A 56,321-nucleotide genomic window follows, 5' to 3' on the forward strand; every position below is an offset into this window, starting at 1 on the left:
GTATCCTTTATCTTCTTACAACCGAATATATCCTTGAATTCAGGGGGATTCAGAACGGAGGCCGTAAGGAGGGCGCTAACCGCTATAGTCTTACCACCCGCATGATTTGACCCGAGGCCGACATGACTCGTCCCCGTCAGGCATCCAGCCGGGCGGGGACGTTCTTGTGGTGTCCACGTGCACAAGGGTGTACAGGGGAGCATGGCCATGATGGCTCGGCTGAGTCGCTGCGCGACCCCCACAAGCTGCATTGGTCAGGATGGCCATCCTTTGTCATGCTGAAGCTTACCGCACTTTCGGGAGCGCGACATGATGAGGGATCATCAACAGGCGCCGCGTCACGCACGCAGGCTGAGGAAAGCCTGGTGGCTGGTGCCGCTCGCATTGGCGGTTTTGGTCGTGATCGCCTGGCTATGGGCGCTGCCCTGGTACATCGAGAAGCGCCTCGTCGAGACGTACTCGTCGATGACCGGTCGCGATGTCACCATCGAAGACGTCGCTCTCGACCCCCTCAACGCAGGCGTGACCCTCAGGGGGGTCAGCCTTGCCGGCGAAGAACAAACCCCGGTTTTCTCCAGTGAGCGAATCGAGGCGGAAATCGAGTGGTCGTCGCTGTGGTCGCCGGGATGGCAGCTCGACAGTCTGGCCATCCAGACTCCCCGCCTGCAGCTGATCTGGCTGAGCGGTGGTGAATTGAACCTGGTCCAGCTGCTCGGGGGCGAGGGCGGCGATGGCCAGGCGTCGACGCCGATTCGCATACGGCAGATCCAGGTCAGCGAGGGTCGCCTCGACTGGATCGATCGGCGCATGGGCGAGCCGATAACGCTCACGTTCGAGCAGGTCCAGCTCGATGCCCGGGGCTATGACAGCACCACGGAAGAGCCCTTCACCCTCCAGGGCCAGGCGGATTGGAACGGCGGCAGCCTGTCCGGCGAGGGTGACATGGGCTTTTCACCGTGGCGGGTGGATGCTGAGCTGAGCGCCGAACAGGTGCCCCTGGGCACGTTATCGGACTATCTCGCGCTTGTGATACGCGCCCGTGTCAATGAAGGCTCGCTGGCGGCCCAGTTGAGAGTGCAGGCGGGCGCGGCCAGCGATACCGGCACGCGCGTAACCGGCAGCGCTGAACTGAGCGAGCCGGAAATGCTGGCCCCCGACGTCGATGAGCCGATGGCCTCGGCCAACCAGATGGTGATCGAGGGGCTGGTATTCGAGAGTGGCCAGCCTCAACTGCAGGCCGAGCAGGTCAGTTTGCGAGAGCCCTGGATCGACGTGGTGATCGATGAGCAACTCGAGACCAACCTGACGGCATGGCGTCCCCCGGAGCAGGAAGACGATGTTTCCCAGGAGGGCGATGCTACGGACGATTCGTCAATGCAGTATTCCTTGGCCACGCTCGCGATCGAGGATGGCGCCGTCGCGTTCGCCGACCGGCATCTGCCGCAGCCGTTTCGCATCGACTTCTCCGCACTGCAGGGGGAGTGGAACAACATCTCTTCAGCGCAGGAGGGGGGCGGTCAGCTCGCCTTGCGGGGCGAGGTCTCCGATGGCTCGCCGATGCGCGTCGAGGGCGCCTTCGACCCGTTGGGTGATGCCATGCAGGGCAACCTCAACCTGCATTTCGAGAGTCTGGCGCTGACCACCTTTGCCCCTTATGTGCGGGAGTTCAGCGGCTACGAGGTTGAACAGGGCCAGGTGACGCTGGATCTCGACTATCGTCTCGAAGACGGCCAGATGCAGACCCATAATCACGTGTTGCTGCGGCGGCTGGAACTCGGCGAGCAGGTCGACGATTCGGTGACCGAGCTGCCGATCAGGGCCCTGGTAGGTGCCCTGCAGGGAGATGATGGCGTCATCGAACTCGAGATTCCCATGAGCTTTCCGCTGGACGATCCTTCCTCCGTCGATTTCGGTGGTATTGCCGGCCAGGCGATTCGTGAAGTGCTGGAAAACTTACTTAACTCGCCTATCGAGACGTTGTCGGAAACATTGGACGCGCGTGAAGATGGAAACGAAGGCGCTCAGAACGATGCTCGACAGGATGATAGTGAGCAGAACGAGGATCAGGATGAGGGCGGCGCGGCTATCTACGAACGGGCCAGGACCCCTATGTGAACGGAGCTGGAAAGGTTCATTCCCCTTTTCAGCCAAGGGACTCAGTCGGCCTCGACCCTGCTATGGCACTGCCAGGCCGCTTCCAGACGCTGCTCAAAGGGGCCTTCATCAGGCGACAGCTCTGCTACCCGGATGCTGGGTGAGAGACTGGCGAGATCGGGAGCCTGGTTGTCATTGCTGCACACGACGGCCTGGCGTAGTCGCTCGGCGATGCCTCGTGCCGCCTCGAGATTGCCCCCCATCAACAGGGCGGTGACTTCGGTGGCGCGATAGCGGCCGGCGAGGTCGGCTTCCTCGGCCACCTCCGTCATCAGGTGGGCCAGGTCCCTCAACTGGCGGTCGCCACAGTCACGGCCGAAGCGCTTGTTGATGGCGGGGAGCTCTTCAAGCCTCGCCGACACCAAGGCCATGGGTAGCCCGACCCGCCGACATAGCTGACAGGCCGCTTCGGCCTGTTCGCGAAAAGTGGCGTGGTCGAGGAGCCCGGTTTGGAGGTCATTGCCGTCCGACGAGGCGCGCGCGAGTTCGTTCTCGACCATGCTGGCCAGGTCGTCGAGGAGCTCGGCATCCCCTTCCCTGAAGTCTCGAGGCGAGGTGTCGACCAGACAGAGGGTGCCGACCTTCTCGCCGCCGCGCAGGTAGAGTGGCCGCCCGGCGTAGAAGCGGATGTAGGGAGAGCCAATTACGCCTGGATAGTCACGGAAGAGGAAGTGAGCATGGGTATCGGGAACCACCATCAGCTCATCGCGCTCCAGTGTCTTGTGGCAGAAGGCGATGTCACGAGGCGTCTCCGTCACATCAAAACCCTGTCGAGACTTGAACCATTGGCGATCACGATCCAGCAGACTGATCAGCACGGTGGAGACGCCGAACAGTCGTCGCGCCAGCCGCGTGAGGCGGTCGAAGCGCGCCTCGGCGGGTGTGTCCAGCAGACCTAGGCTCGACAGCGCCGCCAGTCTGCGTTCCTCGCGCTCCGCCTCACGGGTGATAAACCAGCCGAGGACCTTATCCGGTGGTAGGGGTCGCGAAATCAGGTAGCCCTGGGCCAGATCGCATTTCAGCCCGTCGAGATAGTCCAGCGACTCCTGGTCCTCGACGCCCTCGGCCGTGGTATTCAGGCCCAGGCTGTGGCCGAGCTCCACCACCGAGCGGATCACCGCGCGGGACTCCTCCGACTGGGTGGCTGTCATCACGAAACGCTTGTCGACCTTGAGCTCCGAGAAGGGTAGGCGCACCAGTTGCACCATCGAGGAGTAGCCGGTGCCAAAGTCGTCGATCGAGAGCTGGAAGCCTTGCAGGCGCAACCGGGTCAAGGTATCCAGCGAGGTGGTGGCGTCCTGCATGGCGCTGGTCTCGGTGAGTTCGAGCACGATGCGCTGGGGGGCGATGCCCCGCTCGCGACAAAGCAGCAGGATGGCGTCGAACAGGGCGCCGTTGCCCAGGGAGCGAGCGGAGATGTTCAAGGATAGATGAACGTCCTGAAGGACATTTTGCCCGACACGCCGCGCGGTATCGCTCGAGGAGATTTCGGCCAGCCAGTCGAGCGCCTTTTCCGTCACTTGCCGGGTGAGACGATCGATCAAGCCATTCGCCTCGGCCAGGGGAATGAAGATGTCTGGGGAGATATGGCCCAGTTGGGGGTGCTGCCAACGGGCCAGTGCCTCGAAACCTACAATCGTGCCGGTACGGCAGCGTACCTTGGGTTGGTAGGCCATTTGGATCTGGCAAAGGGTCAACGCCTGTTCCAGGTCCTCGACGCTGGCGCCCCGGGATGGGTATCGCTCGCCTGGCGAGGCGGCGATAGGGTTCATCTCCACTTCTATGGCCTTGTGGAGGAGCTCGCGAAGGCTGGCGGCGGAGAAGGGCTTGGCAATGACGCCAACGATGTCCAGGCCGTGCTCGCTTGCCGAGCGTGCGGCGGCATCCAGTACTCGACTTCCCACGCCGCTGGTGATGATTAGCCGGGCCTGACAGCCACACCTGGCCAGTTCGGCCATCACCTCCACGCCGTCCATTTCCGGCATGATCAGATCGATAGCCAGGATATCGGGCTGCCACGCCGTTACCTGTTCGAAAAAGGCTGTCGGCGAGGTGATGTTTTGTGCATCGAATCCAGCGAAATCGGCGATACGCGCAATGGTCTCGCCAGTCATCGCCTCGTCGTCGAGGATCAGCAGACGTGGTGGCTTTACCTTTCCGGGTGGGTCAATCCTCATCCAGGGTCTCTCTGATCGTTCTCAGCAGGGTAATAGGGCGATAGGGCTTGCCGAGGAAGCGGACGCCCTCGTCGAGTCTGCCGTTGTGGGCGATGGCATTCTCGGTATAGCCAGAAGTGAAGACCACCTTGAGGAGGGGCCTGAGCTTGTGGGCGGCGATGGCCAGATCTCTTCCGGTCATGCCCCCTGGCATCATCACGTCGGTAAAAAGAAGATCGATGGGGGAGTCATCGGCGAGGATCACCAGGGCGCTGGGTCCATCCTTCGCCTGTCGCACACCATACCCGGCCGCCTCGAGTTGTGCCACGACAAACTCCCTGACCGTGTCATCGTCCTCGACCACCAGCAGGCTCTCGTCGCCCTCCAGGTTTGTCTCTTCCCTTGGCGTAGGCTTGGGATCCGCGGGGGCTTGCCGAATACGCGGGAGGTAGAGCTTAATGGTGGTGCCTTCGCCCTCTTCGGAGTAGAGGTTGACATGCCCGTCGGACTGCTTGAGGAAGCCGAAGACCATGCTCAGCCCCAGCCCCGTCCCCTTGCCCTTCTCCTTGGTAGTGAAGAACGGCTCAAAAACACGTTCCCGGATGGCCTGCGGGATACCCGTGCCGGTATCGCTGACGGCAATGCAGACATAGTCACCCGGTATCAACTCCAGATAATCGTTGGCGTACTGCGCCGAGAGCGACACGTTGCGGGTCTCGATGGTCAGTTGCCCACCATCTGGCATCGCATCCCGGGCGTTGATGGAGAGATTAAGGACCGCGCTCTCGAGCTGAGAGGGGTCGATGTTGGCCGACCAGAGACCGTGACCCGGATGGAAGCTCAGCTCGATCTGCTCCCCCATGGTGCGTCGCAGCAGCTCGATCAGCCCGCGAATAAGACGATTGATATCGGTGGGTACTGGCGCCAGTGCCTGGCGACGGGCGAAGGCGAGGAGACGCTGGGTCAGGTCGGCGCCCCGCTGGGCGCTGTCGGCGACGGCCTGAATGAGGGGAGCCAGTCTGGGGTCGTCCGCCAGTGCCTCGCTGAGCAGGTCGGCGTTGCCCATCACCACGGTCAGCAGGTTGTTGAAGTCATGGGCCATGCCCCCGGTCAAATGGCCGATGGCCTCCATGCGATGCGCCTCCTGAAGCTGAGCTTCGAGGCGTTTTTTCTCGGTGATGGTGCGAAAGTAGACCGCCAGCCCCTCCTCTCCAGGGTACGCATTGACTTCGAACCATTGGTCCAGGGGAGAGTAATAGAAGGTGAAGTGCTCTGACTCACCGGTCTCGGCGGCGTGATGATAGCAGGTCCAGGCTTCGCTCTCCCGGGCCTCGGGAAATTCATTCCAGACGTTGCGTCCCAGGAGTTCGTCGGCGGATCGTTCCAGCACATGTTCCGCCTGGTGATTGAGATAGGAGAAACGCCAGTCCTTATCGAGCAGAAAGAAAGCGTCGCTCATGTTCTCGAGGCTTCGGGTCAGCCGTTGAGCAAGTGACAGCTGCCTCGCTTCTGCCTCGCGCTGGGCGGTGATGTCCTCGATCACGGCGACCAGGCTGACGATGATGCCGTGCATGTCGCGCTGGGCAGAGACACTGTTCCGGCACCAGAGAACGTCGCCCTGATAATTCAGCAGGCGTTTCTCGATGATGAAGCTGTTCGTCTCGCCGGCCAGCAACGGCTTCAACTTATCGAGATTGGCCTGCCTGTCCTCGGGATGAGTGAGGGAAAGGATATCGGTGGACCTCAGGGCCTCCTCGGAATAACCGAGCATGTCGCAGAAGGCCCGGTTCGCATACAGGAAGCGGCCTTTGGTGTCGGCCTGCACGATCCCGGTGGCGGCCTCGGCGAAGAGGCGACGCCAGCGCTCTTCGCTGCTGCGATGGCGTTCGAGAAGGGTCTTGAGCTCCCGAGCGCGGGCGATCAGCTCCATATTCATGGGCTCGATGGCCTGCGATCCATGCAGGTAGTCGGTGACATCCTCGGTACGGTGCAGGATCAGCGACAGCTGTCGTTGCTCATCGAAGACCGGGACATTGATCGGGCTCCAGAAGCGCTCCTCGAAGTGGCCCGTCTCAGGGTCGGGGATCGGATAGCGCAGGACGGGCATGATGTCGGGTTGGCCATAGCGCTTGACGCGCTCGAGCGAGGCGCTGAGTTCCTCGACACCCCCGGCATTCGATTGGTCGGGCGTTACCGGGAAGACGTCGAACAGCTGGCGACCGATGATGGCATCGCGGTCGGTATAGGTCGCCTTAAGATAGGCATCGCTGACCCCGACAATCCGGTAGTCGTCGGCGGTCAACACCAGATAGAGCCCCGGGGCGGATTCGAAGATGGTGCGAAACTGCGACTTGAGGGCTTGTTCGCGGACCAGCAGCTCGCGATTGCGCCGCTCCGCGGCGTCGCGTTCGGCGTCGTCGTGCAGACTGAGCAGCTCATGGGCCTGCTGAGGAGATGAGTGGCCACTTTTACCGGAATTCTCGGGCATAATTTAGTGTTCCGTGATCTTTTGGCCTGTCCGCCACTATTGCCCATCGGATGCCCTGGATCAATGGGCCAGATCGATGATCCGTCCGCCGGCGTCCTCGGCGTCTTCGCGGTCGTGGGTGACCAGGAGGCTGGGCAGGCCGGCCTCGCGCAGGCGGTCGAACACCAGCTGGCGCATCTCGTGGCGCAGGTGGGTGTCGAGCTTCGAGAAGGGTTCGTCGAGCAGCACCGCGCTGGGGGCCGACAGCAGCAGGCGCATCAGCGCCACCCGGGCTTTCTGTCCGCCGGAGAGGGTGGCCGGGTCGCGATCACCGAAGCCGGCAAGGCCAATGTTGGCCAGCGCCTGCTCGACCCGAGCGGCCTTGTCGGGGGTGGCCCGAGGCATGCCGAAACGCAGGTTGCCGGCCACCGAGAGGTGGGGAAAGAGCAGCGGGTCCTGGAACAGCAGGCCGATGCCGCGTCGCTCGGCCGGCAGGGCGCTGATATCACGACCGTCCAGCCGTACCTGGCCCGTGGCCCGGAAGGTTGGTGCCAGGAAGCCGGCGAGATAGGCGAGCAAGGTCGACTTGCCCGAGCCCGAAGGGCCCATGACCGTTAAGACCTCGCCGGGGCCGATGCGGGCCTCGAGTTCCACCAGCGCCTGGCCGTCCAGGCTGATGCAAATGTCACGGAGGTCGAGACGATGGGGAATGGTCATGGGACTCCCTGCATGCCGCGGCGATTCGCCCATAGCAACTTGGGCAGGCCGATCGCGATGATGAAACCCGCCAGTGGCAGACAGGCCTGGACCAATGCCCAGACACCGATCACTCGGCGGTTGCCGCCGGCGGCCAATGATACCGCCTCGGTGGTAACAGTGGTCACGCGTCCGGCCCCCAGCAGTTGGGTGGGCAGGTACTGGCCGATGCTCACCGCCAGCCCCACGGCCATCGCGGTGAGCATTGGCGCCAGCAGCATCGGCAGCCGCACGCGCCAGAAGAGCGTATTGCGCGTGGCCCCCAGCGTCAGCGCCAGCTGTGACCAGCGTGGGTCGAAGCGCCGGTACGCCTCCGAGAGCGAGAGGAACACATAGGGCAGCACGAACAGCAGGTGGCCGAAGACGATCAGGGCGTGGGTCGGTCGGGTGCCGAGCTGTTCCATCACCACCACCAGGCCGAACAAAAAAGCGATCTGCGGGACGATGAGCGGCAGGTAAAGCAGCCACAGCGCCCGCGAGGGGTGTCGGCCGGTGCGCTGCTCGTTTTCCAGCGCCCCCAGGGCCAGGGTAGTGGCGAGCAGCGTCGAGACCACGGCGATCAGCGCCGTCGAGGCCATCGGCCCGGCGAGCGAGGGCAGCGCCTGAACCCAGTGGCTGGCCGTGAAGCTGCCCGGCAGGGCATCGGGAAATCGCCAGAAGCCGGCCACGGAGTTGATTGCCAGGCCACCGATACCGACGAAGGCGATTGCCGTTGCCAGCAGGATCCACAGCTTGCCGGCGATGCGCAGCCCCGTCTCGCCCTGACGCCGTCCGCCGCGCGCGATCCAGCCGCCCATCAGCCTGGCCACGAGTCGCTCCAGCCCCCACCAGATCGCCAGCGCCGTGGCGGTGACGCCGAGTTGCAGGATCGCCCCGGCCGAGGCCATGAATCGCATGTCCAGATCGGGATCGCTGAACCAGGCAAGTATCGAGACGGAAAGCGTGGGTGGCAGGGTGGGGCCGAGGATCATCGCCACATCCACCACCGACGATGCGTAGGCGATGACCGCGAATACCGGCAAGCGAATCAGCGGATAGAGCGACGGCGCGACGACCTTCCACCAGGCAAGCGTCGGGCGGTAGCCCAGCGAGCGGGCCATCGCCACGCGGCGTTCGGGGTCGAGCTGGGGCAGGGCCGCAAGACTCATCAACAGCAGGAAGGGAATCTCCTTGATTACCAGCCCCGCGATCAAGGACAGCCCCCAGGGGTCCTGGACGATCAGCAGGTCCGGTGGCTGCTCCCAGCCGGTCAGACCCGGCGAGGCCAACCTCGCGATCAGCCCCGAGGGGGCGATCAGGAAGGCCAGCCCGAAGGCCGCAGCGGCATGCGGGATGGAGAGCAGCGGCGATACCAACCGCCGCACCCAGCGATCGAGCCGGCTGCCGGTCACAGCGGCCAGGTAGAGCAATACCACTGCCAGCGACACGGCGGTGGCGACGAGTCCACTGGCGAGACTGACTGCGACCGAGCGACAGATTCCCGGCTCGGCGAACAGCGCCCGCCAGGGGGCGAGCGTCGGGCTCTCTCCACCCAGCGCCGGCAGGTAACCGAAGGCCGGCAGCAACGCCATGACCAGGCCGGCCAGGATCGGCGCAACCAGCAGGATGACGAGCAGCACGGGGGCCAGGCGCAGCATCATTCAGTGCGCCTCGGCTCGAAGGCGCCTTGTATCTTGGGCGTCTTGGCTTGGGCGCAGGCCCTCGCCATCACTTGCCGACGTAGCGGGCCTGCCAGGCGTCCTGCAGGGCCGTCATCCAGCTGGGGTGCGGCTCGGGCAGCGTCCGTTGCAGCGCATCGGCCGGCAGCATCGCCGGGTTGTCCTGATCCAGCGCGAAGAGGGCTTGGCTCTCGTCGTCGAGGCGGCCGACTTCTAGCACGGTATGGTCGCCCCAGACGGCGAGGTCCTGCTTGTGCGCCTGGGCCTCGGGCGAGAGCAAAAAGTCGGCTACCGCCATGGCGCCGGCCTTGTGGGGCGAGTTGTAGGGAATCGCCACGAAGTGCACGTTGCCCAGTGTACCGCCGTCCGGCACGTAGCTGCGCGTGCTGGGTGGCAGCTCGTAGTCGGCCACCGCCGCGGCCGGCTCCGACGGGGTGAAGGTGAAGGCCAGCGCCAGTTCGCCGTCGCCCATCAGGCTGCGCATCTCGGGGCCAGTGGCGGGAAACTGGCGACCACTGCGCCACAGGTGGGGATGAAGCGCGTCCAGGTAGTCCCACAGCGGGGCGGTGACGGCCGCGAAGTCGCTCTCCCCGACCGGGGCGTAAAGCGCCTCGTCCTCGTCGGTCAGCGCGATCAGGGCCTGCTTGAGAAATGTGCTGCCAGTGAAGTCGGGAATCCGCGGGTAGGTGAAGCGTCCGGGGTTGGCCTCGGCCCAATCGAGCAGTTCGACGATGCTGGCAGGTGGCGTGTCGACCGTCTCGCTGTCGTAGTAGAAAGTGATCTGCGCACGGCCCCAAGGGGATTCGTAGCCCTCGGTGGGCAGGGTGAAGTCGGTGACGACCTCGGGGTTGTGCTCGGGGTGAGTGAGCGCGAAGTTCGGCAGCGCCTCGGCGAAGGGGCCGAACAGCAGGTCGTTGTCCTTCATGGTGGCGAAGTTCTCGCCGTTGATCCAGATCAGGTCGACATTGCCCTCGTCGTGGTTGCCGGCCTGCTTCTCGGCCAGTACGCGGGAGACCGCCTCGGCGGTGTCGCCGATCTTGACATGGGTGAGCTCGATATCGAACTGCTCGTCGACCCGCTTGGCCACCCAGTCGATATAGTCGTTGGTGCGTTGCTCGCCGGCCCAGGCATACCAGTAGACCGTCTGGCCGCGGGCTTCGTCGAGTACGGCCTCCCAATCGGCCGGGTCGGGAGCGGCCTGCAAGCCCGTGGTGGTGAGCAGCAGTGCCGGCAGGGCGTCGGCGAGCCTGGATGAAAAAGCGCGCATCGCGGGTTTCCTTCTTCGTAAGCGAATATTCAATGAGTTGGTCATCGAGGAATATCAACGGCGAGGGCACTTGCCAGCGCGCGAAACTCCTCGCGGACATGCTCGATGGCGGCCACGGAAAGATAATGGTCGACCCGGTTGCGGACATGGGCGATCAGCGCTTTATCGCTCAACTCGGTGGACCAGTCCTCGCCGCGGGCATGGGCATCCTGGGCGCGAAGATGACTGACTCGCCACTTCGCGCACCAGGTCAGCGACCAGAGCCACATGGCTCGCCGGCACGCCAGTAGCGTGGCGGCATCGCCCGCGAAGCCGCTCGCGGCGATCCAGTGCCGATAGAAGGCCGCCACTTCGGCGGCAGTCAGCACCGCCCGACTGTGAATGTCCCAGGTAGTGGAGGTATACAGGCTGGCATGGGCCAGGTCGAAGCCGGGCAGGCCGTAGCGACACTTCTCCAGATCCACCAGCACCGCACGCCCGGACTCGGTGATCAGGAAGTTGCCGGGATGGGCATCGAAGCTGATCAATCGCGGCTCGGCGTCAGGCCCGGGAGGCAGTCGCTCGGGCAGGGCGTCCAGTTCGGCCTCGATAAGTCGATAGGCCACGATGGCAAGCTCGGCCTGATCGAGGAAGCTGGCCTGATCCCTCACCTCCCCAAGCATCGCCACCCATGGATCGGCCGGCGACAGCAACGGCGGGCGCGCCTCGGCGCCTGGCACGTCGAGCACGTGGAAGCTGGCCAGCGCCTCGGCGATGGCGGGCAGGTCGTCCGGCAATCGCGCCTGGTGGCCACGGATGGCGCTGACCAGCAGTCCGCCACGCGGTAACGCCGGGCCAGGCGGAAGGATGCCGTGCAGGGAAGGGGCATGGCCGCCCTGACTGGCACGCTCGAAGCAAGCCGCCTGATAGTCGAGGTTGGCGGCGGGGTCGAGCCGCATCTGGCTCTGCTTGGGCAGTCTTGCCACCCAGTCGATCTGTTCGCGCGCAAGCCACACATGGTGATGGGCCAGGCCCGTATCGGCCATCGGATGCAGCGCACGGATCTCCGCGTCATGACCCGCCCGGGCCAGGGCCATGGCAAGCGGACGACACAGGTCCTTTAGGGCTTGCGACGGTGCAGGGCGGGCGGCGGTATCCGGCATGAGGTTCCTCGTTGTATGAGCTGACGACCCTTCTTGGTCGCACGCGGCGTGAATTCCTTACATTGCCAAGGCGTGACCTTGCCAATGGCGCGAGCCGAATCGTCACATGCCGAGCGATTGGTATCGCAACGTGTTGTAAGCCCTCTTCGCTCTGGCCGACAGAAAAGAGACCGCCGAGGTAAAGCGGAATGACAAGGCGGAATAACAAGAGCCATCCCGATCCCATCGGAACGGGATCACCACGGAGGTAGAAATCATGTCACAGCATGACGAGAAACGCCGCAAGCTCCTGGGCAGCCTGAATCGAAAACTTGCCTATTCGGCGCCCCTGCTCGCCCTGGTGGCCGGCGGGGCCATCCTGCAGGCCACGGCAAGCGACTCTTCGACGCAGATAGAAATGGCGCCCGTGCTCGAGACATCGCTGTTGCTGGCCAGCAACCACGCCGAAGCCGAGGCGCAGGGCGAAGCTGAGGCAGAAGCGGAAGGAGAAGCCCAGGCTGAAGGAGAAGCGGACGGAGAAGGAGAAGCGGAGGGAGAGGCGGAAGCCGAGGGCGGCCCGAACGCCGCGGTGGCAAGACCCGATGATTACTCACCAGGCTACAGCGAGAGCGGTGACAATCCCGAGGAGATGCTGGGGCGTGGCAAAGCGCTTTATTCCGACACCACCTTGAGCACCAATGGCCTGTCCTGCGCGACCTGTCATGGCAGCGAGGGTCGGGATACCGGGTACAACGCGACCTTCCAGCAGCCCTTTCCTCATCAGGTGGCGATGGCCGATAACCAGTTCGGCATGCCGGAAGTCCATGTCGACGAGATGATCCAAGTCTGCATGGTCGCACCGATGTCGGCCGAGCCGTTGGAATGGGGCAGCGAGGAGCTGACCTCCCTGGCCGCCTACATGGTGGAGGTACAGAAACGCTTTGCCGGCGAGCCGCATGATCTTTGACGCAGTGTCCTTGAAGCACAGCCCTTGAGGCAGGACTTGCGAGCTGTGCGCCTGCTCACCCTTGCGGCCGCAGGCGGTTGCTGCATTCGGGACCACTGCCTAGGCTGATATCGGCAGTGACTGAACCACTGTGCACTGTCAAGACTCTCAGGGACAGCAGCCGCAGGGTGGGCACGTAATGAGGTATCCATGTCGCAGGGGCATGACCGGGCGAGTTTTGATACTGGCAAGTCTGCTGTGCCTGGCGCTCGGGACGTTTCTGGCTTGGCAGGCCCAGGCGCAGCAGGAGGAGCGGCTGGCGCTGGTCATGACGGTCGACGATGCCATCGGTCCCGCCATCAGCGATTACTTCACTCGCGGTCTGGCTTTGGCTGAAGAACGCGAGGCGGAAATTGTGATCGTGGCGATGGATACGCCAGGGGGGCTGGATGCCTCCATGCGTGACATGATCAGTGCCATACTCTCCTCGCCCGTGCCGGTCGCCATTTATGTCTCGCCGGCAGGCGCTCGGGCGGCCAGCGCCGGTACCTACCTGCTGTATGCCAGCCATGTGGCGGCGATGGCGCCCGCCACTCATTTGGGATCCGCCACCCCGGTGCAGATGGGCGGGGGTGGCCTGCCGGGAGCCGAGGAGGACCAGGATGGAGGCGGGGCCGATGACGGGCAGCCGCCTGCCCAGGACAGTGAAGCGCAAGACAGCGAAGCGGATGCGGAAGCGGGCGGAGATGAAGCAGAGCAGGCAGATCCTCCGCGTCGAGGCGAAACCGCTATGGAGCGCAAGGTGCTCGAAGATGCCGTGGCCTATATTCGCTCGTTGGCCCAACGCCATGATCGCAATGCCGACTGGGCCGAGCAGGCCGTTCGTGAGGCGGTCAACCTCACCGCTCGGGAAGCGCTTGAGCAAGACGTCATCGATGTCGTTGCTCGTGACGTTGACGATTTACTGAGCCAGATTGACGGGCGCAGTGTGGTAATGGATCAGGGCGAACGGACACTGGCAACGGCCGAGCTGACCATCGAGCGTCTCGATCCGGACTGGCGCACCAAGCTGCTGGCAGTCATCACCAATCCCAACGTGGCCTATTTCCTGATGATCATCGGGTTCTACGGGCTGATCTTCGAGCTGTCCAGTCCCGGGAGCCTGATTCCCGGCACCATCGGCATCATCTGTCTATTGCTAGCGCTTTTCGCTTTTCAGTTGCTGCCGATCAACTACGCCGGTCTGGCGTTGATTCTGGTGGGGCTTGGGCTGATTGTGGGCGAGGCGTTGATGCCCAGTTTCGGGATACTGGGCATCGGCGGTATCGTCGCCTTCGTGATCGGATCGGTGATTCTGATGGATGCAGAGAACTTGCGTATCTCGTTGCCCATGATTGCGGGGATCGCGCTGCTGTCGGCGGGGCTAATGCTGTGGGTCGTGACTCGCTTCATGGGGCTTCGGCGGCGGCCGGCGAAGACGGGGCAGGAAGAGATGGTGGGGAGCGAGGCCACGGCGGCGGAGGCGTTCGAGGAGCAGGGTCACGTGCGTCTGTTGGGCGAGCGCTGGAACGCCAGGAGCAGTGAACCGCTGCGCAAGGGTCAGGTGGTTAGGGTGACGGCGGTCGACGGGCTGACCCTGGTCGTCGAACCGTTCGACAAGGCGCACTGAGAAATGACTCGGCCCGGTCAATGAATCCCGAATACCGGCGTTGCCACTGGACGCCACCTCAAAGGAGAGCAAGCCATGTGGATTTCCTATCTCGTACCGATCGTCCTGCTGGTAATGCTGATTGCGGCCTCGATCCGCATCCTGCCCGAATACAAGCGCGGCGTGGTGTTCTTTCTCGGTCGCTTCCAGTCCGTGAAGGGGCCTGGCCTGATCATCATCATTCCCGGGATCCAGAAGATGGAGGTGGTCGATCTGCGCGTGATCACCATGGACGTGCCCGAGCAGGACGTCATCTCGCGAGACAACGTCACCGTCAAGGTCAATGCGGTGCTCTATTTCCGCGTCGTCGACCCGGAGAAGGCCATCATCCAGGTCGAGCACTTCACCAATGCCACCAGCCAACTGGCTCAGACCACACTGCGCTCGGTGCTCGGCAAGCACGATCTGGACGAAATGCTCTCCGAGCGCGACAAGCTCAACAATGACATCCAGGAGATCATCGACGCCTCGGCAGAAAGCTGGGGCATCAAGGTTGCCAACGTCGAGATCAAGCATGTCGATCTTGACGAGAGCATGATCCGCGCCATCGCCCGCCAAGCCGAGGCCGAGCGTGAGCGGCGGGCCAAAGTGATACACGCCGAGGGCGAGCTGCAAGCCTCGAAGAAGCTCGTCGAGGCCGCCAATGTGATGTCTGAGAATTCCGCCGCGCTGCAGTTACGCTATTTGCAGACTATGAGCGACATGAGCAACAAGAATGCCTCCACGATTGTCTTCCCGCTGCCCATGGATATTATGGAAGCCTTTAAGCATATGAAGGCTTCCTCCGCATCCCGAGATCGCGCCGACCCAGCCGCGCCAGGCAACCGCGACGCCTCCTGACGTTTGCTCTTGCTGGTCACGTCCGTCCGGTCGTGACCCTTGGGATGCAACAAGGCCCAGGGGTGCAGGGTTTCGGCGACTCTGCTAGACTCCTGCGCTGATTGTGGGCTTAAACCTTCGTCTACCCCAAGCCCCACCCCAAAGAGCAAGAAGAGAAACGACCGATCGTGATGACCCCCCTGACAGTACTGGCCACGCCGCCCTAGCGCTACACCCCCTTCCTCCGGCGATGCCACCGTCATCGGTGCGCCTTCGCTTGGCATCACGCTGATGCCTCAGGCGCCTCTGTGCGCCATTATTCGCCCTGCATTGCCCATGACACGCCGTCGGCGACCGCACCCTCCCGCGTGTCTCTTCACCCTCCCTGACTGGATCTCAGCATGTACGAAAAAATGAAACTGAGTTGGTTCTCCAACCTCAAGGGCGACACCCTGGCGGGCATCGTCGTGGCGCTGGCGCTGATTCCCGAGGCCATCGCCTTCTCGATCATCGCCGGCGTTGATCCTAAAGTCGGTCTCTACGCCTCTTTTGCGATCTGTGTGATCATCGCCTTCACCGGGGGGCGTTCGGGCATGATCTCCGCGGCGACCGGGGCGATGGCGCTGCTGATGATCACTCTGGTCAAGGAACACGGACTCGAGTATCTGCTGGCGGCCACTCTGCTCACTGGGGTGCTGCAGATCGTCGCCGGTTACCTGCGCCTGGCGGATTTGATGCGCTTCGTCTCCCGCTCAGTGGTCACCGGTTTCGTCAATGCCCTGGCGATCCTGATTTTCATGGCCCAGCTACCGGAGCTGACCGGGGTGACCTGGCACGTCTATGCCATGACCCTTGCTGGCCTGGGTATCATCTACCTGTTCCCGTATGTACCGATGATCGGCAAGGCGATTCCTTCGCCGCTGGTCTGCATCGTGGTGCTCACCGCCGTCTACCTGGTTACCGGCATGGAGATCCGCAGCGTCGGCGACATGGGCGAGTTGCCGGACAGCCTGCCGATCTTCCTGTGGCCGGACGTGCCGCTCAATCTCGAGACCCTGATGATCATCCTGCCCTACGCGCTGATGCTCACCGTGGTTGGCCTGCTGGAATCGATGATGACCGCCACCATCATCGATGATCTAACCGATACCAAGAGCGACAAGAACCACGAGTGCAAGGGCCAGGGCATCGCCAACATCGGCTCAGGTCTAATCGGCGGCATGGCGGGTTGCGCGATGATCGGTCAGTCGGTGATCAACATCAAATCCGGTGGCCGGCGCCGCCTGTCGACGCTCATGGCGGGTGTGGTGCTGTTGCTGATGGTGGTCTTTCTGGCCGACTGGGTCTCGCAGATACCCATGGCGGCCTTGGTGGCGGTGATGATCATGGTGGCGATCGGTACCTTCAGCTGGTCGTCGTTGCGCGATGTGAAGAAGCATCCGTTGTCGTCCAACATCGTCATGGTCGCCACCGTGGTGGTCACGGTGGGGACGCATAACCTCGCCATCGGTGTCTTCGTCGGCGTGCTGCTTGCCGCGATGTTCTTCGCCAACAAGGTCGGCAACATTCTCTATATCGGCTCCGAGGAGGCTGAAGACGGCGCCCATCGTATTTACAAGGTCGTGGGACAAGTGTTCTTCGCCTCTTCCGAGCGGTTCGGCGAGGCCTTTGACTTCAAGGAAACGGTCGAAAACGTCACCATCGACCTGTCGCGTGCCCACTTCTGGGACATTACCGCTGTCCAGACCCTGGACCGCGTGGTGATCAAGTTCCGCCGCGAAGGGACCGAGGTGGAACTGATCGGGCTTAACGAGGCCAGTGCCACCATCGTCGACCGTTATGCCGTACATGACGACCCGGCGGCCGTCGAAAAACTGATGGGTGGCCATTAAGCGACGAACTGCCACGCCCCTCGTGCCTTTTCCCCTGTGCCGGGAAGGCTCGATGATGTAGAACATCGAAAGCTTTCGGGTTCGCCGCGTGCGCCCGTTGTGACATGACGCCAGCTCAGGAAACGACAAGATGACAGATCAGGTAATGGCCGCCATCGACGGCTCGCAATTCTCCGAGGGCGTGTCTGACTACGCCGCCTGGGCCAGCCAGGCACTGGATGCTCCGCTGACCCTTCTGCATGTGGTGGATAACCATCCGCAGACCGCCGAGGCGGATCTTTCCGGCAATATCGGCCTGGGCTCCCGCGAGCACCTGCTCGAAGAGCTGTCCCAGCTGGACGAGCAGCGCGCCAAGGTGGCGCAGGAGCAGGGCCGGCTGATGCTCAAGGCGGCCAAGGAACGGGCGATGGAGAAGGGCGTGGCCGACCCCGCCACGCGCCAGCGCAACGGCACGCTGGTGGAGACCCTGGAGGAACTCGAGAGCGAGATTCGTCTGCTGGTGGTAGGCAAGCATAGCCAGATGACGCCACAAGACAGTGACTATCTCGGCTACAACCTGGAGCGGGTGGTGCGTACCCTGCACCGGCCGATCCTGATGGTGTCCGAGGCATTCAAGACGCCGCAAAAGGTGATGATTGCCTTCGACGGCAGCAAGACCACCCGCAAGGGGGTGGAAATGATGGCCAAGAGTCCGCTGTTCAATGGAATTCCTTGTCACGTGGTGATCGTCGGTGGTGACACCGGCGACAACCGTTCCCAGCTTGACTGGGCGCTCAAGACCCTGCGTGACGCCGGCCATGAAGCCGAAGGAGCGATTCGCGCCGGAGAGGTCGAGGAGACCCTGCGTCGCTATCAGGAAGAGAACGGCATCGACCTGCTGGTGATGGGCGCCTATGGCCATTCGCGGATTCGTCACCTGCTGGTCGGCAGCACCACCACCACGATGCTGCGCAAGGCGAGCGTGCCGGTGCTGCTGCTTCGCTGATCGTGCTAGACGCCTCTAACCTTGGGGCTCGCCAGTACGCCCTGGGCCAGTCCCCAGCCAGTGACGAGCAAGACCAGCATGCCGGTGAGTATCAGCGTGAAGTCGGCGCCCAGGTCCAGTGCGATCCCGAGCAGGGCGGGGGCGAGGCCCGTCGCGAACACCATGCAGGCACTAAGTGTGGCGCGCAGGGTGCCGAGGTGTTCAGCGCCCCACAGTTTGACCAGCAGACTGGTGGCGATGGACTCCTGAGAACCGATCGCCAGCCCACCACCCAACATCAGTGCCCAGACACCGAGATTGCCTCCCACGGTGAGCGCGAGGACCAGTGCCAGCGCGAAGGGCAGCAGGTAGCACTGCGCCATGCGTACCGGACCCAGGCGATCGACCCACCGACCGCCGAGCAGGGCGCCGGGGAGCTTGGCCAGGCCCATGCCGGTCAGGGCCAGCGCATAGACACCGAGAGAACTTCCCAGGTCCTCGGTCATGCGGGCCTGGTAGATGAAGAGCCCGGTCATGGTGATTGGCAGGATCATCAGCAGTGGCAGCAGTTGCCAGAAGCGCTTGTCGCGAAATGGACGCGGTCCATCGCGGCGTTGCCCGGGCTTCGGGCGCGTCCCCGGCGCCTTCGGCCAGGCTCCGCGCAGCAAGAGAAGAACCCACAACACGCCAAGGGTCAATGCGAACAGCCACCATAGTTCTCGCCAGCCGAGCCACACCAGCAGGGCGGCCATCACCGGGGGAAGCGTTATCTCCCCGAGCATGATGCCCATGCTGACCAGCCCCAGGGCCCGCCCGCGCATGTTGGTGAACTCCCGGCCCGCTAGAGTGTTGCCCAGGTGCGGCATCATTCCCTGACCACACAGACGTACCATGCCTAGTCCGAGCAGGGCGGTCCACCACCATGGCGAAAGCGTCAACAGCGCCATGCCGGTGAGCAGGCCTCCGAGTATCGCCAGAGCGAAACGGCGTGGCGGTACCCAGTCGATACTGGGGCCAACCCGCAGCACAATGAAACCGGCGATCAGCGTTACCACCGCATAGGCCGTGCCGAACTGGCCGGCGGAAAGCCCCAGCCGGGCCGAGATTGGAGCCTGGAAAAGGCCGATGAAGTAGCTCTGGCCAAGGCTGGAGGTGAACATCGCCAGAAAGGCGATACTCAGCAGGCCGCGATGATCGCGTATCAGGGTACGGTACCCCATGAGGCGCTCCGAAGGCGTGATAGTGGGTGGATGGCAAAATGAACCCGGCGGGATAGAGTCTGCCACGAAGGTATGATATCAGCTCGCCGGGCCGCGCAGGCTCGACGTACGGGAGGACAATGATGAATCATCCGGAGCTGGACATGCAGGCGACTCGCCAGCGTCTCTTTACCTTGAGAGCCGAGTTGCTCGAAGAGAGCGAATCGAGCCGTGAGTCACGCGACCCTGTCATGCTCGATCAGACCACGGTGGGGCGGTTGTCGCGCATGGACGCCCTGCAGGGGCAGGCGATGGCCAAGGCTGGGGAGGAGCGCCGCCAGTTGACACTAAAACGCATCACCGCCGCGTTGTCGCGCATCGAGCAGGAAGGTTACGGTGAATGTATTGACTGTGGCGAGTGGATCGGCCCCAAGCGTCTCGAGTGGGATCCCCTGGTGCTCAAGTGCATCAATTGCGCGAGCTGAGCCACTCACACTGAGCGTCAGAGCCGTTCCAGGGCCGGGTAGCGGGTCTCCAGCAGGCTGTCCTTGATTTTCTTGAGGTGCTCCAGGAAGTCCTCGCCACGACGCAGCGTCACACCAGTGGCCAGCACGTCAATCAGGGTCAGTTGAATCATCCTTGAGGTCATCGGCATGTAGTAGTCGGTGTCCTCGGGGGTATCGACTTCCAGGGTCTCGGTACACTCGCGAGCCAACGGTGAGCTTGGCGCCGTGATGCCCAGCACCACGGCGCCACTTTCACGGGCCAGGCGGGCGATGTCGACTAGCTCGCGGGTGCGCCCTGTCCAGGAGATCACCACCACCACATCGCCAGTGCGACAGGTCGAGGCCACCATGCGCTGCATCAGAACATCGATATAGGCGGTCACCGGCAGGTTAAAGCGGAAGAACTTGTGCTGGGCATCTTGGGCCACGGCACCGGAGGCGCCGAGTCCGAAGAAGTGGATCTGCTTGGCCTGGATCAGGTAATCCACCACACGTTCGATGCGTTGCGGATCAGCCTGGCGCCGTGCCTCGTCCAGCGCGGCGATGGTCGCACCGAAGATCTTTTGTGTGTAATCGGCGGCTTCGTCGTTGGGTTCCACGGCGCGACTCACGTAGGGCGTGCCGCCTGCCAGGCTCTGGGCCAGCTTGATCTTGAAATCGGGGTAGCCCTTGGCGAGGAAGTTGCGGCAAAACCGGTTCACCGTGGGTTCGCTCACAGAGGCGGCCTGAGCCAGCGTGGCAATGCTCATGCTGGTGGCAGCGGTCGGGTCGGTGAGGATGACGTCGGCGACCTTGCGCTCGGAGCGGTTGAGTTCCTCGAGGCGTTGGCGAATGCGATCGAGCAGGTCGTGACTGGCCATGTGACGTGCAATCTCCTTGAGGCGCTTCGAAGTATCAGTATCCAGGTAACCCAGGCAGGGGTGATGTGGTGATTTAACTACCTTATGCGGGTTATCGTAGCGTGGCGTCATACCCGATGCGAACACGGCAGTAGCGAGAAGGATTGTTTTTGTAAGTTTACAGAAATAACTTGCCAGTTTTGCGTCAATTGCGTATTTTTTTGCTAAGTTAACTAGGTGGGGGCGGATATGAGTCAAACCAGCCGGTCCAGTCAGGCGGTCAGTACGGAAATCGACCTAGCACTGTTCGGTGCACTCGGCGACCTTGCGCAGCGCAAGCTGTTTCCGGCGCTCTATCAGCTCGAACGCGAGGGTTTGCTCGACTCTCGCACGCGCCTGCTGGGGCTCGCCCGCCAGGACCTTGACCTCGACAGCTTCAAGACCAAGGTCAAGGCGACACTGAAGACCTACGTCAAAGCCGAGGACCTGGACCGTAGTGTTCTCGACGTCTTTCTGGCACGCCTCGATTATCGCCAACTCGACTTCACCAGCGAAGAGGGCTACGCCGCCATTCGCGATTGGCGGCAGGAGGGGCTAGGGCGGCCCATGGTGGTCTACCTGGCGGTGGGGGCGAGCCTCTATGGCGATATCTGCGCGCATCTGCAGGCCAGCGGCAGTCTCGACGAGTCGAGCCGCGTGGTGGTCGAGAAGCCCATCGGCTATGACCTGCCGTCCTCCAGCCGGGTCAATGATGCCATCGGTAGCGTCTTTCCCGAGTCGAGCATCTATCGCATCGACCACTACCTGGGCAAGGAGACGGTACAGAACCTGATCGCCCTGCGCTTCGCCAACCCGCTGTTCGGCACCCAGTGGAACCAGAACAACATTTCCCACGTGGAAATCACCGTCGCCGAGAAAGTCGGCATCGAAGGGCGCTGGGGCTACTTCGACCAGGCCGGACAGCTGCGTGACATGGTGCAGAATCATTTGCTGCAGCTAGTCTGCCTGATCGCCATGGACCCCCCGGCTAACCTCGACGCCGATGCGATCCGCGACGAGAAGGTCAAGGTGCTCAAGGCGCTGAAACCCTTTACCGACAACATGCTGGGGCGCGATGTGGTGCGTGGCCAGTACACCGCCGGCACCATCGACGGCAAGAGCGTGCCTGGCTACCTTGACGAGGAGGGCGCCAACACCGACAGCCATACCGAGACCTTCGTGGCAATGAAGACCGGAGTGGCCAACTGGCGCTGGGCCGGTGTGCCGTTCTACCTTAGAACAGGCAAGCGGATGCCCGAAAAGCTTTCACAGATCATCATCCACTTTCGCCAGCAGCCCCACTACATCTTCGATCCGGATCAGCGCGATCTGGCCGCCAACAAGCTGGTGATTCGCCTGCAGCCCGAGGAAGGCATGGCCCTGGAAGTGCTGACCAAGGACAGTGGACTGGACAAGGGCATGCGCCTGCGTCGCGGCCCCCTTCACCTGGATTTCAGCAGCGCCTTCCCCAAGACGCGCATTCCCGATGCCTATGAGCGGCTGTTGCTCGAGGTGATGAAGGGACGCCAATACCTCTTCGTGCGTCGCGACGAGATCGAGCATGCCTGGTATTGGTGTGACAGCCTGATTGCCGCCTGGCAAGACCGCGACGAAGCGCCACGGCGGTATCCGGCGGGTTCCTGGGGGCCAGTCGCCTCCATCGCCATGATCACCCAGGACGGCCGCAGCTGGTACGAGGATTATTGAAAGTGCGAGGATTATTGAAAATGAGAGAGCACCGATGAGCGATTCACCGCGCGACCAATTGGCCGCCCAGCTCGCCGAAGCGGTGGCCGAGGCCCTGCGACACGACCTGGACACACAGGAACGGGCCTTGTTGGTGGTGTCCGGCGGGTCAACGCCGGTGCCTTTCCTTCATGCCCTGTCGGCCGTCGAGCTGCCCTGGGAGCGGATCGACGTGACGCTCGCCGACGAACGCTGGGTGGCCGAGACAGCGTCGGACAGCAACGCCCGCCTGGTGCGTGAGCACCTGCTGCAGGGGCCTGCCACCAAGGCGACCTTCGTGTCACTGACCTCCTCGCATCCCACCCCTGAACAGGGTGCCACCGAGGTCGCCGCACGGCTTCGCCCCCTGGCCTGGCCGGCCAGCGTGGTGATTCTCGGCATGGGCGGCGATGGTCACACCGCCTCGCTGTTTCCCGACAGCCAAGAGTTGTCACTGGCACTGGCCACTGCCGAGCCGGTGGTCGCCGTGCGCACGCCCAGCCAGCCACAGCCGCGCATCACGCTCTCTGCCGACCGGCTGCATCAGGCGCGCCGTCATGTCCTGCACCTGACCGGCGAGGAAAAACGCAGCGTACTCGCCCGGGCGCTGACCGGTGATGACAGCCGCGAACTGCCCATCCGGGCCTTCCTGGCCTGCCCACTGGCCATCTACTGGGCCCCGTGATCTGATCCGGCGCTTGCGGTAATGCGCCTGAACGTCTGGAGAAACGAACATGACTATCGACAAGCAGCTACCATCCACCCGGACCACCGAGCTCGACAGCATCTGTCTCAAGGCCGAGGTGATTCCAGTACTGGCGATCGAACGTCTCGAGGATGCGGTACCACTGGCCAAGGCCCTGGTGGAGGGAGGCCTGACGGTGCTCGAGGTGACGTTAAGAACCGATTGCGCCCTCGAGGCGATCAAGCGCATGAAGGCGGCGCTACCCCACGCCAGCATCGGCGTGGGCACCGTGTTGACACCGGCCCAATATCGCCAGGCCGAGCAGGTCGGCGCCGACTTCGTGGTCACGCCGGGCACCACCGAGGCGCTATATCGCTATGGCGTCGAGAGCCCAGTGCCCATGTTGCCGGGCGTGGCCACGGTGTCCGAGCTGATGGTCGGCTGGCAGTATGGTTACCGGCGTTTCAAGTTCTTTCCCGCCGAGGCCAGCGGTGGCGTCAAGGCGTTGAAGTCCTTCGCCGGACCGATTCCCGAGGCGCGTTTCTGTCCTACCGGCGGAATCGGCGTCAATAACGCCGAGGACTACCTGGCCCTCAAAAACGTGATGTGCGTCGGCGGTTCCTGGCTGACGCCCAAGTCGCTGGTCGAGGCCGAGGACTGGAACGGCATTCGTCTGCTGGCCAAGGAGGCCGCGGACCGATTTCATCATTGAGCGGCGAGACGCTCAATGAGACACCGAGCTCTCTCGACAGCGGATGCTGTCTTTCCCCGGCCAGCGATGGCCGGGTTTTTTTTGCTAAAATGAAATAGTTAGTTATATTTCGTTCATTGAGGAGTCCAAATGCGTCTTCTGTTCACCGGCGGCAGCGGCAAGGCTGGCCGCCATGCGACTGCCTATCTGCGCGATCAGGGCCACAGAGTCACCAACCTGGATTGGACAGCGTCCGACGTGGCCGGCATCACAACTCTGAAGGTAGACCTGACCGACGCTGGCCAGGTATTTAATGCCTGCCAGGCCTACGCCGGGTTAGATGAGCTGGAACCGGGCACCGGTGTGCCGCGTTACGATGCCATCGTCCACTTCGCGGCCATACCGGCCATCCTGCACCGGCCGGACAACGAGACCTACCGCATCAATACGCTGAGTACCTATAATGTGCTTGATGCCGCCACCCGGCTGGGCATTCCCAAGGTCATCTTCGCCTCTAGCGAGACGACCTACGGCGTCTGTTTTGCCGATGGCGAGAAGAAACCGGACTACCTGCCGGTCGATGAAGACCACCCCACCGTGCCACAGGACAGCTATGCGATGAGCAAGGTGGTCAACGAGGTGACGGCGCGATCCTTTCAGGCGCGCTCGGGGATCGACATCTACGGCCTGCGTATCAACAACGTCATCGAACCGCACGAGTATACCGAGCTGTTTCCAGCCTTTCTGGATCAACCCGCCATGCGACGTCGCAATATCTTCGCCTACATCGACGCCCGCGACCTGGGGCAGATGGTCGACTGCTGCCTGAAGACGGATGGCCTGGGCTATGAGGTTTTCAACGTCGCCAATGACGATTTGTCGGTTGACCTGACCAACGCCCAGGTGATCGAACGCTTCTACCCAAGCGTACCGGTCAAGCGCGAGATGGGTGAATTCGAGACCTTCTACAGCAATGCGAAAGCCCGTCGCTTGGTCGGTTTCGCACCGCTCCATTCCTGGCGGAATGAGCTGGGGCTGGGGGCGTTTTAGTCGCAGGCCGGGGGCAATCCGTCAGACCCAAGCGGTTCATCGTGCAGCTTCGCGTATGAGCTGAGCACGAACCACTCACCGATACTGCGCTCGAGCACGGGCGATCCGATCAGCTGAATGCGGCCCGCGCGCAATTCATCTCCCAGCCGCGCACGGCCGAAGTAGACGGCGACCAGAGACCGCAGCTCGGCAAAGATGAACAGATCCACGTCGAAACCCGGATCGATGAAACACACGTCGGTCGGCGTGCCCGGGCGGGCGACAACCCAGAAATCCCTTGGTTCGCAAGCCTGCGCGGGATAGGAGAATTTCAGGACGATGCGCCGTTGCGGCAGCGCATCGGTCTCGATCGCGCGGCGCACGTTCCACATGAAGAATTTCGGCTCGAGCCAGCACAGCTGGTCTTCGGCGTCGGTGTGCCGGTAGGCCCACTTTCCCAAGGCGTCGAGAATAGGCTCGAGTTCCCGGGCCGCGTCGGTTCTCAGATATTCGACGGCTCCGCTCGCCCGATCCTCGACCCGCTCGACAAGGCCGCGCGCTTCGAGTTGCTTCAGCCGCTTGCTCAGGAGGGTGGGCGATATCCCGGGTACGCCGCGGCGGATGTCGTTGAAGCGGGTGGAGCCGCACCACATCTCGGTCAGAATGACCATCGTCCATCGCGGTTCGAGGACGTCGCAGGCCATCAGCATCGGACAGAACAGAGCGGTCTTTCTGATCGGCATCACGGGGCACCTCCCGCTTCAGGATGCTCCGCGATGCAGCCTGCGTCCAGTCCACATTCTGTACCGCTTCCGCTCCATCTTCTACACTATCGACCCGAACGGCGCCCGGCCAGACTTGTTAAGACCGCGCAATCGCGCGACTTGCAGTCCGAGCCTGGAGGATAGAGACATGCCTAAGATCGCCGTTGTTCAGCATCCCCCGATCTTTCTCAACAAGGAGAAATCCCTCGCACGCGCGCTGGACCTGATCGCCGAGGCCGCAGCGGCCGGAAGTGACATGATCGTTTTTCCGGAAACGTGGCTGCCCGGCTACCCGATGTTCATCTGGCGCCTGGCCCCGGGCCGGCACAAGGCGCAGACCGAGGCGCTCTACGCCCTGTCGCAGCGTAACTCGGTGGACCTCGGCCGTAACGATCTCACCCCCGTCCAGCAGGCCGCCAGGGAGCACGGGGTGGTCGTCGTCATGGGCCACCAGGAAATCGACAGCGCCTTCAGCGGCAGCACGCTCTACAACAGCGTGGCGATCATCGACGCCGATGGCCGCCTGCTGAACAATCATCGTAAGCTAATGCCCACCTGTCCCGAGCGCACCGTCTGGGGCTGTGGGGACGGATCGGCCTTGAAGGTCGTCGAAACCGCCGTGGGCCGCGTCGGGGCGCTGATCTGCTGGGAAAGCTACATGCCACTCGCGCGCTACGCGCTCTATGCCCAGAACATCGAGATCTATGTCGCTCCGACCTGGGACAGCGGTCCGTTCTGGCTCAACGCCATGCAGCACATCGCCCGTGAGGGCGGTTGCTGGACGGTCGGCTGCGCCACGACATGTCACGTCTCGGACATCCCCGAAGACCTTCCGCATCGCGAAGAGCTGTTTCCCGACCCCGAGGAATGGATCAACCCAGGCGATGCCGTCATCTACAAGCCCTTCGCGGGCCTGCACGCGGGTCCCATGTCCGAAGAGAAGGGCCTTCTCTATGCCGACATCGATCCGGAGGAGGTGAAGGCGTCGCGACGTCGTTTCGATGCCACAGGCCACTATGCGCGACCGGACGTCCTGCAACTCCGCGTGAACCGTGCGCCGCAACCCCCCGTCCTGTTCGAATAAAAGCGCAACGGGCGGGGGGCTATCCCCTGAGCCTTGCCAGGTCGTCTCGCGTCGGCAGGGAGGCATAGGCGCCGGGAAGGGTGACAGCATGAGCGCCGCAGCGGCATGCGGTTTGAACCGCATGCCGCAGAAAGTCGTGATCGTGATACCAGTCCCCGTCGACGCCCGTCCGTGCGGTGAGATCGACAAGCTCGGCCAGCAGGCCGCCGATGAAAGCGTCTCCGCCGGCCGTGGTATCCACCGCTGTGACCTTCGGCGGCATGACGCGCTCTTCCAGAATCGCACCCTTCAGCGTTACCTCGCCGGGCCCATCGGTAATGACCGCCAGCTTCACGCCGGCAGCGAGACGCTCGGCCAACCAGGCATCGCGGGGGTGGTCGGCACGCAGATAATCCAGCTCGTCGGCGGAGAGCTTGAGCAGATCGGCCGTATCGAGCAGGCGGGTGACCAGGCTGATATCCGCCGTGTTCTCCGCCCACAGATTATGACGCAGGTTGGCGTCCACACTCACCAGGCAGCCGGCGCGACGGGCCATGTCGGCCATCGCCAGGGTAGTCTCGGCTATCTCCGGCTCGGTAAGACTGTTGCTGCACAGGTGCAGGATCGCCGGTTCGGCGAAGACCCCGGCAGGTAGATGCTCCAGGCGATAAAGCAGATCCGCCGCCGGTGGTCGGTAGAAATCGAAGGTCCGCTCGCCGTCGGCATCGCGGGACACGAAGGCCAGCGCGGTGCGTGCCTCACGAGTGCGCACGACCCCCGAGGTGTCGACACCGTGGGCGGCGAGTTCCGCGGCGAGGAAGTCACCGAAATGATCCTCGCCCAGCATGCCAAGAAAGCGGCTGGGCACGCCCAGGCGCGCACAGGCCACGGCCACGTTGGCCGGCGCGCCACCCGCATAGGGCGTGAAGGTTTCCAGGCCACTGGACTGATCGCCCAGACGGCTCGAGAGCATGTCGACGAGGGCTTCACCGAAGGCGATGACGGGCGTCATGAGGGTTTCTCCAGGCTTAGGGTGGTACCCAGCAGGTGCTGGGCGCCGGGAACCAGCCATACCGGGTCGAGGCGGGTGTTGGCGGCCTCCACGCAGAGAAAGCGTCGGGCGGCGTCGATCGAGGTGTCGGCGGGCGTGGCTTCGCCGGGATTCCAGATCACTGCCGAATCGCTCCCTTGTCGCGCGATGCACAGGCGGCGGTGGCCATCGTCGAGCGTCAGCACGGCGTTGCTGTGGTAGATGCGGTCGAGCCCGCCCCGTACGCCCAGCTCGCCCTGTTGTTCGCGCTCGGCGAAGTCGGCCAGCTTGTCCAGGAAGCGGGCGCCGGGCAGGCCTTCGACGCGACAGGCGTAGGCGTCTTCCACCGCCAGGTAGGTATGCAAAGCGCCGCTGATCTTGATCGGCGTTTCACCGACGTGTTCGGTAATCAGCTCGACGTGCAGACGCTGGCCGTTGGCCTGAATCACTACCCGTGGGATCAGCTGGGTGTGGAGTCGCTGTGACGGTGAGAGGTGCAGTTCCACGCCGTCTTCGTGCTCGTCGACGGCTTCCAGCTGCCAGTCGGCCTGGCGTGCCAGGCCGTGCATCGGTCCGGACCGGTCCGGCGATTCATCGGCGGTATTCTCGTTGGCAAACCAGGGCCAGCAAAGGGGGATACCGCCGCGCATCGTCCCGGGCACGTCCTGTGGCGTCGGCGTCACCCATAGCCAGCCGCCGGGTACCAGGGCTTCTTCGCTCCGATCTGGGTAGGAAGTGCTGGCGCGCGTTCGCGTGTCTTCGGACGCGATAGAGAGCGGCGCGGAAGGTGAAGAGCCCTCAGCGTGCGCGGCTTCGGGCGCTGGTAAATAGTGCAGCACCTGGGCGCCCTGCAGTGATACCGCAAGCTGCCCCCAGTCTTCGTTGGCGAGCCAGACTTCCCTGCCTGCCCAGTTGTCACGGCGCTGGCCATGGGTCTCGTCGATCAGCGCGGCGAGCGATTCGGGAATCATTCCAGCTCCTCAGTCAAGCGGTTTATGCAGTAGCGTCGCGGCTCAGCGGGCTTCAAGAATCAGTGCACTTCATGGTTATGTAACGCCTCGGCGGCACCCAGCAGACCGGGCCACGGGGCGGTGACCACCTGAACTGGAATGGCGCCGGTATAGGCGCCCATTCGTCCCTTGGCGGTAAAGCCTTCACGAAAGCGACTCTGGGGTAGCCAGTCGAGCAGTCGCGGCAGGATGCCGCCGCATAGATAGACACCGCCGCGTGCCCCCATGATCAGCGCGGCATCGCCGCAGACATCGCCTAGGATTTTCAGGAATCGCAGCAGGGTATCACGGGCGATGCTGTCGCCGCTTTCCGCGGCCTGGGTGATTTCCGCAGGGCGCTGGTGGCGGGGTGGGGCGCCCTTTAGCGAGCAGTGGGCCAGGTACAGATCGACGAGCCCCTGGCCGCAGAGGATGCGCTCTACCGAGACGCGCCCGTAACGGTTGCGAAAGTGACGCAGCAAGTTTTCCTCGCGCTCGTCGGTGGGTGCGAAGGTGGCGTGGCCGCCCTCGGTGGGCAGCGGGATCCAGGCGTCCCGGGCCGGAACGAGCCCGGCGACGCCAAGGCCGGTGCCCGGTCCGATCACCAGCCGGGTGGCGTTAGGAACCGACTCACCGGCTTGTATCTCCACCAGTTCCTCAGCCGCTACGTGAGGTACCCCCAGCGCCTGGGCGGTGAAATCGTTGATCGCCTTGAACAGCGACAGGCCCAGCGCCAGCTCGGCCTCACGACGCGAAAAGCGCCAATGATTGTTGGTCATGGCGATCTGGTCGCCATCGATCGGGCAGGCGAAAGCCAGGCACGCCTCATGAGGCGCGTCGTCACCCACCCAGCCGACTCTGGCGAGGTAGTCGCGAGCGGCCTCGACCAGGCCAGGATAGTCCGCACAGGGCAGGCTCAGCATGTGCTGGGGCTCGAAGGCGCCCGGGGTCACCAGGGCGAAGCGCGCATTGGTACCGCCGATATCACCGATAAGGGCCGGGCGTGTCATAAGCGTAGCGCCTCAAGCATCCTCGTCATGAATCTGACCGGCCTGGCGGGCCAGGTCGTCAGCCTCGAAGCCACCGAATACCCCGGCTCCCTCCTCGCCGCGCATGGCCAGATGGCGGAAGCCACCGAACAGCTCGCGTCCCAGACCGACATGATAATGGTCGAGATCACCGACGTGCTTGGGGCGTTCGGCCCATGTGTGTGCATCGATCTTGACGGAAAGTTCGCCCTTGTCGGCATCCAGGCGCACGATGTCGCCATCCTTGAGTTTCGCCAGCGGGCCACCATCCAGCGCTTCGGGGCTAATATGGATGGCCGCCGGCACCTTGCCCGAGGCGCCGGACATGCGCCCATCGGTGACCAGGGCGACCTTGTAACCGCGGTCCTGCAGCACGCCCAGGTAGGGCGTCAGCTTGTGCAATTCGGGCATCCCGTTGGCCTTGGGGCCCTGGAAGCGCACCACAGCGATCACGTCGCGGTCCAGCTCGCCGGCCTCGAAGGCGCCCTTGAGGTCGTTCTGGTCCTCGAAGATCTTGATCGGTGCCTCGACCACGCGGTGCTCAGGCTTGACCGCCGAGACCTTGATTACGCCGCGGCCCAGATTGCCATCCAGCACGGTGAGCCCACCGGTGGGAGCGAAGGGGGTGGCCACACCGCGTAGCACCTCCTCGTCGAGGCTGGTCTCTGGGCCCTCCCGCCAGACCAGCTTGCCGTCCTCGAGGAAGGGTTCCTGGGTGTAGGCAGTCAGGTCGGTGCCAAACACCGTCGGAATATTCCCATGCAAGAGCCCGGCACCCAGCAGCTCACGGAACAGATAGCTCATGCCCCCGGCGGCCTGGAAGTGGTTGATGTCGGCCTGGCCGTTGGGATAGACCTGCATCAGGCTGGGGGTCACCGCGGAAAGGTCGGTGAAGTCCTCCCACGTGAGGGTCAGCCCCGCGGCGGCGGCCATGGCGACCAGGTGCAGGGTATGGTTGGTGGAGCCGCCGGAGGCCAGCAGGCCGACCACGGCGTTGACGATGGCGCGCTCGTCGATCTGCTTGTAGAAGGGGCGGTAGTCGCCTCCGGGCTCGGTATTGCGGACCGTCTGTTCGGTGGCGAAGCGCGTCAGCGCCTCGCGCATCTCGGTACCCGGATTGACGAAGGACGTGCCCGGTAAGTGCAGGCCCATCATCTCCATCATCAGCTGGTTGGAGTTGGCGGTGCCGTAGAAGGTGCAGGTGCCGGGGCTGTGGTAGGACTCCGATTCCGCCTCAAGGAGATCCTCGCGGCTGGCCTTGCCCTCGGCATAAAGCTGGCGGATGCGTGCCTTCTCCTTGTTGGGCAGGCCGCTGGGCATGGGGCCGGCGGGCACGAAGGTTGCCGGCAGGTGGCCGAAGCGCGCCGCGGCGATGAATAGCCCCGGCACGATCTTGTCGCACACCCCCAGGTACAGCGCGGCATCGAACATGTTGTGAGAGAGCCCCACGGCGGTCGCCATGGCGATGACGTCGCGGGAGAACAACGACAGCTCCATGCCCGGCTGACCCTGGGTGACACCGTCGCACATGGCCGGCACGCCGCCGGCGAACTGGGCGGTGGAGCCCATGGCACGGGCCGCCTCCTTGATGGTGGCGGGGAAGGACTCCAACGGCTGGTGGGCCGAGAGCATGTCGTTGTACGACGAGATGATTCCCAGGTTGGCCGAGTTCATCAGCTTGAGTGAGTTCTTGTCCGTCTCGCCGCAGGCGGCGAAGCCGTGGGCCAGGTTACCGCAGGAAAGCTCGCCGCGGTGCACGCCGCGCTTGTGCTGGTCGGCCATGCGGCTCTCGTAGAGGGCGCGACGCTCGGCGGAGCGCTCGCGGATGCGCTCGGTAACACGTTTCACGGTATCATTGAGCTCTGGAGTTGTGCTAGTCATGGGGCACCTCGAATTCAGGAATCAGTTATTTGGTAAACTTACCAATTGCTAGGGGCTTTCTGGCAACTTTACGCGTTTGTCGGGATTTTTTGTAGTTTTATTACCGAGTGCATTTTAGGCTAATTCAGAAGCCGAAAAGGCGTAATCTCCAGCGTCGCCAGGGCGGGACGAGCCGCTTCGTGGCGCTGTGAGGTGACGACGAAAGAACGCTGCGCTGATGACTGAACCGCTGGAAACCGGCCTCGCCGCGGTAGCTGCCGGTACCACTCTCACCTACGCCGCCGAACGGCAGGGCCGGAGCAGCGCCCGGCCAGAGGGTGTCGTCGAAGACCACACCACCGGACTGCGTGTGCGTCAAGATCTGCTGGCGTCTGGCCGGGTCACGGGTAAATGCGTAGAGCGCCAACGACCGCGCGCCGGTATCGACGTTCGCCCTGTCATTGACATGCGCCCCATCATTTACATGAGCTAGCGCAGCCTCGAAGTCGCGCATGCCGATGATGGGCAGCCAGGGGCCAAAGATTTCCTCCTGCATGACGTCAAGCCCTTCACTGGGGTCAATGATCAGCGTAGGTGGCAGCTTGGCATCCTGCTGGGTTTGCACCTCGCCAAGTGGAACGACACGACAACCATGGTCGCGTGCCTGCTCGAGCATGGCCTGGAGCCTGGCACGCTGGGAGGCGCCGAGGATCGCGGTGTAGTCCTTGCTGGCGGTGCCGTCGGGGTAGAAGGCATTGACGGCCTCGCGCAGCGCCTCGATGAAGGCGGGCACGCGGTAGGCATCGATCAACACGTGATCGGGCGCCAGGCAGGACTGGCCGGCATTGAACCACTTGCCGAAGGCGATGCGGCGGGCTGCGTGGGAAAGGTCGGCGTCGTCGGCAACGATGGCCGGCGACTTGCCGCCGAGCGCCAGGGTGATGGGCGTCAGGTTGGCGGCGGCGGCCCTGGCCACCTCACGCCCGGCTCGGGCACTACCGCTGAACAGCAGGTGGTCGAAGGGCAGGGTGGCGAAGGCCGCGCCAAGTTCCGCATCGCCAGGCGTCACGCACAGCTCCTCGGGGGCGAAATAGCGGGCGATTAGGCGAGTCATCAGTTCGCTGGTGGCGGGCGTATGCTCACTCGGCTTGATCATCACTCGATTGCCCGCGGCCAGCGCCGCGACGGCCGGCAGCAGCGCCAGCTGCCAGGGAGTGTTCGCCGGCGCGATGATGCCCACCACACCCAGGGGCTGATAATGAAGACGGCCGCTGGCGGGCTTCAGGCGCCAGGGAACGCGCGCGCGCCCTGGACGCATCCAGCGTTTCAGGTAGCGGCGCGCGTGATGCACCGCCTGGAGCAGAGGGGCGATTTCCGCCAGCCGCGTCTCGGCCTCGGCGCGATGCCCGAAGTCCCGATCGATCGCCTGGATGATCTCATCTCGATGATGCCGGGTCAGCGTGGCGAGACGCGCCAGGCGATCGCGACGGACCTGCGCCGTGGGGTACGGGTCGCAGGCGAAAGCGTGGCGCTGCAGTGCCAGTCGTGCCTGCAGTGCTCGGGCATCGGCCATTCGGATCTCCCGGATGAAGGGTGGAATCGGCTCGGGGGTCTGCGCACAATGTAGGCGCTAAGTCGGTGGCTTGTCAGCTACCGCGCATCTTTTCACCGGGAGCGTCCATGTCGCCAAGCCGTCCGCACGAGCTGGTCGTAAGAGAAGTGCCTGCCATCGAGGTCGTCGCGCCTGATGCCTGGAACGCCCTGATCGGTGACGACCATCCTTTTCTTCGTCACGAGTTCCTGCATGCACTGGAGGCTAGTGGCTCGGTAAGCCCGGCGACCGGCTGGGTGCCGCGACACCTGATCCTCTGGCAAGGGTCTGCTCTGGTCGGCATCATGCCGTTTTATCACAAGCATCATTCCTTCGGCGAATACGTGTTCGACTGGGCCTGGGCCGAGGCCTGGGAGCGCGCCGGTGGGCGCTATTACCCCAAGGGACTCACGGCCATACCCTATACGCCGGCGCCGGGCCCCCGTTTGTCGCTGGCGCCGGGGGTCGACGCCCGCGCCGCTCGCGAAGTGTTGGCCACGGCCTGGGAGGACGGAGAGCTGTCGAGTTGGCACCTGCTGTTCGCCGAACAGGCCGAGGTCGACGCCTGGCGCAGTGCGCGCCCCGACCTGCTGGCGCGTTACGGTGTGCAGTTCCAGTGGCAGGACCGCGACTATGGCGATTTCGATGGATTTTTGGCGGCGATGACTTCCAAGCGCCGCAAGGCGATTCGTCGCGAGCGCCGACTCGTAGCCGACCAGGGCCTGACCCTGCATCGCCTCACCGGTGAGCAGATCGACGACGTGGCGCTTGCCCATTTCTTTCGCTGCTACGAGATCACCTACCTCGAGCGGGGGCGCCACGGCTATCTCAACCAGGCGTTCTTTACGCTTCTGCGCCGGGCCATGCCCGAGGCGATGGTGCTGATTCAGGCTCGCCTCGATGGCGCACCAGTGGCGGCGGCGCTTTGCCTACAGGGCGCGCGCACCCTCTATGGTCGCTATTGGGGCAGTGAAGTAGTGGCCGACTGCCTGCACTTCGAGGCGTGCTATTACCAGGGAATCGAACATTGTCTGGCGGCGGGGTTGACCACCTTCGACCCCGGCACCCAGGGCGAGCACAAGCTCAGCCGCGGTTTCGCCCCCCGGCTTCTGACCTCACTGCATCATATCGACGACCCGGGCCTGCGTGACGCCGTGGCCCGCTTCTGCGTGCAGGAACGCGCCCATGTCGAGGCCTATGCGCAGTCGGCGAGGCAGGCATTGCCGTTTCGGGTGTGAGGCTGACAGGGGAAGGTGGCATAATGCCCGCCATTGTCGTATTAGACGGACGTACCGAATGCTCAAGTGGTTGGCCATCGTGCTCGTCGTCCTGCTTGCCCTGCTGCAGTATCGGCTGTGGCTAGGGCAGGGCGGTGTGCGGGAGTTGCAGGAAATTCGCCAGCGGGTCGCGGTTCTCGAGGAGGAAAACCGGCCGTTGCGTGATCGCAATGCCCGCCTGGCCGCCGAGGTGGTCGACCTCAAGACCGGCCTCGATGCCATCGAGGAGCGTGCGCGCAGCGACCTGGGCATGGTGCGTACCGACGAGCAGTTCTTCTGGGTGCCCGGCGTGGTGGTCGAGGTGACGCCTCCCCAGGCCAATGCCGAGCGCATGGAGGCGTCACCCGCCCCCGTTACACCAGAGGACGAACGATGAGCGAGACGCTGTGGCTGGTGGTGCCTGCCGCGGGGCAGGGTCGGCGCATGGGGGCAGAAATCCCCAAGCAGTACCTGTCTATCGATGGGCGTCCGGTGCTCGCGCATACATTGGCGCGACTCTATCAGGCGTTTCCCGCGTCGCGGCTGTGCCTTTGCCTCGATATTGAGGGCAGTAGCTTCGACCCCGCCTGGGTGCCGTTCGCCGGCTGGCGCCGAGTGACCGGTGGTGCCGAGCGGGTCGACTCGGTCATCCATGCCCTGGAGGCGATCGCCGGCGAGGCGGCGGACGATGACCTGGTACTGGTGCACGATGCGGCAAGACCCTGCGTCACCGTCGACGACCTGCAGCGGTTGGTGACCTGTCTCGCCGACGACCCGGTAGGGGGTCTGCTGGCCACGCGCGTGGCCGATACCATGAAGCGCGATGACGGCGAGGGTCGCGTGGCCGCAACGCAGCCGCGCAGCGATCTCTGGCATGCGCTGACGCCCCAGGGGTTCCGTTATGGCCTGTTGCGCCGTGCCCTGCGTCACGCCCGGGCAGGTGGCATCGCGGTGACTGACGAGGCCTCGGCCGTGGAAGCCCTCGGCCTGTCGCCCCAACTGGTGCCCGGGCGTCGCGACAATCTCAAGATCACCCATCCCGAGGACCTGGCGCTGGCCGCGCTGGTGCTGTCAGCCCAGGCCGCTATACCCTCGACAAAGACCACCATCCAACCATGTTGAGAACGCTATGATTCGCATTGGCCACGGTTTCGATGTGCATCGATTCGGCGAGGGCGACCGGCTGATGATCGGTGGCGTCGCTTTGCCTTTCGAACACGGCTTCGTCGCCCACTCCGATGGCGACGTGCTGTTGCATGCCGTCTGTGATGCCCTACTGGGCGCCTGTGCGCTCGGCGATATCGGCCACCACTTCCCTGACACCGACCCGGCCTGGGCCGGCGCCGACAGCCGCATGCTGCTGCGTCGGGTCATGGAGCGGGTAAAGGTGGCCGGTTATCGGCTCGGTAACCTGGATGCCACCGTGATCGCCCAGGCGCCCAAAATGGCGCCACACATTGCCGCGATGGTGGCCAATCTTGCGACGGATCTGGATGTCGAGAAAGGGGCGGTGAACGTCAAGGCCACCACTACCGAACGGCTGGGGTTTACCGGTCGCGGCGAGGGCATTGCCGCGGAAGCCGTGGTGCTGCTGCTCCGGCATGACACGGAGGCCGCGAGTGGATAATGCCGGGCTGGACGCTATCGACTGGCCGCCGGCCTGGCCGCGGGTGCTGGACGCGGCATTCGGCCCGCCGTTACCCGGTGAGTACCGCGCGAGCCCCGAGGATTTTCGGGTCGAGGAATGCCTGGGCTTCGCGCCGGAAGGCGAGGGCGAGCATCTTTGGCTGTGGGTCGAAAAGCGCGACCTGACCACGGCGATGGTGGCCCGCGAACTGGCCAGCTGCTGCGAGGTATCGCCAAGGTCGGTGGGCTATTCTGGCATGAAGGATCGCGTGGCGGTGACGCGGCAGTGGTTCTCGGTCCACTTGCCGGGGCGAGAGGCGCCCGGCGACCTGGTTGAGCGACTCGCGGCCCTGGGTATCCGCGTGCTGGACCAGGGGCGGCATCCTCGCAAGCTCAAGCGTGGCGTGCATCGCGCCAATCGCTTTCGCCTGCGTATCACGGGGCCGGCAGCCGCAGATCCGAGTCTCGAGGCGCGCTGGGCGCGGCTGTGCCGAGACGGTGTCGCCAACTATTTCGGGCCGCAGCGCTTCGGTCCCGACGGGCGCAACCTGGTGCGCGCTCGTGCCCTGCTGGCACGTGGATGGCGCAAGCGCGATGATCGTGACGGCATGCTGCTCTCGGCGACCCGCAGCCTGCTGTTCAATGAGTTGCTGGCCGCGCGAATCCGCGACGGCAGCGGGTCGATACCGCTACCCGGCGATGTGGTAATGCTCGACGGCACGGCCAGCCAGTTCAGTGTCGAGACGCCGGATGCCGAGCTGCTCCAGCGGGCCGCCCGGCTCGACCTGCACCCCACCGGCGTGCTGTGGGGCGTCGGTGACTCGGTGGCCGAGGGCGAGGCGCGCGCCTTCGAGGCGACGCTCCCCGAGCGCTATCCGGGGCTGTGCCAGGGGCTTGAACAGGCGGGCGTGCGACTCGCGCGCCGGACGCTGCGCCTGGCGCTGGCCGACGCCACGCTCGAGCGCCCCGCCGGCCCTGCAGGTGGGGAAGCAGCGGAGGCATTGCTGACGTTCAGCCTGCCCAGAGGCGCCTTCGCCACCGCGGTGCTGCGCGAATTGATTATGCAGCCCGGCCTGTGAGTCGGGAGGCCAACGAGGACACTCCATGCGACGACTGCTGCTTTCCAACGATGATGGGGTGCACGCCCCGGGGCTGCTCGCCCTCTATGAAGCCCTGATGCCCCATGCCAAGCTGCGCGTGGTGGCGCCGGATCGGGACAAGAGTGGTGCCAGCAACTCCCTGACCTTGAGTCGGCCGCTGGCGCTGTCGGCGCTCGACAACGGTTTCTACAGTGTTGATGGTACTCCGGCCGATTGCGTTTATCTCGGCGTTAACGGCGTCTGGGACGAGAAGCCCGATCTGGTGATCTCGGGCATCAACCATGGCGGTAACCTGGGCGACGATGTGCTCTATTCCGGCACCGTGGCCGCGGCCATGGAGGGGCGCAATCTGGGAATGGCGGCCATCGCCATGTCGCTGGTCGGGTCGCGTTACTTCGACACCGCCGGCCGAGTGGCGGCGAGTCTTGTCGGGGCGGCGGAGCAGCTCTCCCTGCCGCCACGCAGCCTGCTCAATGTCAACGTGCCCGACCTCCCTTGGGAAGAGATCCAGGGCTTTCGGGTCACGCGTACGGGCTACCGCGGCCCCGCTGCGCGACCGCTCGAGGTGTTGGATCCCCGGGGGCGCAAGCGTTATTGGATTGCCGCGGTGGGCGAGAACGCCGATGATGGGCCGGATACCGATTTCGCCGCCGTTGAGGCGGGTTTCGTCTCGATTACCCCGCTGCAGACCGACCTGACGCGGCATGCCACGATCGACGATGTCCAGGGCTGGCTGAATGCACTCACCTGAATCCGGAATCGACTTGCTGCGTGGCATCGGCATGACCTCGCAACGCACCCGCGACCGAATGGCTGATCGCCTTGCCGAACAGGGCATACGCGATCCCCGGGTGCTTGAGATCATGGCACGCGAGCCGCGACACCTGTTTCTCGACGAGGCTCTGTCGCATCGTGCCTATGAAGATACCTCGCTGCCTATCGGCCATGGCCAGACCCTGTCGCAGCCATGGATCGTCGCGCGGATGACCGAGTTGGTGATCCAGGCGCAACCGTCACGCGTGCTCGAGGTGGGCACCGGCTCTGGTTACCAGACCCTGGTGCTGTCGCGCCTGGTGCCGGAACTCTGGTCGGTGGAGCGGATCAATGCCCTGCATCACCGTGCTGGTCAACGGTTGCGCCGGCTGCAGGCCCGCAATACTCGACTGCGTTTGGCCGACGGTGGGCACGGTTGGCCGGAACAGGCGCCATTCGACGTCATCCTGCTCACGGCCTGTGCCAGCGCAATGCCCGTACCCCTGCTGACTCAGCTGGCAGATGCCGGCGTGTTAATCACGCCCCTGGCCGATGCGCAGGGGCAACAATGGCTGACCCGGGTGCAACGCCGGGGCTCGGCATTCGAACCACAGCGACTGGAGCCGGTACGCTTCGTGCCGCTGCTGGAAGGAGTCATTCGGTGAAGCGTTTTCTCGGTATCTTTCTCAGGGGCGCCGGCATGGGGGCGGCCGATGCGGTTCCCGGCGTCTCGGGCGGCACCATCGCCTTCGTCACCGGTATCTACGAAGAGCTGATTCACAGCATCAAGCAGTTCGGGCCTTCCGCCTTCGGCGCCTGGCGCCGCGGCGGCCTATCGGGCCTGACGATGCATCTCAATCTGCCCTTCCTCGTGCCCCTGATGGCAGGGGTCGCCGTCAGCCTGATCAGCGTGGCGCATCTGGTGGTCTGGTTGATGGCGGACCATCCGCTGTTGCTCAACGGCTTCTTCTTCGGACTGGTGGCCGCCTCGGCGCTGGTGGTGAGCCGGCATCCCGCCGATTGGCGCTGGTGGCATATTCTGCCACTCATCGTCGGGCTCCTGATGGCGCACTGGCTCCCCTCGCTGATGCCGATCATCGGGCTGCTCGGCAGCCAGAACCTGACGCTGCTGCTGGGTGGGGCGATCGCCATCAGCGCCATGCTGCTGCCGGGTGTATCGGGTAGCTTCCTGCTGCTGACCATGGGGCTCTACGGCACCGTCATGGACGGCATCCGGGGCTTCGACGTCGGCTTGCTGAGCATTTTCGGGCTGGGCTGCCTGTTCGGTCTTTTCGTCTTCTCACGTCTGCTCTCCTGGCTGCTGCAGCATCATCACACGGCCACCCTTCAGCTGCTGGTGGGCTTCATCATCGGCTCCCTGCCGGTACTCTGGCCCTGGCGAGAGCTGGTACGCTACCAGCTGGGCCCCGAGGGACAGATGATTCCCCTGGATTACCGTTACCTGACGCCCGGTGACTACGCCCTGCTGACAGGCGAGAGCGCGCAACTCGGCGGCATCGTGGTGCTGATCCTGATAGGCTCGACGCTGGTACTCTGGTTGGGTCGCACGGGCCGGACGCAGCCGTCTGCAGGGCCCGATGACGCCTCTTCGCAAGCCCCCGATCGGGACGGTTCGCCATCCCGGTCAGAGGTCGCTCACCATGCATCTTCATCTCAACGGACAAGCTCGTCTAAACGGACAAATAAGGAGGAAGGCTCCGATGCGTAAGGTTTTGCTGATTTCCAGCCTGTCTCTGGTACTGGCCGGCTGCGCCACCGAGCAGGCTCGAGAGCCATCCGTGCAGGTCCGCGACCTGTCGGCCAGTCGTGCGGACTCGTCCTCCTCTGACTACACCGTCCAAGCCGGCGATACGCTCTACGGTATTGCCTGGCGACACAATATGGACCATCGCGACCTGGCTCAGCGCAACAGCATCGGGCCTCCCTATCGCATCGAGCCCGGCCAGCGGTTGGTATTGAACGGTGACGGCGGTCAGGCGCAGGCCTCCTCAGGCGCTGACGACGAGGCCGGCAGCGAGCAACGCGGTGTAGTTGCCACCGGCCTCGGCACGGCCGATGAATCGGACGGGGATGTCGATTGGCTGCGTCCCGACGATGATGCCATCGAGCGCAATCGCCGGCTGACAGCCAGGCCGCTGGAAGATGCCGTCGGCGACCCCGACGCCGAAGGACTGAGCGAGACCGCCATGCTGGGCGCCGCGGCGGTGAGCGGTTCCAAGGATGGTCCCGGTCCCGTCTACAATTTCGAAAGCCCCGGGGCCGATGGCTCACTCAGCGAACGTGATGTCGCCGAGCGCGAGTCTCTCGAAGCGGAGCGTGTCGCCAGCGAAGCGACCCGGGAGACCGAGAGCCAGCAGGTCGCGATGTCTGAAGCGGACGATGCCGTCCAGGAGGAGCCGGCCAGCGAGACACAAGAAGACCCGACGAACACCGCAGCAAGTCGTGAGGAACCGGCGCCGAGGCAGGCGGATGCCGGCACCTCGGTTGCCGGTGAGCCGGCCTCGGAGCAGCAGTCCGGCCGTACCTACACACCGGTCGATGAAGTGCCGTGGCAGTGGCCGGTGGAGGGCGAAGTCGTCGGTCAATTCGGCGACGGTGGAAGCATCACCGCCGGGATTGATATCGCTGGACAAAAGGGGCAACCTGTCAAGGCGGCTGGCCCGGGAATCGTGGTCTATGCAGGCAGCGGCGTCAGGGGCTACGGCAACCTGATACTGCTCAAGCATAACGATCAGTTTCTCAGCGCCTACGCCCACAACGACAGCCTGATGGTCAAGGAAAACGACGTGGTCGAGGCCGGCGAAACCATTGCAACGATGGGCAACAGTGACGCCGAGGATACTCGACTCCATTTCGAGGTTCGCAAGGACGGCCAGCCCGAAAATCCCCTTGACTTCCTTCCATCACGCTGAGATTGATAGGAGCCCTTCACCTTGCAGACTTACCTTACAGGTACAGTGGTAGACGGCAGGAAAAGCCGAGTAAGGCGCATTGAAGGTGCTTCTTTAAGTATAATTAATACAGGTGTGGCGATACAGGATGCCCGGCCTTGGGTTATACGACCGATGCACCGCTGAGTCACACCGAAAAAAATGTTTGCGCCGATCCATCCGCCAAGGGACTAGCGGCTCTTGGACGCAACCACGGGGTAGCTATTGATGAGCATGCTTGAACGGGATCTTCAGGATGTGAATCTCGACAAGATCGAAGAGGCTGATGATGACGCCATCGAAAGAGATGACGACGAACCACGGCTCGATGAGGTGGCAAGCGTCGACGAGACGGCCTTCGAGAAGGCACTGAATCGCGAGGACCGCCATCATCATAGCCTCGATGCGACCCAGATCTATCTAAACGAGATCGGCTTCTCGCCGCTCCTGACGCCGGAAGAGGAGGTCTTCTACGGTCGCCTCTCCCAACAAGGCGACCCGATGGGTCGCTCACGGATGATCGAATCCAACCTGCGCCTGGTGGTCAAGATCGCCAGGCGCTATCTCAATCGTGGCCTGACGCTGCTCGATCTGATCGAGGAGGGCAATCTGGGGCTGATACGCGCCGTCGAGAAATTTGACCCCGAACGCGGGTTTCGTTTCTCGACCTATGCCACCTGGTGGATTCGTCAGACCATCGAGCGAGCACTGATGAACCAGACGCGCACAATCCGCCTGCCGATCCATGTCGTGAAGGAACTCAATATCTATCTGCGGGCGGCACGCGAGCTGACCCAGAAGCTCGATCACGAGGCCACCGCCGAGGAAATTGCCGACTATCTCGACAAGCCGGTGAGTGCCGTCAAGAAAATGATGGGGCTCAACGAGCGCGTGTCGTCGGTGGACTATCCGATGGGCGGCGAAAGCGACAAGCCCCTGATCGATACGCTGGCCGACGACAACGATCAGGGTCCCGAATCCTGCCTGGTCGACGGCGACGTCAAGCAGCACGTCGATGACTGGCTCGCCGAGCTCACCGAAAAGCAGATGGAGGTGGTCGTGCGCCGCTTCGGCCTGCGCGGGCATGAGGCGGCAACGCTCGAACAGGTGGGCGAGGAAATCGGCCTGACGCGCGAACGGGTCAGGCAGATTCAGGTCGAGGCCTTGAAAAAGCTGCGTCGAGTCCTCGACAAGCAAGGGCTCTCGCTGGACGCGATCTTCGAATGAGCAAACGCCTGGCATGAGCCGGCCGCTGATCGCCGATATCGATCTCGACGCTCTGCGGCACAATTACCGCCTCGCTCGAGGCCTCGCGCCTCACAGTCGAACCCTCGCCGTGCTCAAGGCCGATGGCTATGGGCACGGCGCCATTGCCTGTGCTCGTGCCCTAGCTGGGCTGGCTCCGGCCTTTGCCGTGGCCAGTCTGGAGGAGGCCGAGAGCCTGCGTGCGGCGGGCATCGCCACCCCCATTGTGCTGATGGAGGGCATCTTCGAGGCGGTCGAGCTCGGCGACGTTGAGGCGCTGAACTTGTGGATGGTCGTGCACAGCGACTGGCAACTCGAGGCGCTGCTCGCCCGTCGTCTCGCTCGTCCGATTCCGGTCTGGCTCAAGGTCGATTCCGGCATGCACCGCCTCGGCTTTACCCCCGAGCGTGCCGAAACGGTGTGGGAACGGCTGGCCGCATCGCCGGAGCAAGCGTGCGATCTGCACCTCATGAGCCATTTCGCCACCGCTGACGCCATGGACCCCGGCGTCTTCCAGCAGCAGATGGCCGTGCTGAGCGCGCTGGCCAAGCGGCTCGATGCACCGCTGTGCCTGGCCAACTCGCCGGCGACGCTGGCCTGGCCCCAGGCCTACGGTGCCTGGAATCGCCCGGGCGTTATGCTCTACGGCAGCGACCCCTTGGAGGCGTCCAGCGAGACGAGCCGCCAGTTGCGCCCGGTGATGACCCTGCGCTCGGCGATCATCGCCGTGCAGACGCTCGCCACCGGTGAGCCAGTGGGCTATGGCGGGCGATGGAGGGCCCCGCGTCCCTCGCGAATCGCGGTGGTGGCCGGTGGCTATGGCGATGGCTACGACCGGCACGCCGCAGACGGTTCGCCAGTGCTGGTGGCAGGCCGGCGCGCGGCCCTCGCCGGCAAGGTGTCGATGGACATGCTCACGGTCGATATCACGGACATTCCGGACGCTGATATCGGCAGCGAGGTAGTGTTGTGGGGGCGTGCCACGACGGGTGAATTTCTCTCCGTCGACGAGGTGGCCCGCCACTGCGATACCATCAGCTACACCCTGCTCACCGGAGTGCTGCCACGGGTGCCGAGGCGCTATCATGGCGGCGCTGACTAAGCGCTTACTCTTTTACGTTTCCAATGAACGTCACCAACGTCACGGGCCAGGGCATGCCACGTAAAGACCGACCCCCTTCGTTTTCCCATCCCTGCTACTGGTCCACCTGGCTGGCCATCGGCGCGATGCATGTCGCCGCCTGGCTGCCCTGGCGGCTCAAGCTGTGGATCGGCACGCTCATCGGTAGCCTGGCCCGGCGTTTCGCCGGGCGACGGCGGCGCATCACCGAGACCAACATCCGGCTGTGTTTTCCCGAGCTGAGCGAGGCGCAGCAGCAGGCGTTGGTCAAGGACACCTTTCGGGCCAACGGCATCGGCATCCTCGAGACGGCCACAGCCTGGTGTCGCGACCCTGAACATCTTCGTCATCGGGTGACCTTCAAGGGACAGGCACACATGGAACGTCTGCAGCGCCAAGGGCAGGGCGCGCTGATCCTGGGCATGCACTTCTCGACCCTCGACCTTGGGGCGGCACTGCATTCGCTGTTCTTCTCCGCGGATGCGGTCTACCGCCCCCACAACAACCCGCTCTTCGACCGCTTCATGGGTCGCGCCCGTCAAGATTACTTCGATGCCACCCTGGATCGTTTCGATCTGCGCGGGGTGGTCAGGCGGATCAAGGCCGGGCACTGCGTCTGGTATTCGCCGGACCAGGACTTCGGTCGCGATGCCAGCGTCTTCGCGCCTTTCTTCGGTATTCAGGCAGCTTCGGTCAGGATGACGGCGCGCATAGCGCGGATGACCGGAGCGCCGGTGATTCCGCTGATCTTTCATCGCAACCCCGATGATCGCACCTACACAATGGAGTATCTGCCGCCCCTGGAGGACTTTCCCAGTGGCGACGAGGTGGCCGATGCCACCCGCATCAACGCCATCATCGAAGCGGCCATCCGCAAGCATCCCGAGCAATACCTCTGGCTGCATCGACGCTTCAAGACCCGCCCCAAAGGCGAGCCGCGGTTCTATTCTCGATAGCCGAGGTGGTCGGGAAGCTCAAGGCGATGCTCGCCGCTGTTGAGGCGCGCGCTGATGAAGTCGCGATCCAGCCGGTGGTCGGCGGCGTCGGCCAGCGCGCCGATGACCCGCTCGGCATAGGCCTGCAGCAACCTTCGCTCCGCGCCTTCGGCATACAGGGAGAGGCTCTTCAACGCTTTGAGCAGGCTCAGGCCGATGGTCACGTCGTCGTGGCCGTAGTGGAGAATCGGCGTGAAAACCCGGTAGATCAGGCTCTCGAAGCTTTCCGCCGGCCAGGTGACGCGCAACCGGTTGTGTTCATCCACCAGGGCGTTACAGGGGTCGAAATCCAGCCGGCGCCGCAGCAGGTCGGTCAGCTGATTGACGCACAGGCGCGCGGTGCCCGGGTCGTTGATGCCGGGCGATAGCGCCTTGACGGCCATTTCCATCAGCTGCGTCAGGCCGTGTACATGCATGTCCTCGATCGATTCGCCCTCGCCATACAGCATATTTGCCAGCACTTCGTCGACCCACTCGCTATCAAGCCCGGAAGGCGCATCGACATACAGCAACGGGAAGTCGTCCAGCGTGAAATCCCCCGGGGAGAAATTCAAATAAATGACACCCTCAATGTTGGCGGCAAGCTCGGCAAGCTTGGCAAAGTTGGCGTTCTGGATGAAGCCTGTCTGGCGCGAGCGAATCTCGGTACGATGGCACGACGTGGGTGCCGCCGGAGGTATAGTGGCAGCCACCCGCATGTAGCGAGGCGATTGCTGACGATGCTTCAGGCTGGCCAGCGAATGGCTCGTTGCCAGATGCAGGCCTGCGACTACCGAGTTGACCTGCACCGTCTGGGAGGCCTTGTGAATGAAGTAGACGAACAGGGCGAGGCAGTGGATGACCATGACCACCCCCAGATAGGCCGCAAGCGAGCGCCATGTATCGGGAGTGACAGTGTTATCCGGCACCATCAGGAGCATCAGGATGAACAGGATGGTGCCCAGATAGTTGCCCAGCACCCATTGATGATGGCGCTCGGTCACCAGGCCAAAGACCAGCTTGTGAGAAAACTGGCCGCCGGCCTGTGACAGCACCGACATCACCATCGAAAAGCTGAACACCACCAGCGATATCATGCCGGCGATCAATGTCGAGAGCAGGGTGCGCAGGGTGTCGGTGTCGTTGAAGCGCACGAACTCAAGCCAGCCGGGCATTGAGATGAGTCCTTCATGCGGCACTACCGCGAGCAATCCGACCAGGAAATAGCCCAGCGCCAGGAGGCTGGGCAGGTAGGCGATACTCTGGCGAAACGCCTTGGTGACCTGCAGGGGGTATTGGAGCAGAGCGATCATCGACACATCCTTGCACGCCAGCACGAACGAATAGTGCGAGCCGGCTGGGCTAATGGAGCAAGCGCATAGGAGTAAATAGTATAAGTAGTTAGTACAAACAGAAGCCCCGCCTTAAACAGACGGGGCTTCTGTGCAAGCATGGCCAGCAAGGTATCAGGCGTCAATACGCTTGTACTTCATGCGGTGCGGGGTGTCATTACCGACGCGCTTGCGATGATCGGCCTCGTATTCGGTGTAATTGCCCTCGAAGAACTCCACCTGCGACTCGCCCTCGAAGGCGAGAATGTGCGTGGCGATGCGGTCGAGGAACCAGCGGTCGTGGGAGATCACCATGGCGCAACCGGGGAAGGCCAGCAGGGCCTCCTCGAGGGCACGCAGGGTTTCGATATCCAGGTCGTTCGACGGCTCGTCGAGCAGCAGCACGTTGGCGCCCTGCTTGAGGGTCTGGGCCAGCTGCAAGCGGCCGCGCTCGCCGCCCGAGAGCTCAGAAAGGCGCTTCTGTTGATCGTTGCCCTTGAAGTTGAAGCGACCCACATAGGCCCGCGACGATACCTCGTAGCCATTGATGTTGAGAATATCCTGACCGTCGGACACCGCTTCCCACACCGTCTGCTTGTTGTCCAGCGCGTCGCGCAGCTGCTCAACATAGGCGATCTCGACCGTATCGCCGAGAACCACCTCGCCGGCATCGGGCTGTTCCTGGCCGGTGATCAGTTTGAACAGCGTCGACTTGCCGGCGCCGTTACCACCGACGATGCCGACGAGAGCGCCCTTGGGAATGCTGAACGACAGGTTCTCGTAGAGCAGCTGGCCATCGAAGGCCTTGGCCACGTCGTGAAACTCGATGACCTTGTCGCCCAGGCGCGGGCCGGGCGGAATGTAGATCTCGTTGGTCTCGTTACGCTTCTGGAAATCGCCGGACTGCATCTCCTCGAAGCGGTTGAGGCGTGCCTTGCTCTTGGCCTGTCGACCCTTGGCATTGCTGCGCACCCACTCGAGCTCCTGCTTGATCGCCTTGTTCTTGGAGGCCTCCTGCTTGGCTTCCTTCTCGAGGCGTTTTTCCTTTGCCTCGAGCCACTGGGAATAGTTGCCCTCGAAGGGAATCCCCTGGCCGCGGTCCAGCTCGAGGATCCAGCCCGCCACGTTGTCGAGAAAGTAGCGGTCGTGGGTGACGGCCACCACGGTACCCGAGTAGTCGTGCAGGAAGCGTTCCAGCCACGCGACTGATTCAGCGTCCAGATGATTGGTGGGCTCGTCGAGCAGCAACATGTCCGGGTTGGAAAGCAGCAGGCGGCACAGGGCCACGCGGCGCCGCTCGCCACCGGACAGGTTGCCGACACGGGCTTCCCAGGGCGGCAGGCGCAATGCTTCGGCGGCGACCTCCAGCTTGCGCTCGAGATTATGGGCGTCGGATGCCTCGATGAGGTTCTCGAGCTTGGCCTGTTCGGCGGCCAGGGCGTCGAAGTCGGCATCCGGCTCGGCATAGGCGGCATAGACGGCATCGAGCTTCTCCTGAGCCCGCTTTATCTCGCCCAGTGCCTCCTCGACTGACTCGCGCACGTTCTTTTCGTCGTCGAGTTCTGGCTCCTGGGGCAGGTAGCCGATGTTGAGACCCGGCATGGGACGGGCTTCGCCCTCGATCTCGGTGTCGACGCCGGCCATGATGCGCAGCAGCGTCGATTTACCGGAGCCGTTCAAGCCCAGCACGCCGATCTTGGCGCCCGGAAAGAAGGACAGCGAGATATCCTTGAGGATATGTTTCTTGGGGGGCACGACCTTGCCCACCCGATTCATGGTGTAGACGTATTGCGCCATGGAATGCCACTTGGTTGGAGGATGTCAGTGGCCATGATGATAGTGGCCGGACCGTGGAAAGGCTAGCCTCATCGCGGCCGGCCACAGGAGAGTCGCGCCAATTCAGCGCGATGCCGGTGGTGCCTCGCCCGGCTTTTGCCTTGCCAGCCGCCTTGCCTACTCTTCGAGACGCCAGTCATCCTCGATGGCGCGCCGCAGGCGGCGGTCTTCCAGCAAAGCTTCGACACGCCGTCGCGCGCGCAGGGTATCGGCTCTGCTGCTGGGGCGTGAGCGACCATAATCGTCGTCGTTCATCGCATCGTGGGTGTCCAACTCGTCATCCAGCAATTCATTGACCAAGATACTGCGGCTCATTCGATGCCCTCCTTCATGTCCCATTCATATTCGTCCCAGCACATTCGTATCGCTTCTTGTCCGAATGCCGGGACATGAAGCGTCATCGGGCAACTGACGTTGCCTGCTGGCTATATATAGCGAGATGAAGGGGAGGGCAAGACCTTGCGGCAATTTTTTTCGTGTCGCTTTTGTTATCGCCTTGCTTTTATCAGCCTTGCTTTTTATTGCATTGCTGACTTGGGTGCTTCACTCAATACCATGGTCCTTCTTGAGACGCTCAAGTTCCATTTGGGCCTCGACGCGTTCGGTCACATCCTTCTGCACCCCGATGTAATAGGTAAGGTTGTCGTCTTCGTCGAACACGGGCGTGATCGAAAGCTCGTTGTAGAACAGGGTGCCGTCCTTGCGATAGTTGCGCAGCACCTCGCGACAGGCACGCCCCTCGGCAAGTGCCTTACGGATGGTCGTCAGCCCCGGCTGGTCGCGGTCCTCGTTCTGCAGGAAACGGCAGTCGCGATAGAGAATCTCGTCGGTGCTATAGCCGGTCAGGCGTTCGAAGCCCTTGTTCACATAGATCAGGATGTTTTCGTCGCCCTCCTGCTCGGCAACCACGATGCCGTCTTCCGAGGCGTCGATGACACGTTCCAGTAGTTCCGGGCTGATCAAGGGGGATCGTTTCATTCTGGACGTTCCATTCTGGGCATTCCTGTCGCGAATCCTGTTCTGGTCGCCAGGGATGACGACATCAGCACATACCAGTGTCTTACCACATCATGGCGAGGCGCGGGCGGGATTTCAACGCGTAAGGCCCAACGCGCCTATTCCACTTCGTCGAGACGCTGGGCACTCACCGCTGCGGCCAGCGCCATGATCGCCAGCAATACCAGCAGTGCCGCGGGTCCCAGCCACTGAGCCAGTGCCCCGACGACACCGCCCAACACCAGCATCAGCACGCCGGTGAAGGTATTGGACAGTGCCACGTAGAGCGCCCGGTTGTCGCTGCCTGCCATGTCGACGACATAGGTCTTGCGGCCGAGGCGAGCGCCGGTGTGCACGATCACCAACAAGGCATAGACCAGGGCGTATGGCACCACCGTTTCACTCCAGGCGCCCGGTAACCAGGCGACGGCCGCCCCGAGCAAACAGCAGACCGCCGCCCCCAGGCCGGCATCGCGCATGACGACCCGGCTGGAAGCATCGGCACGCTTGCCCCAGAGTGGGCTAGCCAGCATCCCGGCAAGCCCTGACACCACGATCAGGAGGCCCAGCCCACCGAGTTCGGCACCGCTCTGCCGCTGGCCGAGCAGGGCCACGTAGGGTAGGGCGAGCGCGCTTGAGAGCAGCAGGCCGCGCGCGACATTGAAGTGCCGGAAGGTGCGGTCGTCGCGCAGCAGGCGCAGTCCCAGCATCAGGCTGTCACGAACATTCTCGCCGCCCTCCACGGCGCCCGGTGTCTCGTGGATGCGCGCCGCGCACAGGGCATTCAGCGTCCAGCCCGCGGCCGCCACGCCCAGCAGCACGGCAAGCGCGAACTCGCCCGGGCGCTCGTCGAACAGCATCAGCACGGCACCGGCCAGCAGCGTCATCGCACCGGCCACGCTGCCACTCCAGCCCATGAGGTTGCCGCGGCGCTGCTTGGCGATCGTCTTGCCCATCACGTCCTTGGTGGCGATCGATGACAGTCCCCGGGCCAGCGACAGCATGACCAGCGCTAACAACACCAGCGCGCCGCCGAGCCCGCCCTGGCCGATCAGCGCCAGCAGGGCAAGGGCGACCGCAGCCAGGGCCTGCAAGGCGCCACCGACGACCCAGACCCACTTGCGCCGCGGTTTCAGGCGGATGAAGCCTGCCACGAACAGTTGCGGCAGCAGCGCGCCGGACTCACGGATCGGCACCAGCAGCCCGACCATCCATAGCGGCGCGCCGATTACCCCCAGCAGCCAGGGCAGGACCAGCCTGGCGCTGGAAAGCTCGTCGGCCAGCTTGTTGCCCAGCGACGCCAGCAGGTGGAGAAAGAAATGGCGGGGCTGCTCCTCGCAGGCTTCATCGGGGATATCCCGGCACATCCGGCTGTCCTCGTCGCCGGTAAGCCACTCATAGAGGCGTGTCTGACTGATCGGGGGTGAGGCCATCGGCGGGTCCTGGCTGCTATCATCGGTCAACGATTGTTTTAGCTCGCCCATTGTCACGACACGGAGGTTGCCATGTCACGCATCCGTATTCACTACTGTACGCAGTGCCAGTGGCTGCTGCGCAGCGCCTGGTACGCTCAGGAGCTGCTGTCCACCTTCGGTGAACTGCTCGATGACGTCGCCCTGGTGCCCTCCCACGGCGGCACCTTCGAGATCTTCTACGACGACGAGTCGCTCTGGGAGCGCAAGCGCGACGGCGGCTTCCCCGACATCAAGCCTCTCAAACAGGCGGTGCGCGACCGTCTCGACCCATCGCGTGATCTGGGGCATGTCGATCGATGAGCCTGGGTCTCGCCGATCAGGACCGTCAGGCGATGCTCTATGGCCTGGGCGCAGTGGCGCTCTGGTCGACGGTGGCCACCGCCTTCAAGGTGGCGTTGGGCTACATGAGTCCGCTGGAGTTGATGTGGCTGGCATCGCTGGTGTCCTGGGCCCTGATGGGCGTGCTAGTGGCGCGCCAGGGGCGGCTGCGTGAGGCGCTGAGCGGGGGCTGGCGCACGGCCGCCTGGGCCGGACTGATGAACCCGGTGGCCTACTATCTCGTGCTGTTCGCTGCCTATGACCGGCTGCCCGGCCAGGAGGCGATGGCGCTCAACTACACCTGGGCGCTGGCCATGGCCTTTCTCGCCGTGCCGCTGCTCGGCCAGCGGCTCACACGCATGGACGTGCTGGCCGGCCTGGTCGCCTACGCCGGGGTCTGGGTGATCGCCACGCGCGGCCAGGTGTTCGATGTGGCCTTCGCCGACCCGTTGGGCGTGGCCTGCGCGCTGGCCTCGACGCTGCTCTGGGCGCTCTATTGGCTGCTCAACGCGCGCGACCATCGCTCGCCACTGGTCGCCCAGTGGCAGAACTTCAGCGTCGGGGTGCCGGTGCTCACGGTGTTGTTGCTGGTCGGCCCGGGCCTGCAATGGCATGGCGGGCTGGCCTTCGGTGCGGGTATCTACGTGGGACTGTTCGAGATGGGCATCGCCTTCGTGCTCTGGCAGCTGGCGGTCCATAAGGTGTCGCGCACCGCCAAGGTATCGAACCTGATCTTCCTCTCGCCGCCAGTGTCGTTGCTGCTGCTGTACTTGGTGGTCGGCGAGCCGATCCTGCCCTCGACCCTGATCGGGCTGGTGCTGATCCTCGGCGGACTGGGGCTCCAGCAGTGGCAGAAAAGTCCGGCACTAGCCGTTCAGGAGAGCAGCTGATACTCGAACAGCAGCTGCTTGAAGTCCTGACGCTGATGAGCGAAGAGGTAGACCGATACCTGACCCTGCTCGGGCCAATAACGATAGATGACGCGATAGTTATCGATAAGAAGTTCGCGAAAGTGACTGATGCCCAGTTCCAGCGCGAGACGGGAGGCCGGAAAGGCCTCCGGCCTTTGCGTTAGTCGTTCCAGGCTGGTGGCGATCAAGCCCATGGCAATGACTTCGACCTGGCTCACGGGAAGCTCGAGTCGATCAAGTAGGAAGTTCTCGCAGGCTTCAAGGGAGGCCGTCGCCGTATCCTCGAATACCACATGCCAGTCTGGCGTCACTCCGAATCTCCTCGCCTGGCGGCATGACGCGCTTTTACGCGTTCCATGAACTCCTCGGCGGTCATGGTCTTGCCTTCCTCGCGGCTTTTCTCGCCCAGGCTCAACAGCTTGAGCAGGGCGATGGCCTGCTCGCGACGCTCGTGGGCGGCATAGGATTCCACCACGTAGGTAGGCTTGCCCTTCTGGGTGATGACTAATGGCTCCTCGACGTCCAGCGTCGCGGCGTTCTGTTTCAAGTAGCTGATGGTTTCGGTGCGCATGGCGCGTGCCCCACTGTTGGGTATCCAATGGTCCGAATATAGACTAGGAATGGACCGCTCGCTACTCGGCCGCCTTTTCGGCGATATCGATGCCATTGCGTTCCAGCAGCGGTTCGAGCACCGGCCAGACGTTATCGAGGATGATCGGCTGCGCCTCGGCGGTGGGGTGGATGCCGTCGTCCTGCATCAGCTCTTCGACCAGCGCGATGTCTTCCAGCAGGAAGGGCAGCAGCGGGAGATCGTAGTCGTCGGCCAGCCGAGCGAAGACGTCGGCAAAGGCATTGCGATAGGCTTGACCGTAGTTGGGGGGAATATCGATGCCGAGCAGCACCACCTCGGCATCAACCGCCAGGCTCGCCTCGATCATGCGGCGCATGTTGGCCTCGAACTGGGTCGGGGGCAGGCCGCGCAGGCCGTCGTTGCCGCCGAGCTCGATTAGAACGATGTCCGGCTCGTGCTGTCCGAGCAATTCGGGAAGGCGACTCGCGCCGCCGCTGCTGGTTTCGCCGCTGATGCTGGCATTGACCACCTCGGCCGTGGTGTCCAGGCGCGCCTCGAGCCGCCTGACCCAGCCCGCCTCCTGCTCGATGCCATAGGCGGCGCTCAGGCTGTCGCCCATGATCAGGATCACCGGGTGCGACTCGGCGATCGCCGGGACCGCGACCAGTGCCAGCACCACCACCAGCCACCGGACCGTCACTCGTGTCACCGCCGCGCCAACCAGACCTACAGGGAATGCTCTCACCATGACCAATGCCTCTCGAACGGATGTCACGCCGATTCTACACGCCGACCATCTCGACAAGGAGGTGGACAGCGGCGAACGGCGACTCACCATTCTGAGTGATCTCAGGCTCACGGTGTTCCCCGGCGAGAGCGTGGCCATCCTCGGCCAGAGCGGGGCGGGCAAGTCGACCCTGCTAGGGCTGCTGGCCGGGCTCGATGCGCCGACACGCGGCGAATTGTCGCTGTTCGGCCAGTCGCTGGCGGCGCTGGACGAAGACGGCCGGGCGCGGCTGCGCGCCGGCCGGGTCGGGTTCGTGTTCCAGAACTTCCAGCTGCTGCCGACCCTGACCGCGCTTGAGAACGTGCTACTGCCGCTAGAGCTCTCGCCCCAGCCCGACGCCGAACAGCGCGCCCGCGATTGGCTGACCCGCGTGGGGCTCGGCGAGCGGCTCAACCATCTGCCCAAGCAGCTCTCCGGCGGTGAGCAGCAGCGCGTCGCGCTGGCTCGTGCCTTCGTCACCGGTGCCGAGCTGGTGTTCGCCGACGAGCCCACCGGCAACCTCGACCCCGCTACCGGCGAGCGCATCATCGAGGCGCTGTTCGATCTTAACCACCAGGCGGGCACCACCCTGGTGCTGGTGACCCACGATCATGCCCTGGCCAGGCGCTGCGATCGTTGCCTGCATCTCGAAGGTGGCCGGCTGGTCGAGCGGATGCCCGAGGGTGTCAGCGCATGAGCCAACCGACCCGGATGGCCACAGGCTCGCGAATGCTGCGCCTCTCGGCCCGCGGGCTGATTCGCGACCTGCGCGCCCCCGACGTGCGTGCGCTGTTCATGGCGCTGGCGCTGGCGGTGGCCGCCTCGACGATGATCGGCTTCTTTCTCGACCGCCTCGACCGAGGCCTGACCCGCCAGGCCGGACAGCTGCTCGGCGGCGACCTGGTGCTGGAGCAGAGCCGCCCGTTCGACCCCGAGCTGCGGCGCACCCTCGAGGAGGCCGGCCTAACGCTCAGCGACCAGGTCGACATGGTCTCGATGATCCGCCACGACCAGGCCTTCCAGCCCGCGAGCCTCAAGGTCGTCGACAGCGTCTACCCGCATTACGGCCGGAACCGCGTCGACCTTGGCGAGGGCGTCGAGCCACTCGCCCACGGGCCGTCGCCGGGCGAGGTCTGGCTGGCGCCGCGCTTGGCGTTGTTGCTCGAGGTAGAGGTCGGCGATAGCGTCCAGGTCGGTCAGACGGAGCTCGAGGTTGGCGGGCTGATCGAGCGCGAGGCCGACCAGTCCGCCGGCTTTGGCAGCTTCAATCCCCGGCTGATGATGCACATCGACGACATGGACGCCACCGACCTCATTCAGGAGGGCTCGCGGGTCGAGTTCGAGCTGCTGGCCGCCGGCTCGGCGGAGGCGGTGGAGAGCGTGGCGCCGCTGGTCGAGCGGCTGCGCCGTGAGGGAGTGGAAGTCCAGGACGTGACGCGCGACCGACCTCAGCTCGGCTCTGCGCTGGAGCGCGCCGAGAAGTACTTGAGCCTCGCCGGGCTCGCAGCGGTGCTGCTGGCCGGGGTCGCGGTGGCCATGGCGACAAGGCGCTACGTGGATCGCCACCTGGATACCGCGGCACTGATGCGCTGTTTCGGTGCCACCCAGGCCGAGCTGGTCCGGCTGTTCTCGCTGCAACTGCTGTGGCTGGCGCTAGCCGCCTCGGCGGTGGGCGCGGTGCTGGGGTTGATCGGCCAGGCCGCGCTACTGCAGCTGCTTTCTACCTTCCTGTCGCTGGAGCTGCCGCCCCCGGGGTTTCTCCCGCTGCTGATGGGTGTATTTACCGCCCTGGCGGTGCTGGTGGGCTTCGCCGGCCCCACGCTGTTGCGGCTGAAGAAGGTCAGCGCCCTCAAGGTGCTGCGCCGCGAACTCGACCCACTGCCGGCCTCGGCCTGGCTGGTGCTGGCCATGGCGAGCCTGGTGTTCGGCGGCCTGCTGTGGCTCTACTCCGGCGATCTGTGGCTTTCGGTCGGGCTGCTGGTCGGCGGCCTGGTGATGCTGGGCGTGCTCTGGGGGCTCGGCAGCCTGTTGCTGAGCGGTGTGCTGCGGCTCGCCTCCGCCTTGCCGCGTCGCGGCGGGCAGGATGGCGGACTGGCACAGGCGTTGCGCCTGGGCGGCCAGCAGCTGGCCCGTCGGCGCAGTGCCAGCCTCGGCCAGCTGCTGGCGTTTTCGGTGACCTTCTTCGCCATGGCGATGATCGTCATGGTGCGTGGCGACCTGCTCAGCACCTGGCAGGACCAGCTGCCTGAAGATACCCCCAACTACTTCGCCATCAACATCCAGCCCGCCGAGCGCGAGGCGTTCGCCGAGGTGCTCGAAGGCGCAGCCGATGCCCGTAGTGCCCTTTACCCGATGGTGCGCGGGCGGATCACCGCCATCAACGACCAGGAACCCCGCGAGGCGGTGCCGGCGGAATCGCGCGGCGACAATGCCCTGCGTCGCGAGCTCAACCTGACCTGGCAGGACACCCTGCCGGAAGGCAATCGTCTGGTGGCGGGGGAGTGGTTCGACGAGCGGGAGGAAGGCGCCGGCTGGTACAGCGAGGTGCAGGCCGAGGCCAGCGTCGAGCGGGTGCCGATCTCCATGGAGGATGGCCTGGCCGAGCGTTTCGGCCTGGCGCTTGGCGACACCCTGACCTTCACCATCGGCAGCGCCGAGGTGGTCGGCGAACTGACCAGCCTGCGCAGCCTGAACTGGGACAGCTTTCGCCCCAACTTCTACGTGATCTTCCCGCCGGGCGTGCTGGAGCGCTTCGGCCACAGCTATATCACCGCCTTCCATCTGCAAGACGGCGAGAGCGAGACCCAGCGGCGGCTGGTGCAGGAGTTCCCCGGCGTCTCGCTGCTCAATGTCGATGCCATCCTCGGCCAGGTCCGCGACGTGCTCACCCAGGTGACGCGGGCCGTGGAGTTGGTGCTCGGCTTCGTGCTGCTGGCCGGGGTCAGCGTGCTCTATGCCGCCCTGACCGCAAGCCGGCCGGTACGTGCCCACGAGAGCGGCCTGTTGCGGGTGTTCGGGGCCGGCAATCGGCTGCTGTCGCGCGTTCAGGGAGCCGAGTTCGCCATTCTCGGCCTCGCCAGCGGCCTGATGGGCGCGCTGCTCGCGGAGCTTGCCGCGGCGGGCATTTACATAGTCTGGCTCGATCTGGTGCCGCGTGTGCACTGGGGCATGTGGCTGACGCTGCCGCTGTTCGGGGCGCTGCTGATCGGCGCCATCGGCCAGCTGCTGTCGCGGGGGCTGCGCCGCCAGGCCCCGGCAGCGAGCCTCGGCCTGCTGGGCGAGGCCTGAAGCGCAGCCATGCAGACGGATACCCTGCGCTATCGGCTGATGGATGCCCAACTCGCCCTGGCCCGAGACAGGGAGCGGGCGGTGATCCTGCTGCTGACTGGCCATGCGGCGACCCACAAGGGGCAGGTGGTCAATCGGCTCAACCACTGGCTGGAGAACCGCTATACCGAGGTGCACGCCCTGGGTCCGAGTAGCGAGGAGCAGTTGCGTCCCTACTGGTGGCGCTACTGGCGGCGAATTCCCGATCGCGGCCGCATCGGCATCTTCATCCACGGCTGGTATGGCGATGCGCTGTTCGCCCGCGCCGAGCGTAGGCTCTCGCCGGGTGCCTTTCGGGACCGCCTTGAGCAGATCCGCAACTTCGAGGCCGAGCTGGCCGCCGAGGGAGTGGTGCTGCTCAAGCTGTGGACCGATATCGGCCGCCGAGAGCAGCGTCGCTACCTGGTCGAGCTGCAGCGGGACCCGGCTCGCGCCTGGCAGGTCGGCCCCAGCGAATGGCAGCGCCACGCGCAGCATGCCCCCATCGAGGCGATCGGCAGGACACTGCGCCGTAGGACCGAGGCGCCCCATGCCCCCTGGCAGCGGTTGCCCTTCCGCGAAACGGGGGAGCAACTGCCGCAGGTGGCCCGCGCCCTGCTGGCGGTGATAGAGGCTCCGCCCGAGTCGCCGGTATCGCAACTGGCGACTCGCGCGGGTGAGGCGCCTGGGGTTCCCTCGCTGCGTCGCGTCGATGCCGCAGTCGAGGAGCGCCTCGACAAGGCGGCCTACTATGAGCGCCTGGCCCTCGAGCAGGCCCGCCTGGCAAACAACGCCCGCGAGATTGCGCGGCGCCGCATCCCGGTGGTGATTGCCCTCGAG

Annotated in this window: 51 protein-coding genes (1 of these 51 running past the window's edge); 29 read left to right on the forward strand and 22 right to left on the reverse strand. The window is 64.2% G+C overall.

Annotation, left to right across the window (positions count from 1 at the left end):
* The first annotated feature begins 309 nt into the window (after window positions 1-309).
* Window positions 310-2,115: a DUF748 domain-containing protein gene (locus KG088_RS04330; protein ID WP_213824266.1), complete on the forward strand. Its 1,806-nt coding sequence runs from the start codon at window positions 310-312 to the stop codon at window positions 2,113-2,115.
* A 41-nt stretch (window positions 2,116-2,156) separates the two neighbouring features.
* Here the strand turns inward: KG088_RS04330 and KG088_RS04335 are convergent, their stop codons facing one another.
* From KG088_RS04335 to KG088_RS04360, 6 genes are all read right to left on the reverse strand, one after another.
* Complete coding sequence (locus KG088_RS04335; RefSeq protein ID WP_213824267.1) at window positions 2,157-4,331, reverse strand: EAL domain-containing protein; 2,175 nt, start codon at window positions 4,329-4,331, stop codon at window positions 2,157-2,159.
* Complete coding sequence (locus KG088_RS04340) at window positions 4,321-6,798, reverse strand: PAS domain S-box protein (RefSeq protein WP_213824268.1); 2,478 nt, start codon at window positions 6,796-6,798, stop codon at window positions 4,321-4,323. Before KG088_RS04340 ends, KG088_RS04335 begins: the two co-directional genes overlap by 11 nt.
* 60 nt (window positions 6,799-6,858) lie before the next feature.
* Window positions 6,859-7,494 carry an ATP-binding cassette domain-containing protein gene (locus KG088_RS04345; RefSeq protein WP_213824269.1) on the reverse strand — a complete coding sequence of 212 codons (636 nt, stop codon included), beginning with the start codon at window positions 7,492-7,494 and terminating at the stop codon, window positions 6,859-6,861.
* Complete coding sequence (locus KG088_RS04350; RefSeq protein WP_213824415.1) at window positions 7,491-9,170, reverse strand: ABC transporter permease; 1,680 nt, start codon at window positions 9,168-9,170, stop codon at window positions 7,491-7,493. Before KG088_RS04350 ends, KG088_RS04345 begins: the two co-directional genes overlap by 4 nt.
* Before the next feature lie 70 nt (window positions 9,171-9,240).
* Window positions 9,241-10,458: an ABC transporter substrate-binding protein gene (locus KG088_RS04355; RefSeq protein WP_213824270.1), complete on the reverse strand. Its 1,218-nt coding sequence runs from the start codon at window positions 10,456-10,458 to the stop codon at window positions 9,241-9,243.
* A gap of 41 nt (window positions 10,459-10,499) precedes the next feature.
* Complete coding sequence (locus KG088_RS04360) at window positions 10,500-11,600, reverse strand: aminoglycoside phosphotransferase family protein (protein WP_213824271.1); 1,101 nt, start codon at window positions 11,598-11,600, stop codon at window positions 10,500-10,502.
* 256 nt (window positions 11,601-11,856) lie between these two features.
* On the opposite strand from KG088_RS04360, the gene KG088_RS04365 reads away from it, so the two are divergent.
* From KG088_RS04365 to KG088_RS04385, 5 genes are all read left to right on the forward strand, one after another.
* Window positions 11,857-12,546 (forward strand): hypothetical protein, encoded by a 690-nt coding sequence (locus KG088_RS04365; RefSeq protein ID WP_213824272.1) that lies wholly within the window; start codon window positions 11,857-11,859, stop codon window positions 12,544-12,546.
* Between the two features lie 202 nt (window positions 12,547-12,748).
* The gene (locus tag KG088_RS04370; RefSeq protein ID WP_213824273.1) at window positions 12,749-14,194 is read left to right on the forward strand and encodes an NfeD family protein; all 1,446 of its coding nucleotides are present in this window, start codon (window positions 12,749-12,751) and stop codon (window positions 14,192-14,194) included.
* A 75-nt stretch (window positions 14,195-14,269) separates the two neighbouring features.
* Complete coding sequence (locus KG088_RS04375) at window positions 14,270-15,073, forward strand: slipin family protein (RefSeq protein WP_213824274.1); 804 nt, start codon at window positions 14,270-14,272, stop codon at window positions 15,071-15,073.
* Window positions 15,074-15,453: 380 nt separating this feature from the next.
* Window positions 15,454-16,944, forward strand: coding sequence for a SulP family inorganic anion transporter (locus KG088_RS04380; protein ID WP_213824275.1), 1,491 nt, complete (start codon window positions 15,454-15,456; stop codon window positions 16,942-16,944).
* 130 nt (window positions 16,945-17,074) lie between these two features.
* On the forward strand, window positions 17,075-17,929 hold the full coding sequence (locus KG088_RS04385; protein WP_213824276.1) for a universal stress protein: 855 nt from the start codon (window positions 17,075-17,077) through the stop codon (window positions 17,927-17,929).
* Window positions 17,930-17,934: 5 nt separating this feature from the next.
* Here the strand turns inward: KG088_RS04385 and KG088_RS04390 are convergent, their stop codons facing one another.
* Window positions 17,935-19,128 (reverse strand): MFS transporter, encoded by a 1,194-nt coding sequence (locus KG088_RS04390; RefSeq protein ID WP_213824277.1) that lies wholly within the window; start codon window positions 19,126-19,128, stop codon window positions 17,935-17,937.
* Between the two features lie 119 nt (window positions 19,129-19,247).
* Here KG088_RS04390 and KG088_RS04395 point away from each other — a divergent pair, with 119 nt between their 5' ends.
* A complete protein-coding gene (locus tag KG088_RS04395) occupies window positions 19,248-19,592 on the forward strand; it encodes a TraR/DksA family transcriptional regulator (protein ID WP_250148060.1) in 345 nt (114 codons plus the stop codon).
* A 17-nt stretch (window positions 19,593-19,609) separates the two neighbouring features.
* On the opposite strand, the gene KG088_RS04400 is transcribed toward KG088_RS04395, so the two are convergent.
* On the reverse strand, window positions 19,610-20,473 hold the full coding sequence (locus KG088_RS04400) for a MurR/RpiR family transcriptional regulator (protein WP_213824278.1): 864 nt from the start codon (window positions 20,471-20,473) through the stop codon (window positions 19,610-19,612).
* 228 nt (window positions 20,474-20,701) lie between these two features.
* Between KG088_RS04400 and zwf the strand changes: the two genes are divergently transcribed.
* From zwf to KG088_RS04420, 4 genes are all read left to right on the forward strand, one after another.
* A complete protein-coding gene (gene zwf, locus KG088_RS04405) occupies window positions 20,702-22,198 on the forward strand; it encodes a glucose-6-phosphate dehydrogenase (RefSeq protein WP_213824279.1) in 1,497 nt (498 codons plus the stop codon).
* Window positions 22,199-22,232: 34 nt separating this feature from the next.
* Entirely contained in the window at window positions 22,233-22,901 is a 669-nt protein-coding gene (pgl, locus tag KG088_RS04410; protein WP_213824280.1) for a 6-phosphogluconolactonase, read from the forward strand.
* Between the two features lie 49 nt (window positions 22,902-22,950).
* A complete protein-coding gene (locus tag KG088_RS04415; RefSeq protein ID WP_213824281.1) occupies window positions 22,951-23,613 on the forward strand; it encodes a bifunctional 4-hydroxy-2-oxoglutarate aldolase/2-dehydro-3-deoxy-phosphogluconate aldolase in 663 nt (220 codons plus the stop codon).
* A 129-nt stretch (window positions 23,614-23,742) separates the two neighbouring features.
* A complete protein-coding gene (locus KG088_RS04420; protein WP_213824282.1) occupies window positions 23,743-24,642 on the forward strand; it encodes an NAD-dependent epimerase/dehydratase family protein in 900 nt (299 codons plus the stop codon).
* On the opposite strand, the gene KG088_RS04425 is transcribed toward KG088_RS04420, so the two are convergent.
* A complete protein-coding gene (locus tag KG088_RS04425; RefSeq protein WP_250148077.1) occupies window positions 24,639-25,364 on the reverse strand; it encodes a winged helix-turn-helix transcriptional regulator in 726 nt (241 codons plus the stop codon). The genes KG088_RS04420 and KG088_RS04425 overlap by 4 nt on opposite strands.
* A 169-nt stretch (window positions 25,365-25,533) precedes the next feature.
* Here KG088_RS04425 and KG088_RS04430 point away from each other — a divergent pair, with 169 nt between their 5' ends.
* Entirely contained in the window at window positions 25,534-26,469 is a 936-nt protein-coding gene (locus tag KG088_RS04430; RefSeq protein WP_213824284.1) for a carbon-nitrogen hydrolase family protein, read from the forward strand.
* 19 nt (window positions 26,470-26,488) lie between these two features.
* Here KG088_RS04430 and KG088_RS04435 read toward each other — a convergent pair whose 3' ends face one another.
* The 5 genes from KG088_RS04435 to KG088_RS04455 all read right to left on the reverse strand — a co-directional run bounded on the left by KG088_RS04435 (window position 26,489) and on the right by KG088_RS04455 (window position 32,928).
* On the reverse strand, window positions 26,489-27,460 hold the full coding sequence (locus KG088_RS04435) for a carbohydrate kinase family protein (RefSeq protein ID WP_213824285.1): 972 nt from the start codon (window positions 27,458-27,460) through the stop codon (window positions 26,489-26,491).
* Window positions 27,457-28,449: a D-hexose-6-phosphate mutarotase gene (locus KG088_RS04440; protein WP_213824286.1), complete on the reverse strand. Its 993-nt coding sequence runs from the start codon at window positions 28,447-28,449 to the stop codon at window positions 27,457-27,459. Before KG088_RS04440 ends, KG088_RS04435 begins: the two co-directional genes overlap by 4 nt.
* A gap of 59 nt (window positions 28,450-28,508) precedes the next feature.
* Window positions 28,509-29,477 carry a glucokinase gene (gene glk / locus KG088_RS04445; RefSeq protein ID WP_213824287.1) on the reverse strand — a complete coding sequence of 323 codons (969 nt, stop codon included), beginning with the start codon at window positions 29,475-29,477 and terminating at the stop codon, window positions 28,509-28,511.
* A 12-nt stretch (window positions 29,478-29,489) separates the two neighbouring features.
* Window positions 29,490-31,376, reverse strand: coding sequence for a phosphogluconate dehydratase (edd, locus tag KG088_RS04450; protein ID WP_213824288.1), 1,887 nt, complete (start codon window positions 31,374-31,376; stop codon window positions 29,490-29,492).
* A gap of 124 nt (window positions 31,377-31,500) precedes the next feature.
* Window positions 31,501-32,928 (reverse strand): aldehyde dehydrogenase family protein, encoded by a 1,428-nt coding sequence (locus KG088_RS04455; RefSeq protein WP_213824289.1) that lies wholly within the window; start codon window positions 32,926-32,928, stop codon window positions 31,501-31,503.
* A 107-nt stretch (window positions 32,929-33,035) separates the two neighbouring features.
* Here KG088_RS04455 and KG088_RS04460 point away from each other — a divergent pair, with 107 nt between their 5' ends.
* The 12 genes from KG088_RS04460 (at window position 33,036) to lpxL (ending at window position 43,953) form a co-directional block, all read left to right on the forward strand.
* Window positions 33,036-34,184: a GNAT family N-acetyltransferase gene (locus KG088_RS04460; protein ID WP_213824290.1), complete on the forward strand. Its 1,149-nt coding sequence runs from the start codon at window positions 33,036-33,038 to the stop codon at window positions 34,182-34,184.
* A gap of 58 nt (window positions 34,185-34,242) precedes the next feature.
* Complete coding sequence (gene ftsB / locus KG088_RS04465) at window positions 34,243-34,599, forward strand: cell division protein FtsB (protein ID WP_213824291.1); 357 nt, start codon at window positions 34,243-34,245, stop codon at window positions 34,597-34,599.
* A complete protein-coding gene (gene ispD, locus KG088_RS04470; RefSeq protein ID WP_213824292.1) occupies window positions 34,596-35,324 on the forward strand; it encodes a 2-C-methyl-D-erythritol 4-phosphate cytidylyltransferase in 729 nt (242 codons plus the stop codon). The genes ftsB and ispD overlap by 4 nt, the downstream gene beginning before the upstream one ends.
* Before the next feature lie 7 nt (window positions 35,325-35,331).
* Entirely contained in the window at window positions 35,332-35,829 is a 498-nt protein-coding gene (gene ispF, locus KG088_RS04475) for a 2-C-methyl-D-erythritol 2,4-cyclodiphosphate synthase (RefSeq protein WP_213824293.1), read from the forward strand.
* Complete coding sequence (gene truD / locus KG088_RS04480) at window positions 35,804-36,907, forward strand: tRNA pseudouridine(13) synthase TruD (protein WP_213824294.1); 1,104 nt, start codon at window positions 35,804-35,806, stop codon at window positions 36,905-36,907. The genes ispF and truD overlap by 26 nt, the downstream gene beginning before the upstream one ends.
* 25 nt (window positions 36,908-36,932) lie before the next feature.
* Window positions 36,933-37,679, forward strand: coding sequence for a 5'/3'-nucleotidase SurE (gene surE / locus KG088_RS04485; protein WP_213824295.1), 747 nt, complete (start codon window positions 36,933-36,935; stop codon window positions 37,677-37,679).
* Window positions 37,666-38,346, forward strand: coding sequence for a protein-L-isoaspartate(D-aspartate) O-methyltransferase (locus tag KG088_RS04490; RefSeq protein ID WP_213824296.1), 681 nt, complete (start codon window positions 37,666-37,668; stop codon window positions 38,344-38,346). The genes surE and KG088_RS04490 overlap by 14 nt, the downstream gene beginning before the upstream one ends.
* Window positions 38,343-39,410, forward strand: a complete 1,068-nt coding sequence (locus KG088_RS04495; protein WP_319941380.1) for a DUF368 domain-containing protein — start codon at window positions 38,343-38,345, stop codon at window positions 39,408-39,410. The genes KG088_RS04490 and KG088_RS04495 overlap by 4 nt, the downstream gene beginning before the upstream one ends.
* On the forward strand, window positions 39,403-40,614 hold the full coding sequence (locus KG088_RS04500; protein WP_213824297.1) for a peptidoglycan DD-metalloendopeptidase family protein: 1,212 nt from the start codon (window positions 39,403-39,405) through the stop codon (window positions 40,612-40,614). Before KG088_RS04495 ends, KG088_RS04500 begins: the two co-directional genes overlap by 8 nt.
* 246 nt (window positions 40,615-40,860) lie before the next feature.
* The gene (rpoS, locus tag KG088_RS04505) at window positions 40,861-41,859 is read left to right on the forward strand and encodes an RNA polymerase sigma factor RpoS (RefSeq protein ID WP_213824298.1); all 999 of its coding nucleotides are present in this window, start codon (window positions 40,861-40,863) and stop codon (window positions 41,857-41,859) included.
* A gap of 13 nt (window positions 41,860-41,872) precedes the next feature.
* A complete protein-coding gene (gene alr / locus KG088_RS04510; protein WP_213824299.1) occupies window positions 41,873-42,979 on the forward strand; it encodes an alanine racemase in 1,107 nt (368 codons plus the stop codon).
* A gap of 53 nt (window positions 42,980-43,032) precedes the next feature.
* Window positions 43,033-43,953, forward strand: a complete 921-nt coding sequence (gene lpxL, locus KG088_RS04515) for an LpxL/LpxP family Kdo(2)-lipid IV(A) lauroyl/palmitoleoyl acyltransferase (protein WP_213824300.1) — start codon at window positions 43,033-43,035, stop codon at window positions 43,951-43,953.
* Here lpxL and KG088_RS04520 read toward each other — a convergent pair.
* From KG088_RS04520 to KG088_RS04540, 5 genes are all read right to left on the reverse strand, one after another.
* Entirely contained in the window at window positions 43,941-45,284 is a 1,344-nt protein-coding gene (locus tag KG088_RS04520) for a DUF2254 domain-containing protein (RefSeq protein WP_213824301.1), read from the reverse strand. The genes lpxL and KG088_RS04520 overlap by 13 nt on opposite strands.
* A gap of 153 nt (window positions 45,285-45,437) precedes the next feature.
* The gene (gene ettA / locus KG088_RS04525; protein WP_213824302.1) at window positions 45,438-47,099 is read right to left on the reverse strand and encodes an energy-dependent translational throttle protein EttA; all 1,662 of its coding nucleotides are present in this window, start codon (window positions 47,097-47,099) and stop codon (window positions 45,438-45,440) included.
* 156 nt (window positions 47,100-47,255) lie between these two features.
* Window positions 47,256-47,453 carry a PA3496 family putative envelope integrity protein gene (locus KG088_RS04530; protein WP_213824303.1) on the reverse strand — a complete coding sequence of 66 codons (198 nt, stop codon included), beginning with the start codon at window positions 47,451-47,453 and terminating at the stop codon, window positions 47,256-47,258.
* A 228-nt stretch (window positions 47,454-47,681) separates the two neighbouring features.
* Entirely contained in the window at window positions 47,682-48,116 is a 435-nt protein-coding gene (locus KG088_RS04535; RefSeq protein ID WP_213824304.1) for a PAS domain-containing protein, read from the reverse strand.
* 137 nt (window positions 48,117-48,253) lie between these two features.
* Window positions 48,254-49,567 (reverse strand): MFS transporter, encoded by a 1,314-nt coding sequence (locus KG088_RS04540; protein ID WP_213824305.1) that lies wholly within the window; start codon window positions 49,565-49,567, stop codon window positions 48,254-48,256.
* A 72-nt stretch (window positions 49,568-49,639) separates the two neighbouring features.
* On the opposite strand from KG088_RS04540, the gene KG088_RS04545 reads away from it, so the two are divergent.
* Both KG088_RS04545 and KG088_RS04550 read left to right on the forward strand, forming a co-directional pair.
* Window positions 49,640-49,909, forward strand: coding sequence for a SelT/SelW/SelH family protein (locus tag KG088_RS04545; protein WP_213824306.1), 270 nt, complete (start codon window positions 49,640-49,642; stop codon window positions 49,907-49,909).
* Entirely contained in the window at window positions 49,906-50,817 is a 912-nt protein-coding gene (locus tag KG088_RS04550) for a DMT family transporter (RefSeq protein ID WP_250148061.1), read from the forward strand. The genes KG088_RS04545 and KG088_RS04550 overlap by 4 nt, the downstream gene beginning before the upstream one ends.
* Here KG088_RS04550 and KG088_RS04555 read toward each other — a convergent pair.
* From KG088_RS04555 to KG088_RS04565, 3 genes are all read right to left on the reverse strand, one after another.
* Window positions 50,802-51,149, reverse strand: a complete 348-nt coding sequence (locus KG088_RS04555; protein ID WP_213824307.1) for a type II toxin-antitoxin system RelE/ParE family toxin — start codon at window positions 51,147-51,149, stop codon at window positions 50,802-50,804. The genes KG088_RS04550 and KG088_RS04555 overlap by 16 nt on opposite strands.
* Window positions 51,146-51,409 (reverse strand): type II toxin-antitoxin system Phd/YefM family antitoxin, encoded by a 264-nt coding sequence (locus KG088_RS04560; RefSeq protein WP_213824308.1) that lies wholly within the window; start codon window positions 51,407-51,409, stop codon window positions 51,146-51,148. The genes KG088_RS04555 and KG088_RS04560 overlap by 4 nt, the downstream gene beginning before the upstream one ends.
* Window positions 51,410-51,470: 61 nt before the next feature.
* Window positions 51,471-52,157, reverse strand: a complete 687-nt coding sequence (locus KG088_RS04565) for an arylesterase (protein ID WP_213824309.1) — start codon at window positions 52,155-52,157, stop codon at window positions 51,471-51,473.
* On the opposite strand from KG088_RS04565, the gene KG088_RS04570 reads away from it, so the two are divergent.
* The 3 genes in view from KG088_RS04570 to KG088_RS04580 are tightly spaced (at most 9 nt apart) and all read left to right on the forward strand, a layout consistent with a single transcriptional unit that may run on beyond the window.
* Window positions 52,156-52,872 (forward strand): ABC transporter ATP-binding protein, encoded by a 717-nt coding sequence (locus KG088_RS04570; RefSeq protein WP_213824310.1) that lies wholly within the window; start codon window positions 52,156-52,158, stop codon window positions 52,870-52,872. The two genes, KG088_RS04565 and KG088_RS04570, sit on opposite strands and share 2 nt — an antisense overlap.
* A complete protein-coding gene (locus KG088_RS04575; RefSeq protein ID WP_213824311.1) occupies window positions 52,869-55,463 on the forward strand; it encodes an ABC transporter permease in 2,595 nt (864 codons plus the stop codon). The genes KG088_RS04570 and KG088_RS04575 overlap by 4 nt, the downstream gene beginning before the upstream one ends.
* Before the next feature lie 9 nt (window positions 55,464-55,472).
* A protein-coding gene (locus KG088_RS04580; RefSeq protein WP_213824312.1) for a hypothetical protein crosses the window boundary here: on the forward strand, window positions 55,473-56,321 show its 5' portion. It continues 579 nt past the right edge of the window; only the first 849 of its 1,428 coding nucleotides appear in the window; the start codon lies at window positions 55,473-55,475; the stop codon falls past the right edge of the window.

Source organism: Halomonas jincaotanensis, assembly GCF_018448785.1.
Taxonomy (GTDB): domain Bacteria; phylum Pseudomonadota; class Gammaproteobacteria; order Pseudomonadales; family Halomonadaceae; genus Halomonas; species Halomonas jincaotanensis.

Excerpts from the sequence above, each read along its gene's own strand:
- KG088_RS04440 (WP_213824286.1), bottom strand. The coding sequence starts at position 28,449 with ATGATTCCCGAATCGCTCGCCGCGCTGATCGACGAGACCCATGGCCAG.
- KG088_RS04535 (WP_213824304.1), bottom strand. The coding sequence starts at position 48,116 with ATGAAACGATCCCCCTTGATCAGCCCGGAACTACTGGAACGTGTCATC.
- KG088_RS04550 (WP_250148061.1), top strand. The coding sequence starts at position 49,906 with ATGAGCCTGGGTCTCGCCGATCAGGACCGTCAGGCGATGCTCTATGGC.
- KG088_RS04360 (WP_213824271.1), bottom strand. The coding sequence starts at position 11,600 with ATGCCGGATACCGCCGCCCGCCCTGCACCGTCGCAAGCCCTAAAGGAC.
- pgl (WP_213824280.1), top strand. The coding sequence starts at position 22,233 with ATGAGCGATTCACCGCGCGACCAATTGGCCGCCCAGCTCGCCGAAGCG.
- KG088_RS04520 (WP_213824301.1), bottom strand. The coding sequence starts at position 45,284 with ATGATCGCTCTGCTCCAATACCCCCTGCAGGTCACCAAGGCGTTTCGC.
- KG088_RS04395 (WP_250148060.1), top strand. The coding sequence starts at position 19,248 with ATGATGAATCATCCGGAGCTGGACATGCAGGCGACTCGCCAGCGTCTC.
- edd (WP_213824288.1), bottom strand. The coding sequence starts at position 31,376 with ATGACTAGCACAACTCCAGAGCTCAATGATACCGTGAAACGTGTTACC.
- KG088_RS04500 (WP_213824297.1), top strand. The coding sequence starts at position 39,403 with ATGCGTAAGGTTTTGCTGATTTCCAGCCTGTCTCTGGTACTGGCCGGC.
- surE (WP_213824295.1), top strand. The coding sequence starts at position 36,933 with ATGCGACGACTGCTGCTTTCCAACGATGATGGGGTGCACGCCCCGGGG.
- KG088_RS04415 (WP_213824281.1), top strand. The coding sequence starts at position 22,951 with ATGACTATCGACAAGCAGCTACCATCCACCCGGACCACCGAGCTCGAC.
- KG088_RS04390 (WP_213824277.1), bottom strand. The coding sequence starts at position 19,128 with ATGGGGTACCGTACCCTGATACGCGATCATCGCGGCCTGCTGAGTATC.
- glk (WP_213824287.1), bottom strand. The coding sequence starts at position 29,477 with ATGACACGCCCGGCCCTTATCGGTGATATCGGCGGTACCAATGCGCGC.
- KG088_RS04540 (WP_213824305.1), bottom strand. The coding sequence starts at position 49,567 with ATGGCCTCACCCCCGATCAGTCAGACACGCCTCTATGAGTGGCTTACC.
- KG088_RS04455 (WP_213824289.1), bottom strand. The coding sequence starts at position 32,928 with ATGGCCGATGCCCGAGCACTGCAGGCACGACTGGCACTGCAGCGCCAC.
- KG088_RS04570 (WP_213824310.1), top strand. The coding sequence starts at position 52,156 with ATGACCAATGCCTCTCGAACGGATGTCACGCCGATTCTACACGCCGAC.
- KG088_RS04385 (WP_213824276.1), top strand. The coding sequence starts at position 17,075 with ATGACAGATCAGGTAATGGCCGCCATCGACGGCTCGCAATTCTCCGAG.
- KG088_RS04575 (WP_213824311.1), top strand. The coding sequence starts at position 52,869 with ATGAGCCAACCGACCCGGATGGCCACAGGCTCGCGAATGCTGCGCCTC.
- KG088_RS04560 (WP_213824308.1), bottom strand. The coding sequence starts at position 51,409 with ATGCGCACCGAAACCATCAGCTACTTGAAACAGAACGCCGCGACGCTG.
- alr (WP_213824299.1), top strand. The coding sequence starts at position 41,873 with ATGAGCCGGCCGCTGATCGCCGATATCGATCTCGACGCTCTGCGGCAC.
- truD (WP_213824294.1), top strand. The coding sequence starts at position 35,804 with ATGACACGGAGGCCGCGAGTGGATAATGCCGGGCTGGACGCTATCGAC.
- ftsB (WP_213824291.1), top strand. The coding sequence starts at position 34,243 with ATGCTCAAGTGGTTGGCCATCGTGCTCGTCGTCCTGCTTGCCCTGCTG.
- zwf (WP_213824279.1), top strand. The coding sequence starts at position 20,702 with ATGAGTCAAACCAGCCGGTCCAGTCAGGCGGTCAGTACGGAAATCGAC.
- KG088_RS04400 (WP_213824278.1), bottom strand. The coding sequence starts at position 20,473 with ATGGCCAGTCACGACCTGCTCGATCGCATTCGCCAACGCCTCGAGGAA.
- KG088_RS04345 (WP_213824269.1), bottom strand. The coding sequence starts at position 7,494 with ATGACCATTCCCCATCGTCTCGACCTCCGTGACATTTGCATCAGCCTG.
- KG088_RS04340 (WP_213824268.1), bottom strand. The coding sequence starts at position 6,798 with ATGCCCGAGAATTCCGGTAAAAGTGGCCACTCATCTCCTCAGCAGGCC.
- KG088_RS04330 (WP_213824266.1), top strand. The coding sequence starts at position 310 with ATGATGAGGGATCATCAACAGGCGCCGCGTCACGCACGCAGGCTGAGG.
- KG088_RS04545 (WP_213824306.1), top strand. The coding sequence starts at position 49,640 with ATGTCACGCATCCGTATTCACTACTGTACGCAGTGCCAGTGGCTGCTG.
- ettA (WP_213824302.1), bottom strand. The coding sequence starts at position 47,099 with ATGGCGCAATACGTCTACACCATGAATCGGGTGGGCAAGGTCGTGCCC.
- KG088_RS04460 (WP_213824290.1), top strand. The coding sequence starts at position 33,036 with ATGTCGCCAAGCCGTCCGCACGAGCTGGTCGTAAGAGAAGTGCCTGCC.
- ispD (WP_213824292.1), top strand. The coding sequence starts at position 34,596 with ATGAGCGAGACGCTGTGGCTGGTGGTGCCTGCCGCGGGGCAGGGTCGG.
- KG088_RS04350 (WP_213824415.1), bottom strand. The coding sequence starts at position 9,170 with ATGCTGCGCCTGGCCCCCGTGCTGCTCGTCATCCTGCTGGTTGCGCCG.
- KG088_RS04420 (WP_213824282.1), top strand. The coding sequence starts at position 23,743 with ATGCGTCTTCTGTTCACCGGCGGCAGCGGCAAGGCTGGCCGCCATGCG.
- ispF (WP_213824293.1), top strand. The coding sequence starts at position 35,332 with ATGATTCGCATTGGCCACGGTTTCGATGTGCATCGATTCGGCGAGGGC.
- KG088_RS04565 (WP_213824309.1), bottom strand. The coding sequence starts at position 52,157 with ATGGTGAGAGCATTCCCTGTAGGTCTGGTTGGCGCGGCGGTGACACGA.
- KG088_RS04370 (WP_213824273.1), top strand. The coding sequence starts at position 12,749 with ATGACCGGGCGAGTTTTGATACTGGCAAGTCTGCTGTGCCTGGCGCTC.
- KG088_RS04380 (WP_213824275.1), top strand. The coding sequence starts at position 15,454 with ATGTACGAAAAAATGAAACTGAGTTGGTTCTCCAACCTCAAGGGCGAC.
- KG088_RS04430 (WP_213824284.1), top strand. The coding sequence starts at position 25,534 with ATGCCTAAGATCGCCGTTGTTCAGCATCCCCCGATCTTTCTCAACAAG.
- KG088_RS04375 (WP_213824274.1), top strand. The coding sequence starts at position 14,270 with ATGTGGATTTCCTATCTCGTACCGATCGTCCTGCTGGTAATGCTGATT.
- KG088_RS04490 (WP_213824296.1), top strand. The coding sequence starts at position 37,666 with ATGCACTCACCTGAATCCGGAATCGACTTGCTGCGTGGCATCGGCATG.
- KG088_RS04365 (WP_213824272.1), top strand. The coding sequence starts at position 11,857 with ATGTCACAGCATGACGAGAAACGCCGCAAGCTCCTGGGCAGCCTGAAT.
- rpoS (WP_213824298.1), top strand. The coding sequence starts at position 40,861 with ATGAGCATGCTTGAACGGGATCTTCAGGATGTGAATCTCGACAAGATC.
- lpxL (WP_213824300.1), top strand. The coding sequence starts at position 43,033 with ATGCCACGTAAAGACCGACCCCCTTCGTTTTCCCATCCCTGCTACTGG.
- KG088_RS04530 (WP_213824303.1), bottom strand. The coding sequence starts at position 47,453 with ATGAGCCGCAGTATCTTGGTCAATGAATTGCTGGATGACGAGTTGGAC.
- KG088_RS04435 (WP_213824285.1), bottom strand. The coding sequence starts at position 27,460 with ATGACGCCCGTCATCGCCTTCGGTGAAGCCCTCGTCGACATGCTCTCG.
- KG088_RS04425 (WP_250148077.1), bottom strand. The coding sequence starts at position 25,364 with ATGCCGATCAGAAAGACCGCTCTGTTCTGTCCGATGCTGATGGCCTGC.
- KG088_RS04355 (WP_213824270.1), bottom strand. The coding sequence starts at position 10,458 with ATGCGCGCTTTTTCATCCAGGCTCGCCGACGCCCTGCCGGCACTGCTG.
- KG088_RS04335 (WP_213824267.1), bottom strand. The coding sequence starts at position 4,331 with ATGAGGATTGACCCACCCGGAAAGGTAAAGCCACCACGTCTGCTGATC.